The following is a 57,671-nucleotide window of genomic DNA, read 5'->3' on the forward strand; positions in this document are numbered from 1 at the left end:
CGACCAGGAGACCGTCCTCGCCGGCCAAGGCACCCCCCAACCCCCACCCGCTTCCCTCCCCCGCCCCGCAGCCTCGCCACCGGGAACACCGGCGGCAGGCCGTGCCCCGGTGCCCAGCCAGCCGCCGACGTACGGACAGCCGGTGCCCGCCCAGCCGGGACCGCCGGACGGGGCTGCCGGAACGTCCGGACGGCGACCACTCGCGCGCTGGCTGCACGCGCTACCGACCCTCGTCTGGCTCGCCGCGGTCGGCTTCGCCCTCGGCGCACTGCTCGCGCTTACCTGAAGCTGTGATTCCTCCACCAAGGACGGTCAGCGAGATTTCGCCCACAGAACGCCGCGAACACCTCCCACCGCCCATTTATTTCAATCAGTCGAGCCGCATTCTTATGATCTGACGGGCGTGGACGGCGTAAATCAGCGCTGCCCAGCCCAGTCGGGCAGTGTCGGCCAGCCAGGTGACATCCTGGGCGAGGCACTGCGATGCACCCGAGGCCGCGATCGACAAAAACATTCGGCGCGGTGCGGACGTGGACTCATTATGGGTGCAGATCTTCCGGCAACACAAGGCAGCGAGGGTCACGTCGGAACATCGGGAGCGCCGCGACCTGGGAAAACGGACAGGGCACGGCAAGTGGCGTACTGGAACCAGATCGCCGGCTCGCCCCCTGGGGCACGCTGTCCACCAGGGTCTTTCACCCGCGTCACGGACGGTAGGAGTGCCGCCGGCGCTTGACCATCTCGATCATGACGAGACGTTTGTCGTCGTCGATGCTATAGATCACCCGGTAGGTGGCCCGGCGCGCCGACCACAGGCCGTCGAAGGGCTCGTGCAGCGGCTTGCCCACCCGACGCGGCTCCTCCCGCAGCGGGCCGGTGGCGAGTTTCAGCACCGCGGACGCCACCGACTCCGGCAGCTCCTCGGCGATCGCCCGACGTGCCGAACGCGACCACTGCACGTCGTAGAGATCGCTCACGCGCTCTGTTGACCTCGTTCACGGAACGCCGCGAGCACCTCGTCGGTCGTGTAGACCCCGCCTCGGGCGATCTCCTCACGGGCCACCCGGAGAGAGGACACCGTCTCGGCGTCGGAGAGGATCTCCAGAGTCTCGTGCAGACTCTCCCACTCCTCCACCGAGACGACCACTGCCGCCGGCCGGCCGTTGCGCGTCACCGTCACCTGGTCGTGCTGCTCCTGAACCCGGGTCACCAACTCGGACAACCGGGCCTTGACCTCCGCCAACGGGAGCGTATCCATGGTCAGAATTATAGTCACCTGCCCCGGCGGACGGAGACAACCGCTGGGACGCGTCAGGGCCGCAGTGGGCGGGCGGGATGTCGGGGCGGCAGCCGGGAGGGAGGACACGGCGGATCTCGATCTCGCCGTTGCCGAAGGACTTCAGCACCACCGAGTGGTGCAGGGCTTCGGCGACGATCGGGACCTCGGCAAGCACCGAGTCCGGGGGCTTGCCCATCATCAGGTAGTCGACGTCTTTCCAGCCGTGCGGGAAGTGGCCGCGGACCTCCGGATCGAGGTCGAGCTTGTAGAACCACACCGGCAGCGGTCGGCGGCCGGCGACCACGAGATCGGTCCAGGCGATGTCGTCGGTGATGACCGTGCCATTGTCGTGGATGTGGGCAAGGAACCAGCGGGTGGCGTCTCGGCTCGGGGCGCTCGCGTCCACCGTCAGCGCCGTGTGGATCTTCGGCGTCCAGTCCCAGGCCAGCGTCACCACCGAGCCGACCACGGCCACGGCCACCGCACCTCGACGCAGTCCGGTCCACACCGCCGTCAACCATCCCGGCACGCCCCGCGCGCCGCCGTCGCCGTCGCGTTCGCCGTCAGCACCGGCGACTCGCAGCGGGGTGCGGGGCAGCGCGGCGTCGAGGAGGCCGGCGGCGCACAGGGCCGCGAACGGCAGCATCGCGGTGACGTACGGGTTGGGCAGGTAGCCGTTGCGGAAGATGAAGCCGAACTGGAGCAGCAGCAGCGCCGAGACCACCCGTAGGCGGCGCAGGGCGAGCAGCGGCACGGCCGCGGCGATGCCCGCCAGCACCAGGTACGGATCCAGGTCCAGCCAGGAGCGGACCACGTTGTAGGTGTCGCTGCCGGTGTCGAGCACGCTGCCGCTCGGCGCCCGGTCGAACAACTGCCAGCGCACCGCCCATTCCAGCGAGACGTGGCCGGGCCCCTCGAACAGCTCGTTCTTCGCCGCCGCGTACAGGATGTAGATGCCGCAGATCCCGAGCAGGCAGCCGAGGAAGTTGCGCCGCACGAACCGCCAGTTCCGCGAGTCCCGGTGTTGCCAGAGCAGCACGTACAGCCCGGGCAGGAACAGCAGCGTCGTCTCCTTGGACCAGAACGAGAACGCCATGAACGTCCCGGCGAGCGCCGCCGCGGCCACGCTGCGCCGCGGGGAGGCCGCGCAGACGAAGGCGGCGAGCAGCCACATCACCGCGATGTTGTCCAGGAACGCCATCCGCTGGTACCACAGCGCGAGTGGCGACAGCGAGAAGACCAGCAGCGCGAGGCCGGCGAAGAACCGGCGCAGGCCCAGCAGCCGGCCGAGCCGGTACAGCAGCACACAGCTCACCAGGTGCAGCAGGAACATCAGCTCGCGGGCGGCGGTGACCGCCGTCGCCGCCCGGTGGAAGCCGTCGGTCAGCTTCGTGTAGATCGCGATGAGCAGCCAGCCGCCGAAGGGGTGGTCGTACCAGTAGGTGTAGTGGGCGATGCGGTTCCAGTACTGCATCGAGTAGGCCTGGGCGGCGTAGGTGCCCTCGTCGTCGGTGACCCGCCCGGGCCAGCCGTCGAAGTTGACCCCGTGTACCACCGCGACGATCGGCAGGAGCACTGCGAGCAGGGCGAGGCTGCGCCGGTGGGCTCGCGCGCCGTCCGCCACCCGCGCGCTCAGCAGCCGGGCCCGGTCGGCGGCCCAGGCGGCGGGGCTCGACGCCACCGGCCGTGGCAGGGTCTCGTCGAGAGCGTCGAACACGTCGGGGACGGTCACGATGCCGCCTCCAGCCCGAAGCGACCCGTGCCGGCCCCGGCACCGTGATGGGCACCGGAATGCGACGTCTTCTCCCACTCCAGTCGGCCGCGCACCAGGCGGGCGGTGGCCCGCACCGCGGCGATCGACAGCGCGAGCTGGTAGAACGGCGCGCTGAGGATGAGCCGGACGCTGTCCCACCGGCCGACGGCGAGCTCGTAGGCGTCGGTGAACTCCCGGAAAGCGGCCTGTTCCGAGAAGACGGTCATCACGGAGGCGGCCAGCGGCAGCCAGAACACGATGACGAGGCCCGTCGGCGCCGCGAGGAACAGCGTGAGGACTCCCGAGACGGGTAGCAGCACCCCGGCCATCGCCTGGAAGAACGGCATGGCCAGCATCTCCGCCGCCATCATCCGCTGGCGGCCCCCCGGCAGCAGGCGCCAGTCCCCCTTGAACAGGACCTGCATGAACCCCATCATCCAGCGGGTGCGCTGGACGATGAGCTTCGTCAGGCTCTCCGGCGTCTCCTCCCGGGTCGTCAGGTCCGGGTGGTAGAACACCGTCGTGCGGATGCCCGCGACCGAGGCCCGCACGCCCAGGTCGCAGTCCTCGGTGAGGCAGGCGACGTCCCAGCCGCCGAGCCGCTCCAGCACGGACCGGCGGATGAACACGGTGTTCCCCCCGAGGGGGATGAAGCGCGCCCGTGCCTGGAAGCGCAGGCGGGACATGAACCAGATGTAGTACTCCAGGCAGTTGCGGGCCCGCCACCAGGAGGTCCCGGTGTTCCACCGGCGCAGCGCCGCGCGCAGCCGGCCGACGCCGGCGGGCCGCGGCTGGCGTCCCGGGCCGCGCACGTTCATGAGCTGGACGCCGCCCTGGAAGATGCCGACGTCGGCCTGGCGCAACGCGAGGGTGTTGACGTAGGTGAGCAGGCCGCCGGCGATGAGCGACTCGGCGTCGACGATGCCGACGATGTCCCCGGTGCAGTGCCGGCGGGCGTCCTCCAGGGACAGCGGCTTGCTGCGCTGGCTGCCCTGCGGCGCGATGACGCGGACGTTGGGATGGCGGGCGGCGATCTGCTCGGCGATGCGCCGGGTCGGCCGGTCGACCTCGTCGTGGGAGACCATCACGACCAGTTCCAGCAGGTCGGCCGGGTAGTCACCGGCGAGGATCTGGGTCAGGGTCCGGCCGAGGATCGGCTCGTCGCGGGCGGGAATGATCAGCGAGAACCGGTGGCGCGGCGCCTGGACGTCGGCGAGGTCGACGTGGTGCACCCGCTCGGGTAGCTGCCAGCTGTACTGGCCGCGGACCAGGGTGAGGATGGCGACGAGCAGCATCAGCAGCGACACCCCCGTCCACGCGGCGAGCAGCACCGCGTGGTGATGCTGTGCCGCGCGGACCGCCAGCGCCGCGGCGAGCGGCGCGGCGGCCAGGACGGACAGCGCGCGACGGCGGTGGCGCGCCGCGGGCACGGGCGGCTCGTGCCGGGACAGCAGCAGCGTGCCACCCATCGCCGCCGCCGCCCCCAGCGTCGCGGCGAGCCAGCCGGGCAGGTCGGGGCCGTCGACCGAGGCGACCCGCAGGTCCGGGGAGCCGGCGACCGTGAACACGTACCAGCCGACGGACTCGCAGGCGAGCTGGACGATCCGCGGCAGCCGGGCGCCGCGGTGATCGACCCGCCCGGCGGCGCGGACGACGGCGAGACCGCCGCCGGCACCACCCGGTCTCGGCCAACCCGCGGCCGGGCGGCGGGGGCCGGCGCGACCGAACGTGCGGGGCGCGAGGACGGCGAGCGCGGCCGGAACCAGGTAGGCCAGGCCGTCCTCGACCGCCAACGGGCCGGCGAACAGGGCGGCGAGCGCAACGTGCAGCGCGATCCCCCAGGCCGCCGTCGCCAGCCGCCGGCGACGGGCGGACACCCGCGGGTCGCGGTGGTTGTGCGCCGATGAGAGCCGGGCCGCGCCGGACGGAACCGCGCGGGGCCGCGGTGCTTCGAAGTCGGATGTCACTGGAGTACCTGCCTGACGGGAAGGGGACGCGGCGGCATGACGCCGGGAGGCCGAAGCGCCGGGATGCCGGAGCGGCGGAGATGCCGGACTGGCGGAGATGCCGGACTGGCCGGGTGCCGGCCTGGCGGGTCGCAACGGCGGGATGCCGCCGCGGGCGGCGCGTGCGCTCCGGGATTGCGCGCCGTGGAGGCTGGGGTCGGATCAGAGGGCGGCGACGAGCCTCGGCAGGTCGGCGACGTAGTCGGCGACCGTCGTGTCGGCGAAGTAGCGCACGCGGACGCGGTCGTCCGGACCGATTCCGAGGACCTGCGAGGCGTGGCTGACCAGGTACGCCGGGCCGCCGGCACCGGCACCGGCACCGGCACCGGCGGCCGGGTCGGCGAGGGCCACCGGCACGCCGACCGCCTGCTGCGCCGCGTCGATCTGCGCCGGGGTGCCGGTCAGCCCGACGAACCCGGCGTCGAACTGGGCGAGCCAGCGGCGCAGCACCGCCGGGGTGTCCCGCGCCGGGTCGGTGGTGACGAAGACGACCGTCACCTTCGCCGCGATCGCGGGCCCGGCGACCTGTCGGGCCGCCGCAAGGTCCGCCATCGTCGTCGGGCACACGTCGGGGCAGTGCGTGTACCCGAAGAACAGCAGCGTGGCGCGGTCGGCGGTGGCGCGGGCGAAGTCGTAACGATGCCCGGCGGTGTCGGTCAGGACGAACGACGGGCGGGGCACGGCAACCCCGGGCACGGTGCCATGCCAGCCACCGCCGGCCGTGGCCGCCGCACCGGAACCGGACGGCGGCCCGTCGGCCATCCCCGCGGACGCGCCGCCCGCGGAACCGGCCCCGCCGCAGCCGGTGAGCGCACCGATCCCGACGGCGGCGACCAGCGCCACCATCCCCCGCCGCGCCATCACCGGCACGTCGTCACGGCGCACAGAGCACCGTGCCCCGTGCGGCCGCGGGCGCCGCGCCGGCGAGCCGCCGGGTGTCCTGACCGGTGACCCGGACGGACCCGATTCCCTGTTCTCGCAGGTAGGCGCAGTCGAGGCGCCGGCCGGGCGGCGGGGTGCGGGGCACGCAGATCCGCCGGCCGGTGTCGGCCGCGACGTAGTTGTAGTCGCAGCCGTCCAAGCCGACCGGGACCGGGGAGGGCCTACCGTTACCTCGGGGCACGACCCGACCGGACAGCCCGGCGGCCGGCGCGACGGCAGCGACGATGCCCTGTCCAGCGGAGTCATGGCCAGCAGAGTCATGGCCGGCGGAGTCCTGTCCGGCGGGACGGGGATGGCCGGAGCCGCCGCCGGGCCAACCACCATGGCCGATCACCCCGGCGGCGCCGTTGACGAGCGCCACCGCGAGGGCGATCGTCACCAGCACCCGCCGCCGCCCCCCGGCCGCGGGAACGGGCGGGATGGGCGGGACGGGCCGGATGGGCGGCCCTCCCAGGTGCACGCTCAACCGACCCGCACCCATCGGGCGACCGAGGGAACCCCGGCGGTGTTCTGGGCGAACATCATGTAGTACCCCGGCGGAAGCAGGTTCGGATTATCGGGGACGTCGACCGAGATCTGGCCGCCCTGGCTGCCGGCCGAGACCGGCAGGTCGACGCTGCGCTGGTTGGGATCGGCCTGGTGGGTGACCGACGCGGGCCGCAGCAGCGTGACCCGGCCGATGTCGCCGTCGACCGTCAGCGCCTGCCGCGAGCCGTAGCCGAACGTGTCGGCCGCCTGGGTGATCGCGGGCCGTTGCCGGTCCATGTACCACGGCCGGTAGACGGAGATCGCCTGGCTGAACGACCCGTCGAGCGGGTTGTTCCCCACCGCCGCGACACTGCCGTCGGGCAGCAGGAACGCCTGCGAGTGGTAGGTCCGGTCCTGGGGGTCCGGCGGGACGGAGGTGAAGGTGTTCGCGACCGGATCGTAGATCGACGCCTCGTGCACCGGGTCGGAGCGCAGGTGCCGTCCGCCGCCGGTCTCCAGGACCTTCCCGTCGGGCAGGATCACGGCGCTGACGTACATCTTCGCCGCGGGCAGATCCGGGCCGGCCTGCCAGTGCGGGTCGGGCTGGCGCAGGTCGATGAGGTCGGTGGCGTCAATGGCGTCGGCCCCGGCGTCGCCGTTGCCACCGCCCAGGGTCAGCACCCGCCCGGCCTGGGCCGGCGGGAGCAGCACCGAGGCGCCCTGGTCGCGCAGGTTCACGTGGCGCAGGCCCGGCACGTCGTTGACCGTCGCCGTGGCCGGGTCGTAGATGTTCGAGCCGGCCTCGGTCGGCGCGTTGCCGAAGGTGTGGACGCCGGCGTAGAACAGCCGCCCGTCCGTCATCAGCTTCAGCTCCGGGTAAAGGCCCCAGAAGAAGTACGTCTGCGGCACCTGGGCGTCGGGGAGCCAGGTCTGCCGGGAGCTGTCGAACATCTCGGTCGCGACGCTGCCGGCCGCGTTCTGGTCCAGGCCGCCCACGGCGAGGACGTTGCCGTCGCCCAGTTCGGTCAGGCTAGGATACCAGTGGCCGCCGCCAGGCAGGTCGTTCGTCGCCGTGTACGTGTCGGCCACGGGATCGAAGACGTAGCTCTTCTCCAGGCCCTTGTAGTTGGCCGTCGCGGTGGAGTAGGCGGCCGTTCCGCCAGCCAGCAGGATTCGACCGTCCGGGAGCTGGACATGGCCGGAGCAGAAAAGGTCATCCGCAACAGGAACATCTTTGAACTGACCCGTATTCGGATTCCAGACGGTGGACTTGAAGGTGTGCGCGTCGAAGGCGGACAGGTCGTTTCCGGAACCGGCGACCAGCAGCACGTTCCCGGTGTGCAGGACGCTGGCGTGGACCGATCGGACGGAGCTCGGATAGCTGAGCGTCTGCCAGGATCCGCCGCAGTCGGAGGCGCAACCACCCGGCGGCGGGGGCGGGACGGGACCGGGGTCGCCGCCGCCGGTGTAGTCGACGCGGATCTGCGCCCCGCCGGCCCGGTCGTAGTACTCGGTGACGATCGTGTGGACGCCCGCGGTCACCGTCGGGGTGGCGGTGAAGGTGGTCGGGCCCTGGTCGTTCCAGCCGTCGATCACCCGGGTGTCGTCGACGTAGACACGCACCCCGTCGTCGGCGGTCGCGGTGATCGTGATCGGGCCGGCGGCGAAGCGGTCGACCCGAGTCCAGCGGGCGGAGAAGGCGTCCGGGCCGATGCCGGCCACGCCCGGACCGCCGTCGCCGTAGTCGTGGTGCAGGCCGGTCTCGCAACGCGCCGGCGTCGGCGTGCCGGCGAGCGTGACGTTGCCGAAGTACTGGGCCGACCATTGCAGGCCGTGGCAGGCGGCCGCGGGTGTGAGGGTGTAGCCGACCCGCGCGGTCGCACCTCCGGTGTGCTCGTAGTACTCGACCCGGATGGCATGGCTGCCGGCGGTGACCTCCGTGCTCGCCGTGTACGTGGTGGGGCCCTGATCACGCCACCGGTCGATGATCGGCTGGTCGTCGAGGTAGACCCGGATCCCGTCGTCGGCGGTGACGGTGAACGCCAGAGTGCCGGCGGCGAAGGTCGCCGTCCGCGTCCACCGGGCGGAGAAGTTGTCGGCGCCGATGCCGGTCAGGCCGGGACCGTCGTCGCCCCAGGCGTAGTCGACGCCCGCCGAGCAGCGGGGCACCCCGGTGCCGCTCAGCGCCCGGTTCGGGAAGTAGGTGCCCGCCCACTCGTCCGCCGCGCAGTCGGGCCCGGCGCCGCCCGGCGCCGCCGGCCCGCCGGTGAGGTCGAACTCGACCATGGCGCCGCCGGCGTTCTGGTAGTACTCGACGACGATCGTGTGGACGCCCGCGGTCAGGGTGCGGGTGCCGGTGAACGTCTGCGGGCCGTGGTCACCCCAGCCGTCGGCGACGGACTGCCCGTCGATGAGCACCCGGACGCCGTCGTCGCCGGTCACGCTCGCCGTGTAGGAGCCGGCGGCGAGGGTGAACTGACGGGTCCAGCGCACCGAGTAGCCGGTGGTGCCGATGCCGGTGACGCCGGGGCCGTTCGCCGACCAGTCGAAGTCGATGGCGGCGTCGCAGCGCTGCCCGGCCGGGTCGCCCCCCAGATCGGTCCCGGAGTGGAACTCGGCGTTCCACTGGTCGTCCAAGCAGGTCTGCGCCGACGCCGCCGGCGAGCCCGCGACCAGCAGGACGAGCTGCCCGACGGCCGAGGCCAGCACCACGGCGACCAGGGCCCGGCCGGACCGGGTCGGGCGGGCGAGCCGGCGCGACCGCAGATCACGTGGCCGCAGATCACGTGGCCGCATCGGTGGCCTCCTCTCCCGGTGCGCCCGCCGGCCAGGACAGGCCACCCGGCCGACTCCCGCCCCGGGCCCGGCCGGACCGGAATGCCCGTGACGGTCCCGCGGTCCCACTCGGGGTCGGCGTGGGTGATCCCGCCGGCCGGCGACGGTAGACCAGTCGCTCCACCACCAGGTAGCGGATGATCACCGCGGCGGCCAGCGACAGCAGGGTCGCCGTGCCGACGCCGAACCCCCACCGGCCGACGAGCAGCGCGAGCAGCGGCAGCCGGACGACGAGGTCGAGGTTGTTGATGATCGCGAACGCCGGGTAGCGGCGGAGCCGGGAGCCGGCCAGGCGGTCCCAGACCAGCAGCTCGCAACCCGCGAAGTTCCAGGCGATCGCGACCTGCGTGGCGAGGATCGCCGCGGCCAGGTAGTGCAGGCCAAGGTGGTGCAGGACGGCGGTGCCGAACAGGTTCGGGACGGTGCCGGACGCCCCGACCAGGGCGAACCGCGCCGGGCGGGGCACCCGCAGCGAGAACAGCCGTCGGACGAACCGCACCCCCTCGGACATCGAGGCGTTCGAGGCACCGGCGTGCCGTTCGGCGAAGGCGTAGCCGACCTCCCGGATGCGCAGCGGGCCGGCGGTGGCCAGCAGCTCCAGCAGGATCTTGTAGCCGTCGGGACGCAGTCCCGCCCGGTCGACCGCGGCCACCCGGACGAGGAAGAAGCCGCTCATCACGTCGGACACCCCGCGCAGCCGCCGCGGGAACGCCAGCCGGCAGAGCAGGTTCGAGCCGGTGGAGACGAGGTGACGGGTGGTGCCGGCGAGACCTGAGGCGCTGCCGCCGGGCGCGTAACGGCTGCCGATGACCACGTCGGCGGCGTCGTGCAGAGCCGCGGCGAGCAGGGCGGGGATCGTCTCCGGCGGATGCTGCAGGTCGCCGTCGATGATCACGGCGTAGGGCGCCGCGCACAGGGCGAATCCCTCGCTGACCGCGCCACCGAGACCGCCCACCCGGTCCCGCGGCGCGCGGTGGTGCACCCGCACCGGCAGGCTCACCGTCGGCCGGACCCGGGCGATCGCCTCGGGTGTTCCGTCGTCGGAGTCGTCGACGAAGATGACCTCGCCGGCGAGGCCCCGCAGCGCCTCATCGAGCCGGCGCAGCAGGGGCTCGATGTTGTGCGCCTCGTTGCGGGTCGGCACCACGACGGACAGCCGCGGGGCCACCGGCACGAGGCGGTGGGCGGTCGTCGGCGGGTCGAGGTCGAGGTCGGGGATGGCGTCGGCGGGCAGGGGCAGGGGCAGGTCAGCCCTGGCTCCGCCCGCCGCCGCCGCGCCGGCCAGGCCGTCCGGTGGGGTGCGGGGTTGGGGCAGGACCGGCCCGCGCAGGAGGCCGGTGAGGTCGTCGGGAAGATCCCCGGTACTCGTCGGCGTCATCGCGGCTGGCCTCCGCCCGGTCCGCACGCCATCAGTCGGTGGATTCTCAGGAGGCGAACCGGCGCCGGCTGGTTCCCGTTCCCGGGGGCGGCCGCCGGCAATGCGACACAGCGTCTGTCGGGCATGGTTGTGGCAAGGAGCATGACGAATTTCCCCCAGCTGGAGCCGAAAAAGAAACAGCGAATCGGGCCATTTTCGTGACACCCCCGGCCCGAATCCGGCCTGACAACTCCCGAGGCCGAGCGAAAAATTACCGTACGGTCGCGACAGGTGGGCACAAGCTCCCACCAGGCACACTCCGAGACACAACCGGCGTCGCTACGAAGCCCGTCGAGCGGCCCAACCAGCACGGAAATCCGCGACATTCTCCGCAGTAATCCTGCGCATCTTTACCGGGTTCGACGACCGCCTTCTCCCGCGACCACGACGGGAACGAAGAACGCTGTTCATCGCATACGTCCGATGCCCGACAAGCAAGCCTATAGCCCGGATAGGGCGAGTCCGGACCGCCGCGTCAGGTGGCGGCGGTCCGGGGCGCGACGGCCGAGGGCGCGACGGCCGAGGGCGCGGCGAGCAGCTCGGCGAGATGGCGGCCGTGCCGGGTGGTGATGTGCGCGGCCTGGGTGCGGCAGGAGAACCCGTCGGCGAGCAGCACCGCGTCGGCGGGTGCTGCCGCGGCCGCTCGGCCGATGCCCCGCTCCGCGATGGCGACGGAGACGTCGTAGTGCCCGGCCTCCATCCCGAAGTTGCCGGCAAGGCCGCAGCAGCCGGCCAGCACCTCCAGCCGGGCGCCGGCCGCTGAGAGCAGGTCGCGGTCGACCGTGAAACCCATCACCGCGTGCTGGTGGCAGTGCGGTTGGGCGAGCACCCGCACCCCGTCGAGGCGCGGCGGCGTCCAGCCGGGGGTGGCCGCCAGCAGCTCGGCGAGCGTGCGGACCCCGCCCGCCAGCAGGGCCGCGGCCGGGTCGTCGGGAAGCAGCTCGGTCAGGTCGCCACGCAGCACCGCGGTGCAGGACGGTTCCAGGCCGACGATGGGCGTGCCCGCTCGGGCGTACGGCGCCAGGCTCGCCACGGTCGCCCGCAGCCGTCGGCGCGCCCCGTCGAGCTGGCCGGTGGTGATCCAGGTCAGCCCGCAGCACGCCGGGCCGGGCGGCACGATCACCCGGTAGCCGGCCGCGGTCAGCACCTCGACCGCCGCTCGGCCGACCTCGGGCGAGAACGACTCGGTGAACGAGTCGATCCAGAGCACCACGTCCCGGTCCCCGCCGTCCGCCGGCGCCGCCCGCCGCCACCAGCGGCTGAACGGTTCGTCCGCGAACGCGGGGACGTCGCGGCGGGGATCCATGCCGCCGAGGCGCAGCAGGGTCCGCCGCGCCGCGGGCCGGGACAACACCGCGTTGACCAGCGCGGGCGCCCGGCTGACGAGGCGGGCCCAGCGCGGCAGCCAGCCGAGGACGTAGTGGCCGACCGGCCGGATCCGGCGGCGGTGCGCCCGGTACAGCACCTCGGACTTGTAGGTCGCCATGTCCACCCCGGCCGCGCAGTCGTGGGCACAGGCCTTGCAAGACAGGCACAGGTCCAGCGCCTCGGCGACCTCCCGGGACGCGGGGCCGCCGCGGACCAGCGTCCCGTTCGCCATCTCCTGCAGCACCCGGGCCCGCCCGCGGGTGGAGTCCTTCTCGTCCCGGGTGGCCAGGAACGACGGGCACATGAACCCGCCGGCCGCCGACGTGTCCGCCCGGCAGGTCCCGAGCCCCACGCAGCGGTGCACGGCCCGCCCGAAGTCCCCCGCGTCGGCGGCGAAGGCGAAGCCACCGGCGCGGGGCAACGGGCGGGCGGCGGGCAGGCGCAGGTCGGCGTCTACGGGCCGGGGCCGGACCAGCACGCCCGGGTTGAGCAGGTCCGCGGGGTCGAAAAGGTGCTTGAACCCGGCGAAGGCGGCGATCGCGGCCGGCGAGTACATCCGCGGCAGCAGCTCGCTGCGGGCGCGGCCGTCGCCGTGCTCGCCCGACAGCGACCCACCGTGCGCGGCGACCAGGTCGGCGGCCTCGCCGAGGAAGGCACGCACCCGGCCGGGCGCTGCCCCGAGCGGCAGGTCGAGCCGGACGTGAACGCAGCCGTCGCCGAAATGACCGTAGGGCACCCCCGCCAGCCGGTGGGCGCGCAGCAGCTCCTCGAAGTCGCGCAGGTAGGCGCCGAGCCGCTCGGGCGGCACGGCGGCGTCCTCCCAGCCGGGCCAGGCCGGCTCGCCGTCGGCGGTCCGCCCGGCCAGCCCCGCGCCGTCCTCCCTGATCCGCCACAACGCGCGGCTCTCGGGCCCGGTCGCCAGCACGCGGACCGCCGCCGTCCCCGCGTCGGCCGCCAACGCCCGGCCGGCCGCCAGGGCCTGCTGTGGAGTGTCCCCACCGACCTCGACGAACAGCCAGCCGGTGCCGGCCGGCAACGCCGGCACCGCGCCCGCCCCCCGGTGGCGGCGGACGATGTCGACCAGCCGGGCGTCCATCCCCTCCATCGCCAGCGGCCCGTGCGCCCGCAGGGGCGGCACCGCGTCCGCGGCGGCCGGCATGTCGGGATAGCCGAGCACCACCATGGCGGTCGCCGGCGGGGGTGCCACCAGCCGCACCGTCGCGCCGAGTACGACCACGCAGGTCCCCTCGGTGCCCACCAGCGCTTTGGCCAGGTCCGCGCCCCGCTCCGGGAGCAGGTGCTCCAGGGAGTAGCCGGACACCTGGCGGCCGAACCGCCCGAGCTCCGTGCGCAGGGTTGCCAGGTTGGCCCGGACGAACGCGTCGAGCCCGGGGACCTCGTCGCGCTCGCCGACGCCGGCACCCGCGCCGACGCGCAGCCGGCGGCCGGTGCCGTCGAGCACATCGAGAGACAGCACGTTGTCCGCGGTGCGACCGTAGGCGATCGCGCGCGAACCGCAGGCGTTGTTGCCGATCATCCCGCCGAGGGTGCAGCGGGCGTGGGTGGACGGGTCCGGGCCGAAGCGCAGGCCATGGCGACCGGCGGCGGCCTGCAGCCGATCGAGGACGACCCCGGGTTGCACGGTGGCGGTGCGTGCGACGGGGTCCAGCGCGACAATGCGGTCGAGGTGCCGGCTGACGTCCACCACGACGCCGGGGCCGACCGCGTTGCCGGCGATCGAGGTGCCGGCGCCGCGGGTCGTCAGCGGGGTGCCGGTGGCCCGGCAGACCTCGGCGACCGTCGCGATGTCGTCGACCTCCCGCGGGAACACCACCACCGCGGGCGGCACCCGGTAGTTCGACGCGTCCGACGAGTACTCCGCCCGCCGCCGCGCGGAGGCGTCGACGATCGACGCGCCCGGCCGCTCGCCCAGCGCCGCCCGCAGCCGGGCGACCAGCTCGGCCCGGTCCGCGCCGCCGGGGTCGGTGGCCGCCGCACGGCCGGCGGCCCGAAACTGTCGGACCCGGGCGAGACGATGCCCCCGTCCCGCCCCTGGCAGCGCCCGATCCCGCGCCCTGTCCCCGTCCCGTGTCACCCCACCATCCTTGCTGCCGGACGGCGCCTCCCGCACGGGATCGGCCCGTTCGCCCGGACCAGCCGATCCGTCCCAGCCACACCGACCCCGGAGGTCACGATTCGCCGGCGGTCCGGACCGGCCGTCCGGACACCGGCGGTCCGGACACCGGCCGTCCGGTCATTCCAGGTCGAGGCCGCCCAGCACCGGCGGGAGCTCGCCGGAGTAGACGACGCTGAGGGAGCGGGTGGCCCGGGTCAGCGCGACGTACAGGTCGGCGAGGCCCCGCGTCGGCTCGGTGAGCAGCGCGGCCGGTTCGACGAGCACCACCGCGTCGAACTCCAGCCCCTTGGTCTCCGCCACGCTGAGCACCGCGACCGGCGCATCCAACGCGTTGCCGGCGGCGCTCGCCGGATCAACCGAGTCCGGGACGACGGCCAGGTCCGGCAGCAGGGCCATCAGCGCGGCCCGCAGGACCAGCACGTCGCGGGGCCGGGCGATCACGGCCACGCGGCCGGTGTCGGCCGCCGCCGCCTCCCGCCTGGCGGCGTGTGCGACGGCGGCCAGCAGCGACGCGGACGGCTCGTTCGCGGGGGACGGCGCGTCCCCCAGCAGCCGCGCGAGCCCGGGGACGTCTTCGACGGCGACCTCGCCGACCCGCACCGCCGTGGGGCGGTGGCCCACCGCGCGGACCGACACCGGCGCGGTCAGGCTCGGGTTCTGCGCGCGCAGGACCTCCGCGGCCACATCCATGATCTCCTGCGGGGTGCGGTAGTTGACGCTGAGCCGCTCCACCGTGAACCGCTCGTCGACCACCGGTGCCAGCAGCTCCGCCCAGCTCGTCGGCGCGCCCGGCCGGGCGGTCTGGGCCAGGTCACCGACGAGGGTGGCCGTCCGCCCGGGGCAGCGGCGCCACAGCAGCCGCCACAGCATCGGGGAGACCTCCTGGGCCTCGTCGACGATCAGATGGCCGAACGCCCAGCCACGGTCGGCGCGGGCGTGCTCGGCGGCGCTGCGCCGCACCCGCGGACCGGACCAGCGGTCGGCGAGCGCCGCCGCGTCGACCTGCCCGTCCAGGCCCAGCATGTCGACCACGCCGCGGGCGTACTCGCGTTCCTCCGCCCGTTCCCGCTCGGCGCGCCGGGCGGCCTCGAGGCCCGCCTCCTCCTCGGGGTCACCGAGCAGTTCGGCCGCCTCGTCGAGCAGCGGCACGTCCGCCGGCGTCCAGCGGCGCTCCCCGCCGGCGCCCCGCCGAGCGGCCGCCAGGTCGGCGCCGACGGTCGGGTCACCGGTCCGTGGGGCCGGAATCCGGCCCGCGTGACCGGCGGGATCCACGCCCGCCCGATCGCCCGCCCGATCGCCCGCCCGATCGCCCGCCCGATCGCCCGCCCGATCGCCCGCCCGGCCACGATCGTCCGGAGGGGCGCCGTTCGGGCCGGCGCCGGCGGCGGTCGGGAGCAGGTTCGCCGCGGCGAACAGGTCGTCGGCATCGTCCTCGTCCGCCGCCCGCGGGCCGGCGACCCCGCCGGACCGGATCATCCGCGGCGCGTCGGCACCGGACAGCGCCCGGCCGGGTCGGGCCAGATCGACGGCCGGGGGCAGATCCTGCAGCAGGGCACGCTCGCCCGGCGTGAGGCGGTTGCCCGCCGCCCGGGCCAGCGCGGCCGAGTCGCTGAACAGGTCGCCGATGAGCTGCTGCGGCGTCAGCAGCGGCCACAGCCCGTCGAGGACCGCCCGGATCTCCTCCTCCGCCCACAGGTCGCGGGTGATCTGCCCGCGCTCGTCGGCGTCGAGCAGGCCGCCGCGGATCTGACGGACCACCTGCGTGGTGAGCTCGGCCAGCAGCTCGCGCAGGAAGACCCGCCGGGCCGAGTTGTGCGGACGGCGGCTGCGGCGGGCCCGGGTGCGGGCACGGGCGACGGTCTCCTGGCCGAGCCGCAGCACGTGGTCGTCATAGTTGATCACCAGCTCCTGCCGGGGCAGGCGCTGGCGGTCCCGCACCGCCCCGGCGACGACCTCGGCCATCCGCGGGTCGCCCTTGAGAGTGGCGACCTCGACCGGTTCGTCGGCGGTGGCGTCGACCCCGGGAAACAGCCGCCCGGGGGTCGCGAAGACCACGCCGGTCTCGCCGAGGGACGGCAGCACCTGGTCGATGTACCGCAGGAACACCGGGCTCGGCCCGACGATCAGCACGCCGGACTGGTCGAGTCGGGCCCGGTCGTTGTAGAGCAGGTAGGCCGCGCGGTGCAGCGCCACCGCCGTCTTGCCGGTCCCCGGACCACCGTCGACGACGAGGATGCCGTTCGCCCGGGCGCGGATGATGCGGTCCTGCTCGGCCTGCAGGGTCGCGATGATGTCGTGCATGCGCCCGGTGCGCGGCGCCGCGAGAGTCTCCAGCAGCATCGAGTCGCCGGACGGCGCCACCGCGCCGTCCGGCGCCGCCCCGAGCGGCCCCAACGGGTCGTCCGCGATCCCGGTGACCTCCCGCCCCCGGGTGCGCAGGTGCCGGCGGCGGACGAGGCCCTGCGGGTCGGCGAGGGTCGCCCGGTAGAAGGCCGTGGCGACGGGGGCGCGCCAGTCGACGAGGATGGGCTCCTGCTCGCTGTCGGACAGGCCGATGCGCCCGATGTAGGTGCGCCGGCCGTCGTCGTGGTCCATCGCGCCGAAGCAGAGCCGGCCCTCGGCGGCGTCGAGGCGGGCGAGCCGGTCGGCGTGCGCCGCGGCGAACACGTCCCGCTCGACGATCGACTGCGGGGTGCCGGTGCCGACGTCGAGCAGCACCCCGCGTAGCTGCTCCCGGGTGATCTCCCGGACCTCGTCCAGGCGGGTGTACAGCGTGTCCAGGTATGCCTGTTCGCGGGCGCGCTCGACATCCTGCATGGTCTGCACCGGCGCTCCTCCCGGTCGGAATCGGGTTCGATGGCTGGTCGGCTCGGGGGCCCCGCCGGCGGGTCGGCCCGCGGCGGCACACCGCTGCGCCGACCTGCCCGCGGCGTCCCGGCGAGGCTCGACGCCCGGTGCGGGGACCGCCCCGGCAGCCGATCCGGCCACGCCGCCGCGGACGGCGACCGCCGGTCGGCCGACCGCTGACCGCGGCCCGACCTGGCTACCTGCCGGGCGCGGACCGGTGATCCAGGAAGGTAACAGCACCTTCCCCGCGAACCTTCCCGGCCCGCCGCGGAGCCCACTCGAACACGACCGGGCGGATCGGGCGGATCGGGCGGGCAGACGACCACGACGGCGACAGCGTCCCGAAACCGTACCCGGGCCACGGTGGCTGCAACGCCGCGCCGACGCGTGTTCCAGGTTACGGACGTCGGCCCCGGACGTCCCGCCACCCATCCGTCTGGGCTGCGCCAAACGGGGGTCAGGAGTGGTCGGAGGCCGACTCGCGCAGGTCGCCGATGTCGCGCTCCTGCCGCACCCGGACCAGCGCGGCGACCAGCCGGGGCAGGTCGCCGCGGTCGGCCAGGTCCAGGAACAGCTGCGGGCTGGTCGGCAGCCCGAGCTCGCCGGCGGTGCGGCGCACCCGTTCGTCGAGGTAGGGGACGAGCTCGTCCCAGCCGGCCTGGGCCTCGCTCAGGAAGATGTCGGCCCCCACCGGGCCGATGCCCTTGATCTTCTGTAGCAGCGCGCGCTCGCGGTCCGGGGAGTGGTCCGCGGCCTCGCGCAGGTGCCGGATGTCGCCGTCGTAGGTGTCCGACAGGTAGCCGCTGGCGTCCCCGAGCTGACGGGAGGCGCTCTCGTCGTAGCGGGCGTAGCCGTTGCGGTGCAGGACCCCCGTGCGTTCCTCCCGGGTCGCCTCGGCCATCGACGCGGCATCGGTCCAGCCCGCGTCCATGAGCGCGCAGGTGGCCTGGACCGCCGCCGCGGTCCGGATGCGGGCGCTGGCGAGCAGGGCGAAGACGGTCAGCCGGAACATCGCCTCGGCGGTGTCGGCCGGCACGTCGGCGCCGATCTCGTCGGCGTACGTCCGCCCGTGGCGGGCGAGCAGCTCGGCGACCACCGCCTCAGGGTCAGTTCCAACCATGCACAGGAACTACCCGTGCTCCCCCGCGCCCACTCCGGCGCTGCCGGCCGGTGGCCACCCGCTGCCACCTGGGGGAACGATTCGTCGGCTTTCTGTCGGTACCAGCAGTGCAGGTGAGGTGCGGGACACGTGCCACTCGACTCCCTCGGCCCGGCCGTCGGTCCCGACCCGTGGGTTCCGGTCGGCGCATGCCCCGAACGCGACCGTCCCTCAGGCTGGGGGTAGATACTTGAGGAGAAGGGAGGCTGACATGCCCACCGATGCAGAGCGGTCCGCATCGCTGCCGTTGTCGCCCGGCCTGGCCCGAGAGGTGGTCGCGGCGGCCGCTGCGGCGCCCTCCATCCACAACACCCAGCCCTGGCTGTGGCGGCTCGAAGCGGACGGGCTCACCCTCCTCGCCGACAGCTCCCGCCAGCTCGACATCGCCGACCCCGAGGGGCGGCAGCTCCTGCTGAGCTGTGGCGCGGCGCTGTGCAACGCCCTGCTGGCGCTGCGGGTCCGCGGCCTGGAACCGGCCGTCGAGCTCCTACCGGACGGCGACGACTTCCGCTCGAAGCCCCTGGCCACCGTCACGGTCGTCGGGCAGCGGCCAGCGGACGACACCGAGCGGGCCCTCGTCGAGGCCATCCCCCGCCGGCACACCGACCGCCGCCCCTTCGCCGAGCGCCCGTTGTCCGACGAGGCCGTCGCCCGGCTGCGCGAGGCGGCCGAGGCGCACGGCGCCTGGCTCACCGCGCCGACCGATCCGGACCTGCGGGTCCAGGTCAGCGTCCTGCTCTCGCGGGCGGACTGGATCGAGGTGCACAACGACGACTACCGCAAGGAGCTGGCGTCGTGGAGCCGGACGGCGCCGGCCGCCGACGGCATTCCCCGCAGCGCGGTCGTCCACTCCGACGCGCCTCGCCAGTCCGAGTTCCCGATGCGTGACCTCGACGTGGTCGGCCAGGCCGGCACGCTGCTGCAGGAGCACGACGTGGAGCGTCCCGGCATCCTGCTGATCGGCACCGAGGCGGACACCACCGCCGACCGGCTGCGGGCCGGCGAGGCGATGCAGCGGGTGCTGCTCACCGCGACGGCGCTCAACCTCGCGACGTCGCCCATGTCGCAGGCGATCGACGTCGAGGGCATGCGCGAGCAGTTCCGCGCGGCCACCGGCGGGCTGGGGCACGTCCAGATGATCCTGCGAGCCGGCTACCTGGCATCGGGTACCGAGCCGCTCGACCCGACCCCGCGGCGGCGGGTCGACGACGTCCTCGACGTCGCCGGCTCCGACGAGCGCACCTGACGCGGCGCCGATGAGCGGGGGGTTCGGGCTCGACCTGAGCGACGAGCAGCGGGAGCTGCGTTCCTGGGTGCACGGCTTCGCCGCCGACGTGGTCCGCCCCGCGGCGTCGGACTGGGACGAGCGCGAGCAGACGCCGTGGCCGATCATCCAGGAGGCGGCGAAGATCGGTCTGTACGACTTCGACGCCCTGGCCACGCTGTGGGCGGATCCCACCGGTCTGTCGCTGCCGCTGCTGTCCGAGGAGCTGTTCTGGGGCGACGCCGGGATCGGCATGTCGATCATGGGCACGACGCTCGGTGTCGCCGGCATCGTCTCCGCCGGCACCCCGGAGCAGATCGGCGAGTGGGCGCCGCAGTGCTTCGGCGACGCGAGCGACCCGAAGGTGGCGGCGTTCTGCGTCTCGGAGCCGGGCGCCGGCTCGGACGTGTCGGCCATGCGGGTGCGGGCCCGCCACGACCCCGCCACCGACGAATGGATCCTGAGCGGCCAGAAGGCGTGGATCACCAACGGCGGCATCGCCGCTGTCCACGTCGTCGTCGCCTCGGTGGACCCGGAGCTGGGCTCGCGCGGCCAGGCGGCGTTCGTCGTCCCGCCGGGCACGCCCGGGCTCACCGCGTCCCGCAAGATCCGCAAGCTGGGCCTGCGGGCCTCGCATACCGCGGACGTGTTCCTCGACGACGTGCGCGTCCCGGGGCGCTGCCTGCTCGGTGGCCGGGAGCGGCTCGACGAGCGCCTCGCCGCCGCCCGTGCCGGCCGGCGCGCCTCCGGCCAGGCGGCGCTGGCGACCTTCGAGGTCACCCGGCCGATCGTCGGCGCCCAGGCCATCGGCATCGCGCGCGCCGCGTACGAGTACGCCCTGGACTATGCCCGCGGGCGTGAGCAGTTCGGCCGGCCGATCATCACCAACCAGGCGATCGCCTTCGCGCTCGCCGACATGCGGATGGAGATCGACGCGGCCCGGCTGCTCATCTGGCGGGCCGCCTGGATGGGCCACAGCGGCCGGCCGTTCGAGGCCGGCGAGGGCTCGATGAGCAAGCTGAAGGCCAGCGAGGTCGCGGTGTGGGCGACGGAGAAGGCGGTGCAGATCCTCGGTGGCGCCGGCTACAGCCGCGACCATCCCGTCGAGCGGATGTTCCGCGACTCCAAGATCTACACGATCTTCGAGGGCACGTCGGAGATCCAGCGGCTCGTCATCGCCCGGGCGATCTCCGGCCTGCACATCGCCTGACCTCGCATCGGGGTCATTTCTCCGAAAGCCGCCGAGATACGGGGTCTGCACGGTCACGTGGCGGTTTGATCGGACCAGACCGGGTCGCTCACGGCGGCGCCCGACGTTCGGGGGCGTCACTGGCCCGCCGGCGGCGGCCCGGTCCCGACTCGGGGGGTCCCGGGGGCGCCGACCACCGCGGTGTCCCCGGGGACACCGGGGAGATCGGGGGCCACCGCCGCCCGGGAACATCGCTGCCCGGGAACATCGCCGCCCGGGGACATCGCCTCCCGGGGACATCGCCGCCCGGGATCGTCATCGTGCTCCGCCTTGTCCGGCTCATCCGGAGGCTTTCGTGTCGGGTTTATCCCTCTGGACAGGCAGGGCGGACGGCCGCTGCGGCTTCGGCCTGGGCTTCGCGGTTTGAGCAGGGTGGTCAGGGAGTCGTGGGGCCGGGGGCGCTGACGTAGGCGACACTGGCGTAGCTGTCGGCGGGGCGCCCGGCGGCGTCGACGCAGCGCACGGCCACCGTGACGGCCGTGGGCGCGCCGGCGGCGACCGGGAGTTCGTTCGCAGCGCAGCGAGCGGTGGGCTCGCCGTAGGGGGTCACCTGAAGCGCATGCGGGGTCCGCGAGACTCCGGGGAAGATCACCCGGTAGCGGCCGACCCCGACCCGACTGATCTGGTTCGTGGCCCCGGTGCTGTTCGCCGAGTACCAGGCCCAGGCGTTCACCGGCGGGCCCGGCGGGACCTGTTGGATCGGCCCGCCCGGGCGGAGGACACCGGTGAACGCGTGGCCGAAGCTGGCCGCGCCGGTCGGGATGAGCGCGTGGCCGCTGGTGTAGAGCAGCACGAACGGGCTGTCCGTCCAGACCGACCCACGCGCGCAGCCGACGAACACCGACTGGCGGTCCTTCTTCACCACCCGGCCAAGGGCGTTGCACCCGACGGGACCATCGCCAATCGCGTTGACCTGGAGGTTGTTGCCGTTCTTCGCGAACGCAGGCCCGGTCAGGTCGATCGTGTAGTGCCCGGCGCCGACCCGGTGGACCTCGATCGTGCCCGGCCCGCTGACGCTGTAGGCGTTCGTCGGGCGGGAGGTGGCGGCCGACGCGGCGTCGGACCGGAGGTAGGCGTACGCCCCGCCCGACGACGGCGACGGGGACGCGGTGACCGGGGACGCGGTGACCGGGGACAGGGTGCCCGGGGACGCGGGCGGGGTCGAGGTCAGGGACGCGGTGTCCGGCACCTGGGTGAACAGCGCGCTGAAGGCGGAGTCGACCGGCGCCCCCGCGGCGTCGCGGCAGGTCAGGTCGACCTGCTCGTCCCGGCCAGCGGCGCCCCAGCCCACGACGTGGCAGGAGACGACCGGCGCGGTGGTCTCGACAACGGCCGCGGCCGGGTCCAGCGCGGTCACGATCGCGGCGCCGCGCCCGGCGGCCACGGCGATGCCGGGGAAGGTGACACGGTAGCCGCCCGGCTGCCGCCGCACGACCGTGACCTGCGCGGCAGCGCTGCTCGACCCGCCGGCGGTGTGCCAGCTCCCCGCACTCTGCGCCGCCGGGATCGCCGTGGGAGCGCTCCCTGAGCTGCCGGTCGCGGTGACGCTGGCGAATCCCCACACCGGCGCCGCCGTCGCCCCGGGGCCGCCGGTCGGCGTGGCCGAGCGGGCGGCCCCGCCGTCGCCGCGGTGGTCGCCGTCCGAGCAGGCGGCCAGGGCCAGCAGCGCCGCCGCGCAGCCCAGCGCGCCGGTAACCCGGGCGACGCGGCCGGCCATCCTCGCCATACGGTGCCTTTCCCTCATGTCCAGATCTCGCCCTCGCGTCAAGATCTCGTTGCCACGACAGTGACACATCCGGGGCGCGGAGAGCCGCCCGAGACCGGTGCGAACCCTGTCAATCCGCTGACAACCGGTCCGTAAGGGGAGTCGGAGCCCCGACAGTCCTGCAACAGGGGACACTCACCTAAGATTTTCCCACGTGATCCGCCGTGCCGGCGGGTCGGGGACACCATGATCGATCAAGGGTCGGTGCGCGACACCGGCGGGCCCGCGCCCAGCGCGTCGCCCCGCCCGGACCGCGGTCGACACGCGGCAGGCAGGGGTACAGGTCGATGGCGTCATCGGATGCTGATGTGGCGGCGCGCGCCGTTCCGCTCGGCCCGGACGACCCCCGCGAGCTCGGCTCGTACACGCTGCTGGGCAAGCTCGGCCAGGGCGGCATGGGCATGGTCTACCTGGGACGCTCGGAGAAGGGCCGGCTTGTCGCGATCAAGGTGATCCGGACGGAGGCGGTCGGCAACCCCGAGTTCCGGGCCCGGTTCCGGCTGGAGGCGGAGACGGCCCGGCGCGTCGCCCGGGTCTGCACCGCCGAGGTCCTCGACGCCGACCCCGACGCCGAATGGCCCTACCTCGTCACCGAGTTCATCGAGGGCGAGACGCTGGCGCGCTACGTCCAGCGCAACGGCCCGCTCGCCGACGCCAACCTGGAGCAGCTCGCGGTCGGCGTCGCCGCGGCGCTGACCGCCATCCACAGCGCCGGGATCGTGCACCGCGACCTCAAGCCGGCCAACGTCATCCTCTCCCCCTTCGGCCCCCGGGTGATCGACTTCGGGATCGCCCGGGCCGTGGACGCCGGCAGCGGCCTGACCGGCGACCTGCAGCAGCTCGGCACGCCCGCGTTCATGTCCCCCGAGCAGATCGAGAGCCAGCCGATCACCTCCGCGGTGGACATCTGGGCGTGGGGCGGCCTGGTCGCCTTCGCCGCCACCGGGCACTACCCGTTCGGCGACGCCTCCGCCCAGGTGCTGCTCTACCGGGCGCTGCACGAGGAGCCGCGCCTCGACGACGTCGACCCGGCCCTGCGCCCGATCGTCTGGCTCGCCATGCGCAAGGACCCGACCACCCGGCCGAGCGCGCAGCAGCTCATGCTGCGCCTGCTCGGCGACCCCGCCGGCACCGGACCGGACGCCGCCGCCGCGGTCGACCCGCAGGACGTCACCAACGTCCTGCAGGGCTGGAACCTGCCCGCCCCCGGCGCCACCGGCCCGGGCACGGGAAACCCGACCGCAGGCGCGGTGGGCACCGGACCGGCGGCGGACGTCGGCGGGCGCGGGGTAGCCGCCGCGGCGGCGAGGGCAGGGACGGCGGGAGCGGGGGCGGGTGCCGCCGGGTACACCGCCGACCCCGACGCCCCGACCCGGCTGCCGACCGGCCTCGGCGCTCCGGCGCAGCCGCGGCCGGCGGGCGACGGGACCGTCGCCGGCCAGTCCCCCACCCGGGTCGGCGCCGAGCCGGGTGGCCCCTCCTGGCCGGGTGGGCCCGGTGGGAGTGGCGGGATCGGCGGGAGCGGCGGTCCTGGTGCGCCGCCCGGTGCGGGCGCCCGCAGCCGTGGGAACCGCGTGCCGCTGCTCGTCGGCGGCGGCGTGGTCGTGGTCGGCGCGATCCTTGCCGGCATCCTCGCCCTGAGCTCCGGCGGCGACGACAAAGCCAACGACTCCGGCGCCCAGGTGAAGCCGGCTACCGGCACGACAGCGCCGGCGCAGCCCGCGGCGTTCACGCTGCCCCGCTCGGCCGAGCCGCTGAGCCGCGACACCCTCGTCTACGCCTCCAACCGCAACGGCAACTACGACCTGTTCCGGGGCGACGTCACCGGCGACGGCGGCCTCCAGAACGACAAGCCGCTGCTCACCGGCCCGGACAACGACATGCTGCCGGCGATCTCCGGTGACCGGAAGACGGTCGTCTTCTTCAAGAAGGGCAGCCCGAACACGCTGCAGGCGATCGCCGCCGACGGCACCGGCAAGCCCGTGCAACTGTTCACCTCCGGCCCGGCAGCGAAGCTGACGATCGCCAACGACGCCCGGCCGTCCCTCTCCCCGGACAGCAACTTCCTGGTCGTCCGCTCGAGCACCGACGGGACCGGCGCGCCGAACCTCGGCCTGTACGTGGTCAAGTTGGACGGCTCGAGCGTCCAACGACTCAACGCGAAGCCGCAGGCGACCGACCCGGCCTGGTCGCCGGACAGCGAGCGGATCGCCTACTGGTCCAACAAGACCGGCGGCGACCGCGGGTTCATCGTGGTGATCCCGGTCCAGCCCAACGCCGAGGCGACGCCGGTCATCAACGACACGCTCACCACGGACTCCGACCCGGTCTGGTCACCGGACAGCGACAAGATCGCGTTCACCCGGCGGCAGAACGGCGACCTGGAGATCTTCGAGATGAACTCGGACGGCTCCGACGTCCGCCAGCTCACCCACGCGCGCGGCGACGACCAGGACCCCGCCTTCGGCCCCGACGGCCGCATCGTCTTCTCCGGCCAGCGCGACCCCACCAACCCCAACGCCCGCCAGCTCTTCATCCTCAACCCGAACGACCCCACCGCCGGCGACCGCCAGCTCACCACCCTCGGCGGCTTCAACGGCCACGCCCGCTGGAACGCCGGCTGACCGACGCCGGCCTGACCCAGTCCCACTTGCCGGACGGCAAGGTCGCGCCGGCGTAGTCGGCGGCAGGGGCCTGGGCGCGGGCCTGCCGGCCGGCGTCAGGCCCGGCGTCAGGCCCGGCGTCAGGCCCGGCGTCAGGACGCGACCGGCGAGTGGCCGCGCACCGTCCCATCAGGTGACTGCCAGGTGGGGCGCGGCCAGCGAAGAACCACGGCGTCCTCGAAGCGCCGGCTGCCGTCGAGAGCGAACCGCACCCGCCCCGGCGAGGCCAGATCGTCGACCTCGCCACCGGACTCCATTCGACACAAGCCACCGCCGAAAGCACCCCAGGGGCGAGACAGGCCGGCCGGACACCGAAGTTGTCCACACCGGCCATCGGTTGTCCACACCGGCCGTTTCAGACCATCGCGGTCGGGTAATCCGGGTCGAGACTCGAGAGATGGTTCAGGCGTACGAGAAGTACGAGAAGGTTGTCGAACTCGCCCGGCGGCAGGATGATGTCGTCACTCGGGAGCAGGCTCGCCAGCTCGGCATGTCGCATGGCGCGATCGCGCTGCGACGAAGTCAGCACGGTTGGACGTCACCGATCCGCGGAGCCCTGGTCGTCCCACCCGTCCGCGACGAACTACGAGCCCACGCGCGGGCGCTTGTCGCCGTCGGCGGCGGCACGATCTGCGGGCTGACCGCCGCCCGACTACACGGTCTGCCCGGGCTCCTCCTGCGCCGGCCGGAGGAACCGGTGGACGTCGCCCTGCCCGGTGCCGACGGGTACCGCCAGCGGCGCGGTTACCGCCGGCACCGGATGACACTGGGCGACTCGGAGGCCGTCGATCTCGCTGGTCTGCGTGTCAGCTCGGTCCCTCGGACGCTCGAGGATCTCGCGCTTCTGTGCGAGCGGGAGGTGTTCGTCTGCGTGCTCGACGCCATGCTGCAAGGGCGACTGATGACCGAGGGCGACCTGCTCGGCCTACGAGGCCGGGTGGAGGCTCGCCGACATGGTGGCCGCGCCCGGCACTGGTGGACGCTGATCGACGGGCGGGCGGAATCTCCGCTCGAGACACGCCTGCGGCTTCTGCTCGGCGATGCCGGGCTGCTGCCCGAGGAACTGCAGTGGCCGGTCCACGACCCGATGACTCGCCGTCTCGTCGCCCGGCTCGACTTCGCTTGGCCGTCAGCCCGGCTGGCGATCGAGGCTGATGGCGTCGGCCCCCATGGTGAGCCGGAGGCCCTGCATCGCGACCGTTCTCGCCAGAACGAGCTGGTGCGGCTTGGCTGGGAGGTCCTACGGTTCACCTGGCGGGATGTGACCGTCGGGTCGCGGCGCCTGACGGCGACCGTCACCGCCGCGCTGCGCGACGCCGCCCGCCGCGGCGGCACCGCCTAGGGCGCGAGCCACCCGGCCGGCGAGCCACCCGGGCGCGAGCGGCTCCGGACCGGCCGCGGAGGGGGCGTCGGCGGCGGATGCGTGGGAGAGCGCCTCCATGGTTCTTCTGTAGGGTTCGGCACCCGATTTATCCCTACAGAAGAGACAGGTGGCGCCGCTCCCATGCACACCGCCCCAGGGAGGCGGGGCGGGGCGGGGCGCGGCACCGCAGCGGCGACGGGCTAGCGCGGGGGGCCGCTGACGGGGGTGGCGGGGGCGCGCTTGACGGTCTTGGGGTCCATGCGGCGGATCAGCATCGAGACGATGATGATGAAGAGGATGCCGATCGCGGCGCCGGCGATGATGTCGGTGAGGTAGGCCGACGCGGTGTGGTCGTAGAACGGGTCGACGACGGCCTTCGGATTGATCAGCTTCTTGGAGCCGTCCGGGCGCAGCACTCCGGCGAGGGTGATGCGGTTCATGTCGGCGATCGACGACATCGACGCGAACCCCCAGCGCGCCGGCGCGATGTAGGCGACCTGCTCCAGACCGGCGGTGCCCTTGACCGGCACGATGCCACCACTGAAGATCAACTGGGCCATCGTGATCAGGACGAGCAGGGGCATCGTCTTGTCGGCGTTGTCGACCAGCGCCGAGATCACCAGACCGAGCATCGCCGAGGCCAGCGACACCACGATCACTGCGATGAGCATCTCCAGCAGCGAGTTGCCGAGGATGAGCCCCGCCTTGGGTGTTCGCCCGGCCAGCCCGATCAACGTGAACGGGATCGACTGCGCCACCGTGATCAGGATCAGGACGAGGACCTTCGACCCGATGTACGCCGTACGGGACAGGCCGATGGCTCTCTCCCGGCGATAGATCGCCCGTTCCTTGACGATCTCGCGAACCGAGTTCGCCATGCCCATGAAACAGGCACAGAGCACCATGATCAGCAGAATCGTCGGGCCGTCGGAGTTCGGCGAGAACTGTTTGGCCTGCTCGGCGGTCAGCTCGAAGTTCCCGCCGATGGCTCTGGGTATCAGCCCCAGCAGGAACGGGAACGCGATGATCAACCGCAGGTAGGACTTGTCCGACGCCACGACGGCCAAGGTTCGACGACTCAGCGTGACGAGCTGGGAAGCCACCGACTGCTGGCGCAGCGAGGGCAGTTCCTCGGGCGCCGGCCGCGCCGACGGGGCGGTGATCGACGCCGGAACGTAGTACCGCGAGTTACGGAAACGAGCCGCCGACTCGGCGCCCGGCGTCGCCTCCAGGGTGAGGAAGACGTCCGGGTAGTCGCGCTTACCGAAGAAGGACAGCGCGTCCTGGGGCGGCCCGAAGTAGGCGACGTACCCACCCGGAGCCAGGACCAGGATGTAGTCGCACAGATCGAGCTGGGCGACGCTGTGGGTGACCACGATGACCGTCCGGCCGTCGTCCGCCAGGCTGCGCAGCGACTCCATGACGTTCTTGTCCATGCCCGGATCGAGACCGGAGGTCGGCTCGTCCAAGTACAGCAGGGTCGGCCGGGTCAGCAGCTCCAGCGCCACCGACGTCCGCTTGCGCTGGCCACCGGACAGCCGCGACACCTGGGTGTTCGCGTGCTGGGTGAGGCCGAGCTCGGCGAGGACCTCGTCGACGCGGGTGCGCCGCTCCACCTTCGTGACGTCCGGCGGGAAGCGCAGCTCGGCGCCGTACTCCAGGGCCTTGCGGACGGTGAGCGAGGTGTGCAGCAGGTCCTCCTGCGGCACGTAGCCGATGCGGCGCCGCAGCTCGTCGTACTCGGAGTACAGATCACGGCCGGCGTAGCGGACGGTCCCCTTGTCCGCGGGCCGGAACCCGGTCAGGGCGTTGAGCAGGGTCGACTTGCCGGCGCCCGAGGGCCCGACGACGCCGAGCAGCGCCCGACCGGGCAGCTTGAACGTCATGTCGTGCATGAGCTGCTTCTGGCCGGCCCAGACGTTCAGGGCGTCGGCCTCGAAGCTGACGTCGCCGGAGTCGATGTACTCGACGAGCTGGTCGCCCTCGAGCTGGAAGACGTGGTGACCGACGGCGATGACGTCGCCCTGGCCGACCTCTGTCCGGTTGATCCGGCGGCCGTTGACGAACACGCCGTTCGCCGAGTCGAGGTCGGCGATCTGCAGGCCCGACCGGCCGATGTAGAGCTCGGCGTGCCGGCGGGAGGCGAGCAGGTCGGTGATGACGATGTCGTTGTCCCGAGCACGGCCGATCGACATCGTGCCCTGGCGCAGGCGGTAGGTGGTGCGCCGCTCGTGCTCCTGCTCGAGGCTGGTGGAGCCGCCGGCGCGCTCGTCGCGGCGGCGGTCGTCGTAGTCGTCGTAGTCGCGCCCGCGCTGCGCCGGGCTCGTCGGCCCCTGGTGGCCCCGGCTGCCCCGCCCCGAGGTGGGCCGCGGCGGACTGTAGCCGGCGGCGTTGGGCAGCATCGTCTGCATGTCGTAGCCGGGGTCGTAGGCCGGCTCGTCGACCGGGCCGCGACCCTGCGGGAACTCGGGGTGGACGACGACCTCGGGGCCCGTGGGGGTCCCCAGCCGCAGCCGCACCTCGTCGTGCACCGGGACGGACTCGGGCATCCGCTGCCCGTCGATCCAGGTGCCGTTGGAGCTGATGTCGCGGACGACCCAACCGCTGCCGGCCTGTTCGAGGAGGAGGTGACGGCGAGAGACCCGGCTGTCGGCGATGACGTAGTCGGCGGTCCGGGCACGGCCGATGATGAACTGGGCCTCGGCGGGCACGGTGGCCGCACCGGCCTCGGTGACGACTCTCAGGAAGGTCGTCTGCACGTGTTTCCCCCTTCGCGACGGGACGCTGGCCGGGTTGTCCCGCCGAACTCCACCTTGTAACTACGCCAGGTCGTGTCACCAAGCCGAGCGATGCCACCGCTTCGAGCGGCGCCACCGGGGTGACCGGTGATGCCACGCCGAGCGGTCACGCGGGCTGACCGATCATGCCGGAAGTCCGATCGTAGCGTCGAGGGATGACCTTGATCCACCCCGGGTGACGGTTGACCGGCCAGCCGAACGGCGTTCCCGCCGTCGCATTCGACCTCTGGACATCTCTCGGTTTCCTGCCGCCTCTTGATCCTTCGATATGCCGGCTGTCCTGCACGGACCTTCTCCGCCGTCGGCCCAGTCGGGCCGCCACCGCGGCGACCGTGCCACGGGGGCGACAGTGACGACGCGCGACTCCCGTGCGGCACCCTATGAGAATGCCGGCTGGTGGTCCTCGGGAGTGGTATCTGTCGCCGATCCGACCGAGGGGGGACCCGGACGGCTCCCAGCACCTGACCGTCCGCGCACAACCGGTTCACATGACGGCCCCACCGCGATCGCAGCCACTCGCTTCGCGTCCAGAAAATACCTGGGTGCGTGCCCTGCGACGGCGGCAGGCCGGCCCGCGCCCACCCGGCCTGGGCGGGCAGCCGGACGGCCGCGGACGGACCGGGTCCACGCCCGCGGCGGCGACCACGCGGCGGGCGCCCGCGCACTCGGGCCGGTGACGCCGCCCGGGACGGCACCGGGAATGTGGCCGGAATCATGCCCGCCCGGGGAAGATCGGGTTCCGGGCGGGCATGGTCATCGGCAGGCCGGTCAGGATGCCGGAAGAACGACGTCCTTGGCCGTCGCGGTGAGCGACAGCCCGGTGGCGTTCGTCGACGCCTTGACTATCCGCAGGTGGAACGGCAGCCCGGACACCGGGATCGGGATCGGGACCTTGAACTGGAAGGGGATGCTGAAGTTCAGGCCGCCCTTGATCGACAGCTCGGACGGCACCAGGGTGAGCTGGTTGTCGTTGACCTCGAACGTGGTGATACCGCCGATCTGCGTGCTACCCAGCCCGAAGAGGGCGTCGGTGGTGCCGCTCAGCTCGACCTTCTTCCCGCCGTCCACCGGCTTGACCTGGAAGTTGACCGCCTGCTTCGCGAGGAAGGCGTTCAGGTCGGCGTAGGTGATACCGACGGTGGCCCGCACGTCGTCGACGGGGACCTTCCCCACGTTGTCGGTGAGGGCGTCCCCGAGCGGCACGTGCACGCCCTTGAGATGCGCCTTCACCGAGGAGATCTTCGGCCCGGGGGTGGGGATGCCGTCGATCCCGACGCCGATGTCGGTGAACTTGCCGAACAGCACCTGGGTGAGGAAGGGGAACCCGCCGATGCTCACGCTCGTCACCTTCGGCACCGGGTCGCCGGGCTTGAGGTTCTCGGCGACGGACGCCTCGACCTGCTTGCGCATCTGCCCCTTGGCGATCACCACGCCGACCCGGTCGCCCACGACGAACAACACGACCAGCGCGACCAGCACGATCGCCAGCAGCCGACCTCGCCGACGCCGCCGTGGCGGCTTCGCGGCGGCTGCGGTGGCACCGGCCGGCGGCCCGCCGGCGCCGAACCCGTCTCGGGAGGCCCCGCCGGCGCCGGCTGGCCCGTCCTGGCCGATCGCCGCCCCGGAGCCCGGGTCATGGGCAAGCTGCTGTCCGTAGCCGGACTGGTCATAGGCGGTCTGGGCATAGCCGGGCTGCGCGTACCCGGACTGCTGATGCCCGGAGTGCTGATGCCCGGTCTGTGGGTACCCGGACTGGGGATCCTCAGGTCGGGTCGAACCCGGCTGCGGCTGGCCGGCGGCCGCGATGCCGCTCCGACCGATGATCATCGTGCCGTCGGCAGCGTCCTCCGGGTCGGACCAACCAGGCCCGGCCTCACCTCGACGGCGCACGGCCGCCGTGCTCGTCGTCGGCGCGGCGGCGGGCTGATCGCCCCCCGGCCGGGAGCCGACGCCCGATCGCGGGTCAGCGCCCGGCCGCGAGCTGGCGCCCGATCGGGAGTCGGCGTCTCGACCGGCGGCAGCGGTGGGTCCGGCGGCGGCGGTGGGTCCGGCGGCGGGAACGGGCCGGGCGTGGGGTCCGGAGGCGGCGGCGTCCATCGGGCGTACCGGCCGGAACGAGTCGGCCGGCGGAGGCGGGCCCGACGGCCGGAACGACTCGGCGGGCGGCGGCGGCCCGGACGGCGCCCCCGGTCGGGCAGCGCGCTGCCCCGCCGCCGGCGCCGCGCCCGCCGACCGCGTCCCCTTACCGTCGGCGGGCATCACGTGCGTGCTGTCCGCCGCCTGCCCGTCACCGTCGCGTCCGTCGTTCACCGGACCATCTCCTGCCAGTACCGCGCCGGAGCACGCCGTCGCTGTGTGGTCTTCCGCCTGGCGGCTGTCATGCACCAAGCTCTGCCGGATCGTCGCACGTTACGCGCGTCCGGCAGGCCCGCGGGTCCGATCATTCCCGGATCAGGCTTGTCGGATTACCGACCTTCACCCGAAGCGAGCCGGAACAGGCGCCTTCAGCGCTGGTCCGGTACGGTCCGGTACCCACAGCTCACACCTCCAGCGGGAGCTGCGCCACCGCGGTGTCCCGTCTGACCGGTGCCAGGCGGAACACGTCGCCGCGCGGCGCCGCGAACGCCTGCCAGAAGTGGTCCGCGACCTCGGCGGGACGAAGCGGGCCCGTCGGGCTCACCCGCCCGTCGAGGACGACCGTGCGCAGCCGGATCCCGCGGGCGGCCAGCGTCGGGCGCAGCGCCTCGGCGAGCGCGGTCAGCCCCGCCTTGCCGACGGCCAGAGCGAAGCGGCCGGCCACCGGTTCGGTGCGCGGGCTCGCCGTGGTGAGCAGGATCGTCGCTGCCACCCGGTCGTCGAGCAGCCCGGCGGCCACCTGCACGGCGGCAAGCGCCCCGGTGACGTTCACCGCCAGCGTCTGGTTCACCGTCTCGGCCGCCACCGTGAGCGCGGCCCCGCGGATGCTGAGCTTGGCGTTGTAGACGAGCACGGTGAGCCCGCCGATCTCGGCGGACACCCGCTCGACCGCGCCGGCGAGCGCGGTGGAGTCGGTGACGTCCGCGACCGCGCCGGCCACCATAAGCCCCTCCTCCGCCAGCGCGTCGCGCACCCGGTTGAGGGTGTCGGCGGAGCGGGAGACGACCCCGAGCGCGAAGCCCTCCCGCCCGTACCGGCGCACCAGCTCGACGCCGAAGCTCGTCCCCGGCCCGATCACGACGAGGCCGCGCGTCGGCGGCTCGGACGCATCCGGCTCGCGCGGCGCGGTACTGCTCATGCCCACATCCTGGCCGAGGCGGCGCCGCGAGATGTCGGGGATGGCCAGATCGGCCGCGGCGGGACGGCTCAGGTTCGGGCGCGCTCGTCCCGGGCGGCCGAAGCCGCGTTGGCGGCCCGCAGGGGCGCGCTGCGCGCGTAGGCCCACCCGAGCGCGGCACTGACGATGATCATGGGGATGAGCAGGAGAAGCAGAGCGATGACGACCGCGCCAAAGGTCTCCATGCTGTCTGCCTACCCACGATCCGGGGTAGCCCAGCCGGGTGTGACGCACGAGTCGCTCCAGGCCCCGCTGCTTAGCCGGAGGGCCCGGAGGGTTTAGTCGGACGGTGCGGCCTCCGGACAAGCAGGGGAGCCTCCGGACAGGTAGGAGAGCCTCCGGACAGACAGGAGAGCCTGTCCACAGGCCGGCGGCCGGGCGAGCCGGCGGGCCGCGCGGCCGCGGTCAGACGAGGATCCCCGGGTTGAGAATTCCGGCGGGGTCGAGGGTGCGCTTCACCGCGCGCAGCACGTCGACGCCGAGGCCGCCGATCTCGGCGCCGAGCCAGGGGCGGTGCTCGGTGCCGACGGCGTGGTGATGGGTGATCGTGCCGCCCGCGGCGACGATCGCATTGCCGGCCGCCGCCTTCGCCGCCCGCCAGCTCCCGATCGGGTCCGCACCCTGCGCGCACACCACGGTGAAGTAGAGCGAGGCCCCGGTCTCGTACAGGTGGGAGATATGGCACATCACCACCGGCGACAGCCCCGCCGCGCCGAGCGAGCCGATCAGCGCCTCGCGCACGCCCGCATAGAGCGCCGGCAGGGTGGCCCAGAACCCGGCGGTCTCCAGCGTCTCGGCGAAGATCCCCAGATCGAGCAGGGCATCGCGCAGATAGGGCGCCCGGAACCGACCCCGTTCCCAGTCGGGGCCGGCCGCGGCATCCAGCCGCCGCGCGCCACCGGCCAGCAGCACCCCCGCGACCTCGGCGGTGTGACGCTCGACCGCCGGCCCGGACCCCTCGTACCCGGTGACGAGGTGGCAGCCGCCCGGGGGGCCGTCCGCCGCGACGGCCCCGGTCACTGCCACCGGACCCGTCTCCGCCGCCGGACCCGTCTCCGCCGCAGGCCTCGTCTCCGCCGCCGGACCCGTCGCTGCCGCCCGGCCGGTCGGGCGCGGCGGACGGGCGAGGCCGCCGACGGTCTCGGTCTCGTCCGACAGGCGGCATACGGTGGGCCGCAGGTCACCCGCCGCGAGGGTGCGTAGCAGCCGCGTCCCGGTCGCGAAGTCCGGCACTGACCAGCCCTCGAAGATCCGCCGCGCCGGCAACGGCCGCACCCGCGCCACCACCTGGGTGATGACGCCGAAGGCACCCTCGGATCCGAGCAGCAGCTCGCGCAGGTCCGGCCCGGCCGCCGAGGCCGGCGCCCGGCCGAGCTCCCAGGAGCCGACCGGGGTCGCCACCCGCAGCCCGACGACCAGGTCGTCGAAGCGGCCGTAGCCCGCGGAGGCCTGGCCGCTGGACCGGGTGGCGGCGAAGCCGCCGATGGTGGCGTACTCCCAGGACTGCGGGATGTGCCCGAGGGTCAGACCGTGCTCGGCGAGCAGCGCCTCGGCGCGCGGGCCGCGCAGCCCGGCGCCGAGCTCGGCGGTGCCGGACTCCCGGTCCACCCGGCCCAACGCGTCCAGCCTGGCCAGATCGAGGGCGACCACCGGCCGTTCGGCGGGCCCGGCGGGTTCGAGGCCGCCGACGACGGAGGTGCCCCCACCGAACGGCACGACGACGATGCGCTCCCGGCTCGCGAGCCGCAGCACCGCGAGCACCTCGTCGTGGTCCGCAGGCAGCACGATCGCGTCGGGCGCGGCCCAGGCGTCGCCGGCGCGCAGGCGCAGCAGGTCGGTCGTGGACCTCCCGCGGCAGTGGCGGATGCGCGCCTCGTCGTGCATATGGACGTGGCCCGAGCCGACGATCGTCGCCAGCGCGTCCCGGACCGCCGCGGGCAGCCGGGCCGGCGGCAGGCGCACCTCGTCGAGCGGGACCGGCGCGGTGGGCCGCGCCGGGATGCCCAATCGGGCCAGCAGCTCACGAACCTCGTCGGGCAGTGGCTCGTGCGCGGACGCGGGCCCCCAGCCCCACCAGACGGGTTCGGTCGAGCCGATCCTGCGCGCTTCGTCGGTGCTTGTCATCGCCCACCTCGGTTCGCCTGCTCGATCCGGCTCACTGGACTTCGACGCGAGACAGTGTGACAGTCGAAGTAACACTGTCACAAGACCCCGACTCCACGATGGCACAGCCGCAGCGGGTGCGCCCCCGCGACGCCCGGTGCACGATCGCGGCAGTCGACCAGGAGGGTGGCCGCACGATGCTCGACACCGACCGGCACCCCGCCACCGACCGGCACCCCGGCACCGACCGGCGACCCGACACCGCCGTGGCCCCGGGTCGTCCGGTCCGCTGGTCCGGCGAGGACGCCGTCCTCGACGCGGCGAAGGCGTCGCTGCTGGCGGTCGGGGTCCGCCGCACCACGCTGACCGAGGTCGCCCGCCGTGCCGGGGTGAGCCGGATGACCCTCTACCGGCGCTGGCCGGACCTGCGCTCGCTGGTCGGCGACGTGATGACCCGGGAGTGGACACGGGTGGTCACGGCGGCGACGCGGCCGACTGCCTCCGATCGGTCCGGCGGCGACCTGGACGACCTCGTCGACCACGTCATCGCGACCGTGGAGGCGTTCCGGACGAACCCGATCTACCTGCGGATCATCGAGACCGACCCGGAGCTGCTGCTGCCGTACCTGACCGAGCGGCGCGGCGCCACCCAGCAGATGATCATCGACCTGCTGGCCGGGCAGCTCGACGCCGCCGCGCGGAACGGCACGGTGCGCCCGGTGGACCCGGCGGCGCTGGCGGTCATGGTGCTGCTCGTCGTGCAGTCGTTCGTGCTGTCTGCGGGCGCCCTCGCCGGGCCGGTGTCGGCCGCGACGCTGGCGACCGAGCTGCGGCGCCTGCTGCGCGGCTACCTCGCTCCCGACGCCGCAGGTACGCCACCCGTGCGCGCCGCAAGCGTCGGCGGGCCGACCCGGGGCGCGACGCCTTGACGGGTGCCGGCTGGCCGGCCCCGCCGGGGAACACCTCCCTCAACGCGCGGCGGCGCGACCGGGAACTGGCCGCCACCGTCGACGGCGATCCGGTCGACGTGCTGGTGGTCGGCGGCGGCGTCACCGGCGCCGGGGTCGCCCTGGACGCCGCGTCGCGCGGCCTGTCGGTTGCGCTCGCCGAGGCCCACGACCTCGCCTTCGGCACCAGCCGGTGGAGCTCCAAGCTCGTCCACGGCGGGCTGCGTTATCTCGCCGGCGGCGACGTCGCGGTGGCATGGGAGAGCGCGGTGGAGCGCGACATCCTGATGCGGCACACCGCGCCCCACCTCGTCCGGGCACTGCCGATCGTGACCCCGCTGACACCACAGGTGTCCCGCTCGGCGGCCGCGCTGGTGCACACCGGGCTGCGGATCGGCGATGTGCTGCGCCGCGCTGCCGGCACCCCGCACACCGTGCTGCCGAGGCCGCGCCGGCTGACGGCGGTGGAGACCCTCGGCCTCGCCCCCGCGCTGCGGGAGACCGGGCTGCGCGGCGGCCTGGTGTACTGGGACGGCCAGCTCGTCGACGACGCGCGGCTCGTCGTCGCCCTGGCCCGCACCGCCGCCGGCCACGGCGCCCGAATCCTCACCCGCCTTCGGGTCGAACACATCGACGGGCCCGGCGCGGCGGGCGGCGGCGCACCGGCGGCCGCCCGGCACCGCGGCTTCGAGGTGACCGCCCGCGACCAGCGCACCGGGGACGAGATCCGGCTGCGCGCCCGGACTGTCGTGAACGCCACCGGCGTCTGGGCCCCGGCCCTGACGCCCGGCATCCGGCTGCGACCAAGCCGCGGCACGCACCTGGTACTGCGCTCGGACGCCCTGGCGGGAGCCCGCGGGGCGCTGTCCGTGCCGATGCCGGGTGAGCACAACCGGTTCGCGCTGGTGCTCCCGCAGGGTGACGGCCGGGTCTATGTCGGACTGACCGACGTCCCGGTCGATCGGATCACCGACGTCCCCGAGCCCGACGACAGCGAGATCGCCGAGCTCGTCGACGTCGTGTCGACCGTGCTCGCCGCGCCCCTGGACCGCGCCGACCTGCTCGGCGCGTTCGCCGGGCTGCGCCCCCTTCTCGACGACCACCCCCGGCCCGACGACCACCCTCGACCCGACGACCACCCCCGACCCGGCGGCTCTCCCCGACCCGACATCGCCCACCCGGGGCGCACCGCGGACCTGTCCCGGCGCCATCTCGTCCGCACCGATCCGGGCGGTCTGGTCACCGTCGTCGGCGGGAAGCTCACGACCTACCGGCGGATGGCCGCCGATGCCGTGGACGCGGCCATCACAGCCGGCGAGCTGCCCGCCGGCCCCTGCCGGACCCGGCGGCTCGGGCTCGTCGGCGCCGCACCGCGATCGGTGCTCGCCGCGGTCGCGGCACCGCGCCGGCTGGTTGAGCGGTACGGCACGGAGGCGCCGCGGGTGCTCGCGGTCGCCGACGACGACCCTGGACTGCTCGCGCCGATCGTCGATGGGGTGCCGGTCACGGGGGCGGAGCTGCTGTTCGCGGTGTGCCATGAGGGAGCGCTCGATCCGGCGGACCTGCTGGACCGCCGTTCGCGGATCGGCCTCGTTCCCGCCGAGCGGCGCGCGGCGCTCGCCGCCGCCACCCGGCTGTTCGACCATGCGATGACACGCTGACCGTCTCCCCACCGGGTTCACCGAGGCCCTCCACTGGGCCGGACCCGCCAGAAGAGCCGATCCGCTCGGAGGCAGCCGTCGCCTGGTCGTCCGGGCCGGCGGGGCCGGCCGGACTGGCGGGGCCGGCCGGATCGGCAGGGCCGGCCTCGATGGTCGCGGACCAGTGCATCTCGATGCAGGCGACGCCCTCGCCGATCGTCCCGCCGGCGCGGACCAGCCCCGAGCCGCCGGGGCCGAACTCGCTCGCCCGGCCGAACTCGGCCAGGGTCGGCCCGGCGAGAACGGGTCGTCCTGGCGTCGCCGGCACCCCGGCCCGCCGCCCTTCGAGCCGCCCGACAACCCGCGCGTCAGCCGCTGCCGCTCCCTGCACTGGCAGGACAGGCGGGGCCGGCAGGACAGGCGGGGCCGGGGCACGGCGGGCCGGATAGGTGAGGTAGACGCTCGCCTGCGCGGTGCCGAGGTAGCCGGTGAGCACCACGGGCCCCTCCCGGACGGCGGCCAGCACCGCCGAGACCCGGGCAAGGAACTCCCGGCGCACCGGCTCGGGCAGCATCAGCAGGTCGCCGTCCGTCTGGACGGTGACGGCGATGCCCCGCGCCTCGGCCTGTTCGATCGTACCGGCCAGGTCACGCAGCGCAGCGAGGCCGGCACCGCCGAGATCCCGACGCAGCGCCCGGGCACGCGCCATGCACAGGGCACGCACCTCCGGCCGGCCTGGATCGATCCGACCGGCGGCGATGTCGCGCAGCAGCGGCAGGAACCGCGCGTCCAGCTCGTCGAGCCGCCGACGCCGGTCCCGGCGGACGGTGCGGTCCAGCACCCGCCGGCTGGTCAGGTCGGCCTCCAGGTCGTCGGCCCGCGCCCGCTCCTGCGCGCTGGCCCGCAGGACCGGCCCGAACATGGTGACCAGCACCTGCATGATCCACTGCGCGTACACCGCGGCGGCCAGCCTGGCGAGGACCAGCGGGTCGTATCTGCAGCCGAGGCCGAGGCCGATGACGATGCCGACCATGGCCACCGTCGCGAACCCGGCGGCAGCGTAGCGCTCCCGCGGCGGCCGGGACAGCACCGCCAGCGCCACGAGCAGCGGGTTGATCATGGTGGTGCCCCAGCTCACGACCAGTTCACCGGGAGGTTCCACCGTGTTGACCGCGCCGGCGACCGCCGAGGCGACGGCCACCAGCAGCACGGCGGCCGACTCGCGGCGGACCAGCGGCCGGCGGGCGACGACCCGGGCCGTCAGCCCGATGACCACGGCCGTCGTCAGCCAGATCGCCACGCCGGCCGGCATCGACCGGGCCTGGTCCCGGTGCACGATGACCGGGATGAGCGCGGCGAGCCAGCCCACGACCACCGCGAGGGCGAACGCCCGGCGCGCCGCCGCGGCGAACTGCTCCTCCAGCCGGTCGGCGCACGCCGTTTCCGCGGCGACCGGCTGCGGCAGCTCCCACCGCAGCGTGATCCGGGTGCCCTGCCCGGGTTCGGACCAGATGTCGGCGGAGCCACCCACGGCCGCCATCCGGGCGGAGACCGAGTGCCGCAACCCGAGACGGCGGCTGTCCGCGGCCAGCTCCGCCGTCCGGAACCCGCGTCCCCGGTCGATGACGGACACCTCCAGCCGGCCGGGGCCGACCTGGGCGAGGACCCGGGCGTCGCCGGTGCCGGCGTGGGATCGGACGTTGCGCAACGCCTCGCCCATCGCGGCGGCGATGGCGGCGCCGACCTCGTCGGGCACCCACTCGCCCGCCGGCTCCGGCCCGTCTCCCGGCGCGTCGGCCTCCAGCACGACCCGTAGACCGGCGCCGCGCGCGCTGCCGACGGCCTGGTTGATGCGTTCACTGAGGGTGGGACCCGCGTCCGGCCGGCTGGCCAGGTGCTCCTCGACCACGCGCACGCTGTCCGCGCACTGCCGGCGCAGGTCGGCGGCCGGCTGGTCCTCGCTCATGCCCAGGCCGGTGAGCGTGTTGAGGATCGTGTCGTGCAGGAGCCGCTCCTGCTCACGGGAGTCCTGCTCGCGCCCCTCGGCGACGAGCTGCCGGCGCCGCCGGGCGGTCACGTCGCGGTGCTGCCGGTCGGCCTCGACCGCGACCCGACGCAGCCGCCCGGCGGCGTGATGCAGCAGGGCGCCGACAACGAGGAGGATCGCCGTCGCGGCGAACACCTGGGGCCGATGGTGGGCGGCGCCGGCGAGCTGGGCGACCGCCAGCACCGCCGTGGCCACGGCGAACTTCCGGGCCGGCAGGGCGAACGCCGCCGCCACCACGGCGGTGAGCAGGCCGACGAAGGCAAACGAGGCGGGGTCGCCCCGCGACGCGTCAGGCGTCAGCCAGCCCGTGGCCAGCGCGACAAGGGCCGCCAAGGCCACGTCGGCGACCGCCATGGCCCGGCGCGGGCGACGGCGCAGGTGCACGACGAACAGCACACCCCACGCCAGTACGACGACCGGGCCGGCCAGCGCCGCCGGGTGCGCGCGGTACCAGCCGGCCCAGGCGGCGACGAAGACCAGCAGGTAGCCCACCTGGGCGAGCCGCAGCCGGGCGGTGCAGCGAAGCATCACTGTGGACAGCGCCTGCACCGAGCGTCCGTTCATGTCGCACAAGTGTGGACGATAAGGCCGTCGCCCCCTGCCCAAGGGGCAGGTATCCCGCGCGTGGTATCGGGGGTCGCGGGGCGGCCCGCAATCGGAATTTCGCTATTCCCGGCTTCCGCCGCCCTGGCTTCCGCGGCCCCGGCCTTCGCGGATCCCGGCCTTCGCGAGACGCCCGATGGGAGAAGCACCGCTCACCCCACGGTGTCGACGGTGAGCCGGGCGAGGTGTTCCAGGTGCTGGCGGCTGTCGCCGAAGGCGGCGACGAGGCGTTTCGCGCGCTTGTAGAAGAAATGGGTGTCGTGCTCCCAGGTATAGCCGATCCCGCCGTGGTACTGGACCATCGCGGCGGTGGCGTCGCCGGCGGCCTGGTTCGCCTTGCTCTTCGCCACGGCGACGGCGAGGTCGGCGTCCGGCCGGCCCTCGTCGAGGGCGTGCGCCGCGTACAGCACGGCATGCTCGGCCATGGTCACGGCGACGTGCAGGTCGGCGAGATGGTGGGCCAGCGCCTGGAACGACCCGACCGGCCGGCCGAACTGGACCCGCTCGGTGTCGTAGGCGACGGTGCGGGTCAGCGCCGCCCGGGCGACGCCGGCGAGGTCCGCGGCGGCCAGCACCGCGCCGCGGCGCAGCAGGTCCGCCAGCGCCGCGGCGTCCGAGCCCGGCAGGCGGACGGCCGGCGCCCCGGTCAACGTCAACGCGGCGAGCCGGGTGGTGCCGTCGATGCTCGCCTGCCGTTCGATCCGCACGCCGTCGCCCCCGCGTTCCAGCAGGTACAGACCCACGCCGCCATCGCCACGGCCGGAACCGCCACCCGTCGGCACCGCGACCGGCTCGGTGGCCGGCTCGGTGGCCGGCTCGGTGGCCGGCTCGGTGGCCGCGACCGGCTCGGTGGCCGCGACCACGATGACGTCGGCCACGTGGGCGTACTCGACGCCGGAGGCGGCGCCGTCGAGCCGGCCCGCGGCGTCGGCGCGCACGGCGATCCCGCTGCGGCCGAAGCGCCCACCCGGGCCACGCAGCGCCACGGTGGCGACGAGCTCGCCCGCGCCGAGCGGCCCGAGCACGGCCGCGGCCTGCTCGGGCGAGCCGACCCGCCGGACGGCCGCCCCGGCCAGCACGGTCGTCGCCCACGGTCCGGGGACCACCCCGGCGCCGAACTCCCGCGCGATCACCTGGGCGTCGAGGAGGCCGAGACCGAGGCCGCCGTGCTCCGGCGGCACGCACACCGACAGCCAGCCCTGCTCCCCGATCGCGCGCCACAGGTCGGCGGGATGGCCGTCGCCCCGCTCGTCGTCGACGACCGCCCGCACCGCCCGAAGGTCGAAGCGGTCAGCCAGGAAGGCGCGGACGGTCTCGGCGAGGGCACGCTGCTCGTCGGTGAGGGCGAAGTACACAGGCGCGGTTCTCCTGAGGGCCGGGCGGGGCGGGCGAGGGCGGGGCGGGCGAGGGCGGGGCGGGCGAGGGCGGGGCGGGCAGCCTACGACCCTCGGGGCAGGCCCAGCACGCGTTCGGCGACGATCGTGCGCTGTACCTGCGACGATCCTCCCCAGATCGTGACCGAGCGGGTCCAGAAGCTCTCCTGGCGCAGCGCGGTCAGGTCGAGGTCCGCGGTGGGCCGCAGCAGGGCGACGTCGGCGCCGAGCAACTCGTCGAACGTCTCGAACAGGCCCTGGTAGGCCTGCGACCACTGCAGCTTCGTCACCGACGACGACGCTCCCAGATCGCGGCCCTGCTCGACCTCGGTGAGCACGTGCATCGCCTGGTAGTGCAGGCACTCCAGCTCGACCCGGCGCCGGGCGAGCTCCTGGCGCAGCACCGGGTCGCCGGCACGGCCCAGCGCCCGCGCCACCCGCACGATCTCGTCGTAGGCCTGCCGATAGGCGGTGTACTGGCTGATCCCGGCCGCGCCGCGCTCGAACGACAGCAGCAGCATCGCGGTCGCCCAGCCGTTGCCGATCCCGCCCAGGCACTGCGACGCCGGCACCCGCACGTCGGTGAGGAAGACCTCGCCGAACTCGCTGACCCCGCTCATCTGACGGATCGGACGCACCTCGACCCCGGGGGCGTGCATGTCGATGAGCAGCAGCGACAGGCCGCGATGACGGCTGCTGCCGGGCTCCGTGCGGACCATCGTGAAGATCCGGTCGCCACGGCCGGCGAACGTCGTCCACACCTTCTGGCCGTTGACGACGAACTCGTCACCGTCGAGCACCCCGCGGGTGCGCAGGGCGGCGAGGTCGGACCCCGCGTCCGGCTCCGAGAAGCCCTGACACCAGATGACCTCGTTGCGCAGCATCGGCCCGATGATGTCGGCCTTCTGCTCCGGGGTGCCCACCGCCATGACGGTCGGGGCGAGGAAGACCAGGCCGAGGCTGTTCACCGAACGGGGGGCGCGGGCGCGCACCAGCTCGGAGTCGTGGATCGCCCGCATCGCGGGGGTGCCGCCGCGCCCGCCGTACTCGACCGGCCAGTCGATCCCGGCGAACCCGGCCAGCGCCTTGCGCCGCTCCCAGTCCCGGCGCAGGTCGAACGCCTCGTCCTCGCCGACGGTGGCCCAGAAGCCGGGTTCGGTCCAGGCGGCGGGGATGTTCGCGGTCAGCCAGGCGCGCAGCTCGGCGCGGAACTCCTCCGCCTCCGGGGGATAGCTCAGATCCACGTGGTCTAACCCATCTTGTCGGCGTGTGCCCGCCACGGGAGCCGGGCTCAGTCCAGACCGTAGTACTCGATAACCGCGTGGTGTGCCGGTCGCCGACCCCGCCGACCCCGGCGACGCCTCGGCGCCCCCCGCCGGACGCCCGCCGTTCACCCGCGCACAGGCGCCGGTCACCGCCAGCCGGCACGATGGGGATGCGGTCGCCGCGGCACCGCCCGGACCCGCCCACCTGAACCCGGACCCGCCCACCTGAACCGGGACCCGCCCGCCCGAAGGAGGACAGCCGCCCATGACGCCGACCAGGCACGCAGCGCCGACCGCGGGCCTCGATCCTGCCCGCCGCGCCGAGGCGCTGCGCAGGATGCGCACCGAGATGATGGACGTCGCCGTGATCGGCGGTGGGGTGACCGGCGCGGGAGTCGCGCTGGACGCCGCCACCCGCGGACTGTCGGTGGCCCTCGTCGAGGCCCGCGACCTCGCCGCCGGCACCTCCAGCCGCTCCAGCAAGCTGATCCACGGAGGGCTTCGCTACCTCGAACAGCTCAACGCCCCGCTGGTCCGCGAGGCCCTGCGGGAACGATCCCTCATGCTGGACACCCTCGCCCCGCACCTCGTCCACAGCGTCCCGTTCCTGCTGCCGCTGACCCACCACGGCTGGGAACGCGCCTACATCGGCAGCGGCGTGCTGCTGTACGACACCCTCGGCCAGGGCCTGGCCCGCATCGCGCCGGGCGGCGACGGGACCATGCCCCACCACCGGCATCTGAGCCGCAAGGCGGCGCTGCGGGTCTTTCCGTCCCTGCGCTCCGACGCCCTCGTCGGCGCCATCCAGTACTGGGACGGCCAGGTCGACGACGCCCGGCACACCCTGTTCGTGGCGCGGACCGCGGTGCGCTACGGGGCGCTCCTCGCGACCAGCGCACGGGTCACCGGCCTGCTCCGGGAGGGCGACCGGGTCGCCGGCGTCACGGTGCTCGACCTGGAGTCCGGCGACGAGATCGCGCTGCGCGCCCGGCAGACCATCAACGCCGCCGGGGTGTGGACCGACGAGATCCAGTCGATGGTGGGCGGGCGGGGGCGGCTGTCGGTCCGGGCGTCGAAGGGGGTGCACATCGTCGTCCCCCGCGACCGCATCCACGGCGAGACGGGGCTGATCCTGCGCACCGAGAAGAGCGTGCTGTTCGTCATCCCCTGGGGCAGCCACTGGATCATCGGCACCACCGACACCGACTGGAACCTCGATCTCGCCCACCCGGCGGCGAGCAGCGCCGACATCGACTACCTGCTCACCACCGTCAACCGGGTGCTGCGCACCCCGCTGACCGCGGACGACATCATCGGCGTGTACGCGGGCCTGCGGCCGCTGCTGGCCGGCGAGTCCGAGGACACCTCGCAGCTCTCCCGCGAGCACGCCGTCGTCACCCCCGTGCCGGGCCTGACGATGGTCGCCGGCGGCAAGTACACGACCTACCGGGTGATGGCCGCCGACGCGGTCGACGCGGCGGTGAGCGGGATGAACCGGGCGGTGCCGGCGTCGTGCACGGAGAAGATCCCGCTGCTCGGGGCCGACGGCTTCCCCGCCCTGTGGAACGCCCGGGAGAGCCTCGCCCGGCGCGCCGGGCTGCACGTCGGGTGGATCGAACACCTGCTGCACCGCTACGGCACCCTCGCGGAGGAGGTGCTGGAGCTCGCCGCGTCCCGCGCGGAGCTCTCCCGGCCGCTGCCCGGGGCGTCGACCTACCTGGCCGCCGAGGCGGTGTACGCGGTCACCCACGAGGGGGCGCTGCACCTGGAGGACGTGCTGACCCGGCGGACCCGCATCTCGATCGAGACCCCCGACCGCGGGGTGGAGGCGGCCCGCCACGTCGCCGAGCTCATCGCCCCCACGCTCGGCTGGGACGCCACCGCCCGCGACCGCGAGGTCGAGCACTACCTGGCCCGGGTGCAGGCCGAACGGGCCTCGCAGCGGCAGGCCGACGACGCCACCGCGGACGCGGCCCGACTCGGCGCGCCCGACGTGCGCCTGGGTCGGGCCGAACGCCGCACCCCCGCCCCGGCCGCCGGCTGAACGGGTTTTAGTAGGCCGGCGCGAGGAACGACGCCTCCATGGACACCATTCTCTGGATCATCGCGGCGATCTTCGTCATCGCGGGGGTTGTCACGATCGTCCGCGGGGGTCTCATCTACGGCATCGTGCTCATCGTCGTCGGCCTGCTCATCGGCCCGGGCGGTGTTTCGGTGTTCAGTTGACGCCCGTGGTTCCGCCCTTTGCCGAGAATGAAGGCCGGGCGAAAGACGGGATTACAGGCCGTATTCCTCCAGCAGGCGGAGCCACACCTCGCTCACCGTCGGAAACGAGGGCACCGCGTGCCACAGCCGCTCGACGGGCACCGCGGCGACGATCGCGATCGTCGCCGCGTGGACCATCTCCTGGGTGTCCGGGCCGGTGAACGTCGCGCCCACCAGGACCCGCCGGGACTCGTCGACGACGATCTTCGAAGTGCCGGTGATCCCTTCGCCGCGCACCGACGCCCCGGCCACCCCACCGGTCGCGACGCTGACCGCCCGGACCGCCAGGCCCGCCTCCCGCGCGGCCCGCTCGGTCAGCCCGACCGCACTGACCTGGGGATCGGTGAAGGTCACCCGTGGGATGGCGAGGCCGTCCGCCACGTCACGGGCAGGCTCGCCCGCGGCGTCCCGGCGGCCGGTGATGACGTCGGCGACGATCCGCGCCTGGTACTTGCCCATGTGGGTGAGCAGGGCGCGGCCGCAGACGTCGCCGACCGCGTACAGCCAGCCGCCGTCCACCCCGACCGCCAGGAGACGGTCGTCGACCTCGATGAACTTCCCGGGCGGCAGCCCGACGGCGGCCAGGCCCAGGTCGCCGGTCGCCGGGGTGCGTCCGACCGCCACCAGGATCTCGTCCGCCACGACGGCCTCGCCCCCGGCGTCGTCGCCCCTGGCGTCGTCGCCCCTGGCGTCCGGCCCCGCCGCGTCGGCGAGGGTGACGGTCACCGGGCCGCGCGGGGTCGCGGAGTCGGGGCGGCTGCGACGCACCTCGACGGCCCGGGTGCCGAGGCGCACCGTGATGCCGTCCGCCTCGAACGCCGCGCGTACCTGCTCCCCGGCGAACTCCTCCTCCCGGGCGAGCAGCCGCGGCGAGCCCTCGACGAGCGTGACCTCGGCGCTGCCGAGCCGGCGGAACGCCTGGGCGAGCTCCGCGCCGACGGCGCCGCCGCCGAGTACCACGAGGCGGCGCGGCACCGAGCGGGCGGCGGTCGCGGAACGGTTGTCCCAGGGGTCGGCCTCGGCGAGACCCGGGATCGGCGGGACCGTCGCCCGGCTGCCGGTGGCCACGACCACCGCCCGCGACGCGATCAGCACCCGGCGGTCGCCGTCGGCGGCGGTGACCTCGACGTGGCGGGGCCGGCCGGTCAGCCGGCCGGTTCCACGAACGAGCGTCACGCCCTTGTCGGTCAGCCACGGCACCTGGGAGTCGTCCGAGAAGCCGCCGACCAGCCGGTCGCGGCGCGTGAACACCGCCGCGGGGTCCAGCGCGCCGGTGACCGCCGCCGCGGCGCCGGGCACTCGGCGCGCCGCGGCGAGCACCTCCCCCGGCCGGATGAGGGTCTTGCTCGGGATGCAGCCCCAGTAGCTGCACTCGCCGCCGACGAGCTCCCGTTCGACGATCGTCACGGCGAGCCCCGCGTCGGCGCACCGGCCGGCGACGTTCTCTCCGGCGGGGCCCGCGCCGATCACGATCACATCCACCTGCGCGCCCTGTGCCCGGGCGCCCTGTGCCCGTGTGTCCGCCTGTGTGTCCGGGGCCATGCCCGTGCCTCCCCACCGTCGCCGCCAGATCACCGCAGCCGGGGGGCTGGCCGGGCGGTGGTAAGGGATCCGCTGCTTTCTCGACCCCGAACCGTCATCTGCCGCCGGCAGCATGGCGGGGGACGGCCCGGTCGTACCGTACGCGCGGGAACGGTGACGAGAAGCACCCGGCCCGAACGGACGGCGCGCCGCCCGTGACCGGGAGACGCGGGGTGTCAAGGGAACAATGGCGTCGTAGCGCGAAGCAGGGCCCGGTGCGCGCGTAGCCGCCCGCACCGGGCCGCCGTGACGAAACGAGCGGGGAGACAAGATGCAGCTCGGGATGGTGGGCCTCGGCCGGATGGGCGCCAACCTGGTTCGCCGGCTGATCCGCGACGGCCACGAGTGCGTGGTCTACGACGTGAACGCCGAGGCCATCAAGGCCCTGGAGGCCGAGGGCGCCACGGGGGCGGGCACGCTCGCCGAGTTCGCCGCGGCGCTGCGTCCCCCGCGGACCGCCTGGATCATGGTGCCGGCCGGGCTGACCGGGCAGACCGTCGACGCGGTCGCCGAGCACTTCGCACCGGACGACGTCATCATCGACGGCGGCAACTCGTACTACCGCGACGACATCCACAAGGCGAAGGAGCTTGCCACCAAGGGCATCCACTACGTCGACGTCGGCACCTCTGGCGGCGTGTTCGGCCTGGAACGCGGCTACTGCCTGATGATCGGCGGCGAGCCGGAGGCCGTGGCCCGGCTGGAGCCGTTGTTCGAGACGATCGCCCCCGGCGTCGGCGCCATCCCCCGCACCCCCGGCCGCGACGGCGAGCCGGTGCAGGCCGAGAAGGGCTACCTGTACTGCGGGCCGAACGGCGCCGGGCACTTCGTCAAGATGGTCCACAACGGCATCGAGTACGGGATGATGGCCGCGTTCGCCGAGGGTCTCGCCATCCTCGACAAGGCGAACATCGGCCGGGAGGCCCTGGAGCACAACGCCGAGACGGCCCCGCTGGGCGACCCGCAGTTCTACCAGTACGACTTCGACACCGCCGCGATCGCGGAGGTCTGGCGGCGGGGCAGCGTCGTCAGCTCCTGGCTGCTCGACCTCACCGCCGCCGCCCTGCAGGAGGACCCCGAACTCGCCGAGTTCAGCGGCCGGGTCTCCGACTCGGGTGAGGGCCGCTGGACGGTGCTCGCCGCGGTGGAGGAGGGCGTGCCCGCGCACGTGCTGACCGCCTCCCTGTACGAGCGGTTCAGCTCCCGTGGCGAGAGCCTGTTCGCGGACAAGCTGCTCTCCGCGATGCGCAAGCAGTTCGGCGGCCACGCGGAGCAGCACGCCCCGAAGGCCGGCTGAGCTCGGCCGGCCTTCAGGTCGGCGGCTCGGGCGGGTCGGTGGCTCGGGCGGGTCAGATGTCGGCGCCGAGATCACCCACGTCACCCATGACGATCATGGGATGGGCGGTGGGCTTCAGCCAGCGCAGGATGGACGTCAGCGCGTCCTGCTCGACGGCGACGCAGCCCCGGGTCGGCGACCTGTGGTCGACGTGCAGCCAGATGTCGCCGCCGACCTGGTCGCCCAGCGGCCGGGTCGGGTCCGACGGGGGACGCCCGGGCAGCCGGTTGTAGTCGATGGCGACGACGTAGTTGAACGCGTCGGCCATCGGCTGCCCCTGCGGCGCCGCCGTCCGGTAGAACGCCGGCCGGTACTCGTAGGGCATGCCGGTACCCGGATCCGGCAACCGGCCGCCGGCCGCCGTCAGGCTGAACACCCCGATGGGGCTGCGCAGGTCGCCCTCGTGGTGGGTGAAGGTCCACCCGTTGGCGCCGTTGCGCCCGGTCAGCGGGGCACCGAACGGCTCCCAGGGGGCGTCCGGGTTCGCGCGCTGCCACAGCGTCACGTTGTTGGTGTTCGTATCCCGGTCGGCGCCGCTCGCGACGATCACCTGGAGGGCGTCCCGGGGAATCTTCGCCGACATCACCGCCCCGATGCCAGGCACAGCGCCCGAGGCCCCGGCCGTGCCGTCCGCGCCCACGACCCGGTTCGGCCGCACCCGCTCCGCGCCCGCCGCCGATGGGGCCGACCCGGCCGAGGCTGCGCCGACCGATGCCGACGGCCTCGGGTCCCGCTCCGAGCCGGGACCGCTGAAGTGGACGGCGCTCGCGGCGCCCACGACCAGAGTCACGCCGGCAGCCGCGACACCGACGGCGACCGACCGGCCCCGCGCGGCGCCCGCGCGGCGAGGTCTGTTGCGGTGATCGGCCATGTCTGCGGCCTCCGGGACGACGCCGCGGGCGGGGCGGCGTCGCGCTGTCGAGGGCCGACGCTCCCGGCGGCGACCGCGCCCGCGCCACCGGGGTGCGACCACGGCGCACCGGTCACGACGATACGGATCGCCTCCCGCTCTTCGGTGGGATACCCCAGCGCGATGCCCGTGCCATGCGGTCACAGCATCCGAACGCTGGGTGACATTGAGGAATGCCTCCCCGGGCGGATCATCATCGTCCGCGGCGCACTCCTCATCACCTCCCCCACAGGGCGGTTCCGAACCTGCCCGGAACGCCCGCAGAGCACCGGAAAGACCCGCCGATCAGCACGATCAGGATTTTTTGCCGTGCGGAGGGTGACAGATTGCCGCTGCGGATCGATTGCTCGGCGGCCCGCCGTCGGCACGGAACCAGGCGAGGTCCGGCGAGGACGAACGCACGGTCGGCTGCCGACCCCGGCCCATCCAGCGCCCCCGCGGCCGCGACGAGGGTGGGATCACGCCCGACCGGGTTACGCCTGTCGCCGGCACCCACGGCGCGAGATGCATGGAGTCGATTGCGGTACGTTCTGGTCAATCTGCGGCGACAAAGCGTGCACACCGCACCGCATGCGCACACCGCACCGCAGTGCGCTCACCGCACCGCAATCGGCCGCCACCGACCCGGCCCGTCACCGCTCGGGCCCCCACCGAATCAGGCCCGACGACCGTGCTCGACGGCTTCCAGTTCCACCGCATCCTGGCCACCCCGCGGCGCCCGGAGGGGACCGACCGTCCCGACCCCGTCCCGCCCGCGCTGTTCGCCGCGCTCGTGGGTGCGCACGCCGAGCTGACCTCGCTCGACGCCGGCCCGGCCGCGCCGGGCGTCGCTGTCGCCTGGCTGCGCGGGCCGGGCGAGTCCCACATCCGCTTCCTCGCCGGCGGCCGGCCCTACTTCCCCCCGGGCACCATCCCTGCGGCCGAGGCCGAGGCCGCGGCCGCCCCGCCGCCCCCGACCATCCCACCGGGCCCGACGTCCCCGCCACCGGGCGGCGGGTGGCCGGATTCCGAGGGCGGAGGGCTGCCGGCGCTCCCGCCCTTTCCCGGGCCGCCCCGCCCCGGCCGGCCCCGGCCCGCGTCGGCGCCGCGGGCGGCCGGACCGGCCCCGCTGCTCTACCCGCCCGGATCGACGGCCGTCGCGCTGGCGCCCGGCGCCGTCCTCGACGACCTCGCCCGTTTCCCGTACTGGCTGCGCTGCGGTGGCGCCCCGGACGCGCTGTGGGCGCCCGGACCAGGCGGGGAGGGCGGCAACCAACCCCCGGCCGGCGCGCGGCGCGGCTCGTTCGACGACTACGCCGCCCACCTCGTCGGCCCGTTCGCTTGGCTGGTGCTGGCCTGGCCGGTTGCGCCGCGTCGCCTCACCGAGGAACGCGACGCCCTCGCCCGCAGCATCCCCGCGCTGCGCCTGCGCGAGCACGACCAGGACGCCCGGCTCGACCTGGAACGGGCCGAGCGCCGCCACCGGGAGCTTGGCCGCGCCGCGGCCAGCGGGATGTGGGACGTCGAGATCCTCGTCGGCGGGGCCAGCAGGGCCGGCGCGTTCTCTCTGGCGGCGCTGCTGTGCAGCTCCAGCGATCTCGACGAGCTGCCCTACACGCTGCGCCCGTTGGGCCCCGCGACGTCGTTCGCCGGTGTCCGGGCGCCGCGGCCGGCGGATCCCGCGGACGGGGCGGAGCGCAGCCCGTTCCGGGCCGGCGCCGAGCTGCTCGCGGCGCTGGCCCGCCCGCCCGGCCGGGAACTTCCTGGCATCACGCTCATCACCCCGCACACGTTCGACGTGACGCCGGAGGGCCCGGACGGCAACGGGCCCGCGGATCCCCGCGGCGCCCCCGGGGCGGTGCGGCTCGGCGACGTCCTCGACGCCGGCTGGTCGCCGGCCGGCACGCTCGCCGTCCCCCGGTCCACGCTCAACCGACATGCGTTCGTCTGCGGCGCCACCGGCTCCGGGAAGTCGCAGACCGTGCGGTCGCTGCTGGAGTCGCTGGCGCGCGCCCCGGCGCCGGTGCCGTGGCTGGTGCTGGAGCCGGCGAAGGCGGAGTACGCGCGGATGGCGGGTCGGCTGGCCGACCTCACCGGACCGCTCACCGGACCGCCGGAGGGCGGGGACGCGGGAGCCGACTGCGCGGGCGGGCTCGGCGCGGGCGGGCTCGGCGCGGGGAGCGTCGGGGATGCCGTGCGGCCCGGTGAGGTGCTTGTCATCCGGCCTGGCCGGCTTGACGCGGCGCCGGCGTCACTGAACCCGTTGGAGCCGGAGGCCGGCTTCCCCTTGCAGAGCCACCTCGACCTGGTCCGCGCGCTGTTCCTCGCCGCGTTCGAGGCGCATGAGCCGTTCCCCCAGGTCCTGGCCCGGGCACTCACCGTCTGCTACCGGGATCTGGGCTGGAACCTGGTGCTCGACCGGCCCGAGCCGCCGCACCGGCCGCGGTTCCGCGTCCGCGGGCCGGACGCGGACGCGCCGGTCGAGGCGCGGCGGCGCTACCCGACCCTCGGCGACCTGCAGCGAACCGCCGCCAGGGTGGTGGAGAACATCGGCTACGGGGCGGAGGTCACCGCCGACGTCCGCGGGTTCGTCGACGTGCGCATCGGCAGCCTGCGGGAGGGCAGCCCGGGACGGTTCTTCGAGGGTGGCCATCCCATCGACATCGGCGCCCTGCTGACCCGCAACGTCGTCATCGAGCTCGAGGACATCACCAGCGACCAGGACAAGGCGTTCCTGCTCGGGGCGGTTCTCATCCGCATCGTGGAGCACCTGCGGGTCCGGTTCGGGGCCGCCGGCGCCGGCGGGCTACGGCACGTCCTCGTCGTCGAGGAGGCGCACCGGCTGCTCAAGAACGTCACCGACGGGCCGGCCGCGGCCGCGGTGGAGCTGTTCGCCTCCCTGCTCGCCGAGATCCGCGCCTACGGCGAGGGCCTCGTCGTCGTGGAGCAGATCCCGGCGAAGATCCTGCCCGACGTCATCAAGAACACCGCGCTGAAGGTGATGCATCGCCTGCCGGCCGCTGACGACCGGGAGGCCGTCGGCGCCACGATGAACCTGCGCCCGGAGCAGTCCGAGGCCGTCGTGGCGCTGCCCGCCGGGGTGGCCGCCGTCAGCGTGGACGGCATGGACCGTCCGGTGCTGGCCCGGATGGTCGCCGGTGACGCACGGGAGTCCCCGCATCTCGCCCGCTACGACCGGGTTCCGCTGGCCGGCCGGCGCAGCCTGCACTGCGGCGCGGCGTGCGCCCTCGGGCGGGCCTGCACCCTGGAGGAGACCGAGACGGCGGCGCTGGCCGCCCACGACGCCCGGCTGGTGCTCTGGGTCGAGGCGGTCGCGGCCCACCAGGTGATGGGCTTCGCCCACGTGCTGGGCCTCGCGCCGTTCGCCCCCTCGCCAGCGCTGCGCGCGATGCTGGCCGCGCAGCCGCCGCGGCGGCTCGACTGCCTGCTCGCGCACGCCACCGACCGGGCCACCGACGCCCGAGCCCGGCTGCTGCGCCCGTCCGTCGATCCGGACGACTTCGCCGCCGCGCTGCGCGCCACGCTGCGCCGGTTGCTGGTCGGGCCGCCCGCCGACGCGCCGGTGGACTCCCGGCGGTTCACCGCGGGCGTCTACCGCTGGCAGGACGTCCGGCTGGCGCTCGGCGAGGCCGTGCGCCGGCAGGGTCCGGACGCGGGCCCCCACCCGCTCACCTCGTCCTGGCACGACCGCGGCCTGGCCGTCGCCGGCGGCACGATCGGCGAGCAGCTCGCCTGGCTGCGCGCCAGCCCGATCTACACGGGCGGCGAGGACCAGGTCAGCGTCGGCGACGTGACGGCGAGCGGGCTGGTCGACGCGGTGCGGGAGCTCGCCGGCGGGACGGCTGCCGGGGCCGTCGGGATCGCGCTGGAGCACGCCTGCACCGGGCCTGGCCTGGCGGACCTGGTCGACCAGATCGCCAACCTCGTCGAGACGGGCACGGGCGGCCCGCTGGCCGGACCCGAGGCGCCGGAGTCGGCCGCGGCCGGCCGGTGAGAGCGTTGCCCGGTGAGGAGTCGGGGAAGTTCCCCGCCGGGACCGGCACGCTGGTGGCGTTGGCTCCCGGCCACGTCGAACAGGGTGACGGAACGGCGGCCGCGGTCGCGGGCGTCAGAACGCGACAGAACGGACACTCGACGCCATACTGGAGACGGAGGGATTTGGTCTCGCCACGGGGCGTGCTCGCCAGCAACGGCGGCGCGGTGGGCCGGGCGATGCACAGGCTGGCGGGCCAGGTCCTGCCGTGACGCGACTGGCGGGGGTCACGATGGGAGGCGCAGCCCTGACGGCGGCGGAGGCCCAGCTCATCCAGGGACTGTTCGTCCCTCGGGAACGCTGGGGGTGGGAGTTCGTCGACGGCGGCCCGCCGACGCCGAGCCCGCTCGCCGACGAACGCCCCGTCTGGACGCCACCGGCGCTGCCCGACCTGACCGAGCTGGCCGCCCGGCGGGACCGGTCGCTGCGGTCGCTGTGGAAACGGCTGCCGGTACCCGCGGCCTTCGTCGTCTTCGGGGTGCTGCTGGCGTCCGAGGGCGGGCTGTTCTTCGTGCCGGCCGGGTTGGTCCTCGCGCTGCTCGCCGGCCTGCCCCCGCTGGTGCGCCACCGGCGGCTGGTGCGCGCCCGGCGCCGGACGGCGACGGCGACGGCGACCGCCCGCGCCGCCCACGAGCAGGCGGTGGTGTCCTGGCGGGCCGAGATCGACGCGCACATCCGGGCCGACGAGCGGCGCCGGGAGGCCGCCAGCAGCTTCTTCCCCATCGTGACGCCGGCCGCGACCCCGCGGGTCGACGTCTTCGGCGGCGACGGCAACGGCTGGGCCAGCCTGTTGGCCACCGCCGGCTGCTCGGTGCTCACCGGCGGCACCGGCATCCTGCTGGTGGACCTGAGCGAGCGGACGGTCGGCGGCGGGTTGGCGCGGCTGGCCGGGCAGGCCCGCTGGCCCGTCGAGTCCTGGGACCTGCCCCGCCAGCTCGACGAGGTCGCGCTGCTCGACGGGCTCGGCCCGCGGGAGACCGGCGAGCTCGTGGCGGACGCCTTCGGCCCGACCCGCGAGGGCGATCAGGACCATCACCGCCGGGCGCTGCACGCCGACCTGGTGAGCACGGTCGGTCAGGTCCTCGGCGAGCGGCTGACCTTCCGCCGGCTCGCCGAGGGCCTGCGCGTGCTGGAGGGTCTCGACGACGGCACGGCGGCCGCGGCGTTGTCGACGGCCGAGGCCGGTGCGCTCGTCGGCCGGATGAACGCCTTCGGCCGCGGCGAGCGGATCCCCGACGAGCTGCGTTACCTGCGTTCCTCGCTGGAGGCCCTCTGCCCGCCGGACGCCTCGGCCGTGGCCGCGCAACGGGCGGCGATCGCCGGCGGGCCGGGCGCCGGCGGCCTGCGGCGGCTGGCGACATGGTGGCCCGTCCAGGGGCTGCGGGTGATGGCGACCTCCAGCCGCACGTCGTCGACGCATCACAAGGAGCTCGCCGACCGGCTGGTCATCCAGGCGGTCCTCCACCAGCTTCGTCGCCGCGAGCTCGCCCCCGCCGCCGGGCGGGACATGCTGGTCGTCGCCGGAGCGGACCATCTCGGCCGACCCGTGCTGGGCGGCCTCGCCCGGCACGCCGAGATCGCCGGGGTACGCCTCGTGCTGCTCTTCGAACGGCTCGCCGACGACGCCGAGCGGGTCCTGGGCAGCCAGGGCGGATCGACGATCATCATGCGGCTCGGCAACGGCAAGGACGCGACAACCGCGGCGGAGTTCATCGGCCGCGGTCACAGGTTCGTCATGTCCCAGGTGACCACGCAGGTCGGGCGGAGCTTCACGACGGGCGACAGCGACAGCGTCGGCTACTCCGACGGCACCTCCGACACCACCGGCACCAGCGGCGGGTCGAGTCGGACCTACGACCGCACCCGCCTGCTGCCCTGGCTGCAGAACACCTCCACGAACACCGGCTGGCAGGAATCCGTGACGACGTCACGCTCGCAGACCTGGCAGCGCACGACGAACACCTCGGTCAGCGACTCGACGAACGACGGCAGCACCACCCAGCGGGTGTATGAGTTCCTCATTGAGCCCACCACCGTGCAGACCCTGCCGACCACCGCCTTCCTGCTGGTCAGCCCGGTCGACGGGCCGGGTCGGGTGATCTCGGGCGACTGTAACCCCGGCACCGTGCTGCTGCCCCGGGTCTCGCCGGTGGACCGCTGGTCGGCGGCCCGGGGTGCCGCCGGGGCCGCGGGGGCGCAGGCGGCACCCCGGGCGCCGGGCGCCACCCCCCTCGCCGAGCCTCCCGCACCGTCGGCGCAGCTCCCGGTCGGTGGGGCGGCGGGCCGGCGGGATGGGGCCCGACCGCGTCCGATCGGCACCGCGGCGCCCGACGCCTACCCGAGCCTCGCCGTGGCCGCGGAGGAGCTGGCCTACCGGCTGGCCCCACCGCCGCCACGGCCCGGCCACCCTGCCGGCCCCGTCCCCGGCCCCGGCCGGGTGGCCGGCGGCTGGGTGCCGACCGGAGTGCAGCCGGCGTCGGGCCCGGGCCCGCAGGCCGGGGGCTCCGGGCGGCCCGTGGAGGACTCCCCGGCCGACGGGCGGCCACGCGAGGAGGGGAGGCCGCCGCGCAGGGGCCGGCGCCGCCTCAGCGGGCAGCCGCCGAACCCGGCGTGACCGGCGCGCACCGTCCAACCGGCGCGCCCCGTCCAACCGGCGAACACTGCGTGGCCGGCGAACACGGCACGCAGTTATCCACAACCAAAAAAAGATGCTGGCCCAACGGAAGAACAACCGTCATCGTCTTCTCATGGCCCATAACCCTGGCCGACTCTCCTGGCAGGAGATCGCCACCCCCCAGGCCGGCGTGATCACAATCCGCGACGCGGTCGCCGCCGGCATCACCCGTACCGAGATCCGCCGACGCCTCGATGACGGCCGCTGGCGGCAGCCCGTCCGCGGCGTCCTGATCACCGACCTCAACCCCGCCACCGGCCCGCAGCACCTGTGGGTCGCAGTGCAGGCCATCGGGCCGGATGCAGTGCTCGCGGGCGGATGTGCGGCGGCGCTCGCCGGGCTGGTCGGCCACGACCCTCAGCCGGTGACCGTGCTCATCCCGGCCGACCGCCGTGTCAGCGCTCCGCCGGGGGTACTGCTACGGCACAGCGCGCGCCTGGAATCCAGCGAGATCGACCCGCTCCGGCTGCCCCGGCGGACCACACCGGCCCGGTCCCTGATCGACATGGCGGAGTGGGCGGCGTCCCGGGCCCTGGCGCAGGACGTCCTCTGCGACGCAGTGCGCCAACAGATCGTCACCGTCCGCGGCCTGCGCGAGGCGTTGTCCCGCCGCGGCCCGATCAGCCGGCGCACGCTGATCGCCGAGACGCTGGATCGGCTCGGCGCGGACGCGCCGCACCTCACCGAGATCATGTTCCGCCGGATCGAGCGGCGGCGCGAGCTGCCCCCGGCGGGCTATCGGGTCGAGGGTCCGGCGGACGAGCCGACCTCGCGGCTGACCGTGCGCTACGAGCCGTGGCGGGTGCGGGTCGAGGTCGCGGTCGAACCGACCGCGAACCGGCTGATCACCCAACGTGATCCCAGTCAGGACATCCTGGTCCGGTTGCCGGCGCACCTGCTGCGGACCGCGCCGGACGACGCCGCCGACATCGTCGCCGAGGCCCTGCGCGAACGGGGCTGGGTGCCGCCGACGGATCACCCCCAGCGGGCCCTGGCCTCCTGACGAGGAGGCCACCGCAGGTGGCCGGAGGGGTTGGCGGCGGCCTGATCTTGCCGTAACTTTGAGCGAACGTTGCGGGAGCTTCCACCCGAGGAGGCTGAGAGGGCGGCTGGGCAGAAGCCCGGTGCCGCCGACCGCCTGAACCTGTCCGGGTAATTCCGGCGTAGGGAGTGATGGCCGTGGCGCGTCCGGCTCCCATCGGCTCCATCGGCCGCTCGCGGGCGCTGCTGTGCCCGCCGGCACCGGGCCGTCCGGCGGCGCCCTACCGCCCGCCGGCACCGCCACCAGGTGCGACGGACCCGGGCGGCGGGACGGCGCGCTAGCGTCCCGCGCGGCCGGCCGCCGCGGTCCCGCGGCCGATCGGCCAGTCCCACTCGGCCGGGCAAGCACCCGGCCGGGGTCTCATGCGGCCGGCCGCCGAACCAGTCGCCGCCGAACCAGTCGCCGCCGGACCGGTCGCCACCCGGCGGGACCTCGTCCGGCGCTCATGACCCGGCGTTCGTCCCCCGACGACGGCCCACGCCGGCCGGTCGCGCACCATCGCGCGTCCGTCGTCCACATGCTCGTAGCCGCCGTAGGACCGCAGTAGCTCAGGGAGACGGCAGTAGCTCAGGGAGGAGGAGAAGTCGTGTTCGCACGCCGATCGNGCCGGCCGACGGCCCTGCCGCCCGCCGATCCCCGCCGGTCGGCCGGAACGGGTCTGGAGCTCCGTGGGGTCGCGAAGCGGTTCGGCGACATCACCGCGGTGGCCGGCGCGGACCTGTCCGTCCCCCCGGACAGCCGCCTGGGCGTCGTCGGCCCGAGCGGGTGCGGCAAGTCGACCCTGCTGTCGATGATCTGCGGGCTGACCGACCCGGACGCCGGCACCATCGACGTCCTCGGCGCCGCAGACGCGCCGGGGCGGCTGGCCCGCTGCGCCTGGATGCCCCAGCGCGACCTGTTGCTGCCCTGGCGCGGCGTGCTCGCCAACGCCCGCATCCCGCTGGAGAACCAGGGCCTGACCCGCCGGGAGGCGTCGCGGCGCGTCCGGCCGCTGCTCGACCGGTTCGGCCTCGCCGAGTTCGCCGACCACCGGCCGGCGCAGCTCTCCGGCGGGATGCGCCAGCGGGTCTCGTTCCTGCGCACGGTGGCCGCGGACAAGCCGGTCCTGCTGCTCGACGAGCCGTTCGGCGCCCTCGACTCGATCACTCGGGCGGACCTGCAGGACTGGCTGCGCGCGATGCTCGCCGACGAGCCCCGCACCGTCGTGCTCGTCACCCATGACGTCG

34 protein-coding genes and 2 pseudogenes (1 of these 36 running past the window's edge) are annotated in these 57,671 nt (G+C 74.4%); 14 read left to right on the plus strand and 22 right to left on the minus strand.

Annotated features, from left to right (window positions below; all coding sequences use genetic code 11):
* Positions 1 to 286, plus strand: a pseudogene (locus FF36_RS07825) (FHA domain-containing protein); the annotation flags it as partial.
* Positions 287 to 704: 418 nt separating this feature from the next.
* Here FF36_RS07825 and FF36_RS07830 read toward each other — a convergent pair.
* From FF36_RS07830 to FF36_RS07875, 10 genes are all read right to left on the minus strand, one after another.
* The gene (locus FF36_RS07830; protein ID WP_044884321.1) at positions 705 to 977 is read right to left on the minus strand and encodes a type II toxin-antitoxin system RelE family toxin; all 273 of its coding nucleotides are present in this window, start codon (positions 975 to 977) and stop codon (positions 705 to 707) included.
* Positions 974 to 1,258, minus strand: a complete 285-nt coding sequence (locus FF36_RS40705; protein ID WP_082121757.1) for a type II toxin-antitoxin system Phd/YefM family antitoxin — start codon at positions 1,256 to 1,258, stop codon at positions 974 to 976. The genes FF36_RS07830 and FF36_RS40705 overlap by 4 nt, the downstream gene beginning before the upstream one ends.
* 1,749 nt (positions 1,259 to 3,007) lie before the next feature.
* Positions 3,008 to 4,999, minus strand: a complete 1,992-nt coding sequence (locus FF36_RS07840; RefSeq protein WP_044884323.1) for a glycosyltransferase family 2 protein — start codon at positions 4,997 to 4,999, stop codon at positions 3,008 to 3,010.
* A 201-nt stretch (positions 5,000 to 5,200) separates the two neighbouring features.
* Positions 5,201 to 5,923, minus strand: a complete 723-nt coding sequence (locus FF36_RS07845) for an SCO family protein (protein ID WP_236705657.1) — start codon at positions 5,921 to 5,923, stop codon at positions 5,201 to 5,203.
* The gene (locus tag FF36_RS07850) at positions 5,913 to 6,440 is read right to left on the minus strand and encodes a hypothetical protein (protein ID WP_236705674.1); all 528 of its coding nucleotides are present in this window, start codon (positions 6,438 to 6,440) and stop codon (positions 5,913 to 5,915) included. Before FF36_RS07850 ends, FF36_RS07845 begins: the two co-directional genes overlap by 11 nt.
* Before the next feature lie 2 nt (positions 6,441 to 6,442).
* Positions 6,443 to 9,244, minus strand: coding sequence for a PA14 domain-containing protein (locus tag FF36_RS07855; protein ID WP_044884325.1), 2,802 nt, complete (start codon positions 9,242 to 9,244; stop codon positions 6,443 to 6,445).
* Positions 9,231 to 10,661 carry a glycosyltransferase gene (locus tag FF36_RS07860; protein WP_044884326.1) on the minus strand — a complete coding sequence of 477 codons (1,431 nt, stop codon included), beginning with the start codon at positions 10,659 to 10,661 and terminating at the stop codon, positions 9,231 to 9,233. Before FF36_RS07860 ends, FF36_RS07855 begins: the two co-directional genes overlap by 14 nt.
* 514 nt (positions 10,662 to 11,175) lie before the next feature.
* The gene (locus FF36_RS07865; RefSeq protein WP_242422370.1) at positions 11,176 to 14,163 is read right to left on the minus strand and encodes an FAD-binding and (Fe-S)-binding domain-containing protein; all 2,988 of its coding nucleotides are present in this window, start codon (positions 14,161 to 14,163) and stop codon (positions 11,176 to 11,178) included.
* Positions 14,164 to 14,322: 159 nt separating this feature from the next.
* The gene (locus tag FF36_RS07870) at positions 14,323 to 17,031 is read right to left on the minus strand and encodes a HelD family protein (RefSeq protein WP_044884328.1); all 2,709 of its coding nucleotides are present in this window, start codon (positions 17,029 to 17,031) and stop codon (positions 14,323 to 14,325) included.
* A 478-nt stretch (positions 17,032 to 17,509) separates the two neighbouring features.
* Entirely contained in the window at positions 17,510 to 18,172 is a 663-nt protein-coding gene (locus FF36_RS07875) for an HhH-GDP family DNA glycosylase (RefSeq protein WP_044884329.1), read from the minus strand.
* 250 nt (positions 18,173 to 18,422) lie between these two features.
* Here FF36_RS07875 and FF36_RS07880 point away from each other — a divergent pair, with 250 nt between their 5' ends.
* Complete coding sequence (locus tag FF36_RS07880) at positions 18,423 to 19,457, plus strand: Acg family FMN-binding oxidoreductase (RefSeq protein ID WP_044884330.1); 1,035 nt, start codon at positions 18,423 to 18,425, stop codon at positions 19,455 to 19,457.
* Between the two features lie 10 nt (positions 19,458 to 19,467).
* Positions 19,468 to 20,685 (plus strand): acyl-CoA dehydrogenase family protein, encoded by a 1,218-nt coding sequence (locus FF36_RS07885; RefSeq protein WP_044884331.1) that lies wholly within the window; start codon positions 19,468 to 19,470, stop codon positions 20,683 to 20,685.
* A 415-nt stretch (positions 20,686 to 21,100) separates the two neighbouring features.
* On the opposite strand, the gene FF36_RS07890 is transcribed toward FF36_RS07885, so the two are convergent.
* Entirely contained in the window at positions 21,101 to 22,450 is a 1,350-nt protein-coding gene (locus tag FF36_RS07890) for a hypothetical protein (protein ID WP_044884332.1), read from the minus strand.
* Positions 22,451 to 22,776: 326 nt separating this feature from the next.
* Between FF36_RS07890 and FF36_RS07895 the strand changes: the two genes are divergently transcribed.
* A complete protein-coding gene (locus tag FF36_RS07895) occupies positions 22,777 to 25,113 on the plus strand; it encodes a protein kinase domain-containing protein (protein WP_044884333.1) in 2,337 nt (778 codons plus the stop codon).
* Positions 25,114 to 25,244: 131 nt separating this feature from the next.
* Here the strand turns inward: FF36_RS07895 and FF36_RS35360 are convergent, their stop codons facing one another.
* Positions 25,245 to 25,409: a hypothetical protein gene (locus FF36_RS35360; protein WP_157866925.1), complete on the minus strand. Its 165-nt coding sequence runs from the start codon at positions 25,407 to 25,409 to the stop codon at positions 25,245 to 25,247.
* A 140-nt stretch (positions 25,410 to 25,549) separates the two neighbouring features.
* Between FF36_RS35360 and FF36_RS07900 the strand changes: the two genes are divergently transcribed.
* Positions 25,550 to 26,494 carry a DUF559 domain-containing protein gene (locus FF36_RS07900; RefSeq protein ID WP_052681004.1) on the plus strand — a complete coding sequence of 315 codons (945 nt, stop codon included), beginning with the start codon at positions 25,550 to 25,552 and terminating at the stop codon, positions 26,492 to 26,494.
* Positions 26,495 to 26,715: 221 nt separating this feature from the next.
* On the opposite strand, the gene FF36_RS07905 is transcribed toward FF36_RS07900, so the two are convergent.
* The 5 genes from FF36_RS07905 to FF36_RS07920 form a co-directional block, all read right to left on the minus strand.
* Positions 26,716 to 29,274, minus strand: a complete 2,559-nt coding sequence (locus tag FF36_RS07905) for an FHA domain-containing protein (protein WP_044884334.1) — start codon at positions 29,272 to 29,274, stop codon at positions 26,716 to 26,718.
* A gap of 807 nt (positions 29,275 to 30,081) precedes the next feature.
* Complete coding sequence (locus FF36_RS07910; RefSeq protein ID WP_044884335.1) at positions 30,082 to 31,623, minus strand: LmeA family phospholipid-binding protein; 1,542 nt, start codon at positions 31,621 to 31,623, stop codon at positions 30,082 to 30,084.
* A 229-nt stretch (positions 31,624 to 31,852) separates the two neighbouring features.
* Entirely contained in the window at positions 31,853 to 32,587 is a 735-nt protein-coding gene (locus tag FF36_RS07915; RefSeq protein ID WP_044884336.1) for an SDR family NAD(P)-dependent oxidoreductase, read from the minus strand.
* A gap of 68 nt (positions 32,588 to 32,655) precedes the next feature.
* A complete protein-coding gene (locus FF36_RS35865; RefSeq protein ID WP_173667251.1) occupies positions 32,656 to 32,811 on the minus strand; it encodes a hypothetical protein in 156 nt (51 codons plus the stop codon).
* A 220-nt stretch (positions 32,812 to 33,031) separates the two neighbouring features.
* Positions 33,032 to 34,750: an FAD-binding oxidoreductase gene (locus FF36_RS07920; RefSeq protein ID WP_044884337.1), complete on the minus strand. Its 1,719-nt coding sequence runs from the start codon at positions 34,748 to 34,750 to the stop codon at positions 33,032 to 33,034.
* Between the two features lie 98 nt (positions 34,751 to 34,848).
* Between FF36_RS07920 and FF36_RS07925 the strand changes: the two genes are divergently transcribed.
* Positions 34,849 to 35,658 carry a TetR/AcrR family transcriptional regulator gene (locus tag FF36_RS07925; RefSeq protein ID WP_236705654.1) on the plus strand — a complete coding sequence of 270 codons (810 nt, stop codon included), beginning with the start codon at positions 34,849 to 34,851 and terminating at the stop codon, positions 35,656 to 35,658.
* A complete protein-coding gene (locus FF36_RS32515; RefSeq protein ID WP_082121758.1) occupies positions 35,655 to 37,337 on the plus strand; it encodes a glycerol-3-phosphate dehydrogenase/oxidase in 1,683 nt (560 codons plus the stop codon). The genes FF36_RS07925 and FF36_RS32515 overlap by 4 nt, the downstream gene beginning before the upstream one ends.
* A gap of 1,450 nt (positions 37,338 to 38,787) precedes the next feature.
* Here FF36_RS32515 and FF36_RS40345 read toward each other — a convergent pair.
* The 3 genes and pseudogenes from FF36_RS40345 to FF36_RS07940 form a co-directional block, all read right to left on the minus strand.
* A pseudogene (locus FF36_RS40345) lies at positions 38,788 to 39,927 on the minus strand (sensor histidine kinase); the annotation flags it as partial.
* A gap of 191 nt (positions 39,928 to 40,118) precedes the next feature.
* Positions 40,119 to 41,321, minus strand: a complete 1,203-nt coding sequence (locus FF36_RS07935; RefSeq protein WP_044884339.1) for an acyl-CoA dehydrogenase family protein — start codon at positions 41,319 to 41,321, stop codon at positions 40,119 to 40,121.
* Between the two features lie 83 nt (positions 41,322 to 41,404).
* Positions 41,405 to 42,583 carry an acyl-CoA dehydrogenase family protein gene (locus tag FF36_RS07940; protein ID WP_044884340.1) on the minus strand — a complete coding sequence of 393 codons (1,179 nt, stop codon included), beginning with the start codon at positions 42,581 to 42,583 and terminating at the stop codon, positions 41,405 to 41,407.
* A 286-nt stretch (positions 42,584 to 42,869) separates the two neighbouring features.
* Here FF36_RS07940 and FF36_RS07945 point away from each other — a divergent pair, with 286 nt between their 5' ends.
* Complete coding sequence (locus FF36_RS07945) at positions 42,870 to 44,648, plus strand: glycerol-3-phosphate dehydrogenase/oxidase (protein WP_044884341.1); 1,779 nt, start codon at positions 42,870 to 42,872, stop codon at positions 44,646 to 44,648.
* A gap of 38 nt (positions 44,649 to 44,686) precedes the next feature.
* Entirely contained in the window at positions 44,687 to 44,830 is a 144-nt protein-coding gene (locus FF36_RS35870) for a GPGG-motif small membrane protein (protein ID WP_165699166.1), read from the plus strand.
* A 51-nt stretch (positions 44,831 to 44,881) separates the two neighbouring features.
* Here the strand turns inward: FF36_RS35870 and FF36_RS07950 are convergent, their stop codons facing one another.
* Positions 44,882 to 46,411 carry a dihydrolipoyl dehydrogenase family protein gene (locus FF36_RS07950; RefSeq protein WP_044884342.1) on the minus strand — a complete coding sequence of 510 codons (1,530 nt, stop codon included), beginning with the start codon at positions 46,409 to 46,411 and terminating at the stop codon, positions 44,882 to 44,884.
* 310 nt (positions 46,412 to 46,721) lie between these two features.
* On the opposite strand from FF36_RS07950, the gene gnd reads away from it, so the two are divergent.
* Positions 46,722 to 47,747 (plus strand): phosphogluconate dehydrogenase (NAD(+)-dependent, decarboxylating), encoded by a 1,026-nt coding sequence (gnd, locus tag FF36_RS07955; protein WP_044884343.1) that lies wholly within the window; start codon positions 46,722 to 46,724, stop codon positions 47,745 to 47,747.
* A gap of 52 nt (positions 47,748 to 47,799) precedes the next feature.
* Here the strand turns inward: gnd and FF36_RS07960 are convergent, their stop codons facing one another.
* On the minus strand, positions 47,800 to 48,576 hold the full coding sequence (locus FF36_RS07960; protein WP_052681010.1) for a L,D-transpeptidase family protein: 777 nt from the start codon (positions 48,574 to 48,576) through the stop codon (positions 47,800 to 47,802).
* 790 nt (positions 48,577 to 49,366) lie between these two features.
* Between FF36_RS07960 and FF36_RS07965 the strand changes: the two genes are divergently transcribed.
* From FF36_RS07965 to FF36_RS07980, 4 genes are all read left to right on the plus strand, one after another.
* Entirely contained in the window at positions 49,367 to 52,690 is a 3,324-nt protein-coding gene (locus tag FF36_RS07965) for a helicase HerA domain-containing protein (protein ID WP_044884345.1), read from the plus strand.
* Positions 52,691 to 52,937: 247 nt separating this feature from the next.
* Positions 52,938 to 55,343: a hypothetical protein gene (locus tag FF36_RS07970; RefSeq protein ID WP_242418126.1), complete on the plus strand. Its 2,406-nt coding sequence runs from the start codon at positions 52,938 to 52,940 to the stop codon at positions 55,341 to 55,343.
* 133 nt (positions 55,344 to 55,476) lie between these two features.
* On the plus strand, positions 55,477 to 56,406 hold the full coding sequence (locus FF36_RS07975; protein WP_044884346.1) for a type IV toxin-antitoxin system AbiEi family antitoxin domain-containing protein: 930 nt from the start codon (positions 55,477 to 55,479) through the stop codon (positions 56,404 to 56,406).
* Positions 56,407 to 57,148: 742 nt separating this feature from the next.
* Positions 57,149 to 57,671 carry the 5' portion of an ABC transporter ATP-binding protein gene (locus FF36_RS07980; protein WP_242422381.1) on the plus strand. 185 nt of this gene lie beyond the right edge of the window, so only the first 523 of its 708 coding nucleotides appear in the window; the start codon lies at positions 57,149 to 57,151; its stop codon lies beyond the right edge, outside the window.

It is taken from the genome of Frankia torreyi, from assembly GCF_000948395.1.
GTDB lineage: Bacteria > Actinomycetota > Actinomycetes > Frankiales > Frankiaceae > Frankia > Frankia torreyi.

Excerpts from the sequence above, each read along its gene's own strand:
- FF36_RS40705 (WP_082121757.1), bottom strand. The coding sequence starts at position 1,258 with ATGGATACGCTCCCGTTGGCGGAGGTCAAGGCCCGGTTGTCCGAGTTG.
- FF36_RS07855 (WP_044884325.1), bottom strand. The coding sequence starts at position 9,244 with ATGCGGCCACGTGATCTGCGGCCACGTGATCTGCGGTCGCGCCGGCTC.
- FF36_RS07860 (WP_044884326.1), bottom strand. The coding sequence starts at position 10,661 with ATGACGCCGACGAGTACCGGGGATCTTCCCGACGACCTCACCGGCCTC.
- FF36_RS07875 (WP_044884329.1), bottom strand. The coding sequence starts at position 18,172 with ATGGTTGGAACTGACCCTGAGGCGGTGGTCGCCGAGCTGCTCGCCCGC.
- FF36_RS07880 (WP_044884330.1), top strand. The coding sequence starts at position 18,423 with ATGCCCACCGATGCAGAGCGGTCCGCATCGCTGCCGTTGTCGCCCGGC.
- FF36_RS07885 (WP_044884331.1), top strand. The coding sequence starts at position 19,468 with ATGAGCGGGGGGTTCGGGCTCGACCTGAGCGACGAGCAGCGGGAGCTG.
- FF36_RS07890 (WP_044884332.1), bottom strand. The coding sequence starts at position 22,450 with ATGGCGAGGATGGCCGGCCGCGTCGCCCGGGTTACCGGCGCGCTGGGC.
- FF36_RS07895 (WP_044884333.1), top strand. The coding sequence starts at position 22,777 with ATGGCGTCATCGGATGCTGATGTGGCGGCGCGCGCCGTTCCGCTCGGC.
- FF36_RS35360 (WP_157866925.1), bottom strand. The coding sequence starts at position 25,409 with ATGGAGTCCGGTGGCGAGGTCGACGATCTGGCCTCGCCGGGGCGGGTG.
- FF36_RS07900 (WP_052681004.1), top strand. The coding sequence starts at position 25,550 with ATGGTTCAGGCGTACGAGAAGTACGAGAAGGTTGTCGAACTCGCCCGG.
- FF36_RS07915 (WP_044884336.1), bottom strand. The coding sequence starts at position 32,587 with ATGAGCAGTACCGCGCCGCGCGAGCCGGATGCGTCCGAGCCGCCGACG.
- FF36_RS35865 (WP_173667251.1), bottom strand. The coding sequence starts at position 32,811 with ATGGAGACCTTTGGCGCGGTCGTCATCGCTCTGCTTCTCCTGCTCATC.
- FF36_RS07920 (WP_044884337.1), bottom strand. The coding sequence starts at position 34,750 with ATGACAAGCACCGACGAAGCGCGCAGGATCGGCTCGACCGAACCCGTC.
- FF36_RS07925 (WP_236705654.1), top strand. The coding sequence starts at position 34,849 with ATGGCACAGCCGCAGCGGGTGCGCCCCCGCGACGCCCGGTGCACGATC.
- FF36_RS07945 (WP_044884341.1), top strand. The coding sequence starts at position 42,870 with ATGACGCCGACCAGGCACGCAGCGCCGACCGCGGGCCTCGATCCTGCC.
- FF36_RS35870 (WP_165699166.1), top strand. The coding sequence starts at position 44,687 with ATGGACACCATTCTCTGGATCATCGCGGCGATCTTCGTCATCGCGGGG.
- FF36_RS07950 (WP_044884342.1), bottom strand. The coding sequence starts at position 46,411 with ATGGCCCCGGACACACAGGCGGACACACGGGCACAGGGCGCCCGGGCA.
- gnd (WP_044884343.1), top strand. The coding sequence starts at position 46,722 with ATGCAGCTCGGGATGGTGGGCCTCGGCCGGATGGGCGCCAACCTGGTT.
- FF36_RS07975 (WP_044884346.1), top strand. The coding sequence starts at position 55,477 with ATGGCCCATAACCCTGGCCGACTCTCCTGGCAGGAGATCGCCACCCCC.